This is a genomic window from Ornithinimicrobium sp. CNJ-824 (assembly GCF_001942405.1).
GTDB lineage: Bacteria > Actinomycetota > Actinomycetes > Actinomycetales > Dermatophilaceae > Ornithinicoccus > Ornithinicoccus kibberensis.
This window is the reverse complement of record NZ_MKKA01000033.1, coordinates 57,672-114,828: the sequence shown is the minus strand read 5'-3', so window position 1 is coordinate 114,828 and position 57,157 is coordinate 57,672. Positions and strand designations below refer to the sequence as shown.

Below are 57,157 nucleotides of genomic sequence, written 5' to 3'. Positions count from 1 at the left end.
TGTGGGGCCGGTTGGAACGGCAGTGGGGCCCGCCCCGCGAGGTGCGGCGCACGCAGTACGTCATGACGACCAGCACCCCACCGTCGCTGGCCGGCGTGCCCGTGGACCCGGACGTCCGCCCGGCCCGCGCCGACGAGCTGGACCTGGTCGTTCCCGCGGCCACGGCGATGTTCACCGAGGAGATCGGCTACCCGCCGTACCAGGGCAGCGGGCTGTCCTACCGGCAGGGGATCGCCGGGCTGATCGAGCGGGGCCACTCGCTCGTGCGGGTCGAGGACGGCCGGGTCGTGTTCAAGGCGGACCTGGGGTCGGTCGCGCTCGGGGTCGCCCAGGTCCAGGGCGTGTGGGTCCACCCCGACCTGCGGGGGCGCGGGGTCGCCGTGCCCGCGATGGCCGCGGTGGTCGAGCACACCCTGCGGCACGTGGCACCCACCGTGACCCTCTACGTCAACGACTTCAACGAGCCGGCCGTACGCACCTACGCCCGGGTCGGGTTCGAGCGGACCGGGACGTTCGCCACCGTCCTGCTCTGAGCCGTGAGCTCTGCGGCCGGCGGCCGGCCCGTCCCGCCGGCACCTCTCGGAATGCCCAGCGCCCCGGGGGCGTTGGCTGCCTGCGGGCCGTGCGGCCCTCCACCGGCGAGAGAGGACCTGCGTGACCAGCACCACCGCCCGCCCGGCGGCCCCGACGTCGGCCCGGAGCGCGGAGATGCCCGAGGGGGCGCCCCGGCTGATCGGGCTGCTCGTGGCCGCGGCCTTCGTGGTCATCCTCAACGAGACGATCATGTCGGTCGCGCTGCCGGAGCTGATGGCGGAGTTCTCCGTCGGCGCGGCCACCGCGCAGTGGCTGACCACGGCCTTCATGCTCACCATGGCGGTCGTGATCCCGGTCACCGGCTACCTCCTGACGAGGCTGAGCCTGCGCACGGTGTTCGTGACGGCGATGTCTTTCTTCAGCCTGGGGACGCTGGCCGCCGCCCTGGCCGTCAGCTTCCCCCTCCTCGTCGGTGGGCGGGTCGTCCAGGCGGTCGGGACCGCGCTGATGATGCCGTTGCTGTTCACCACCGTCCTCAACGTGGTGCCCGCCTCCCGGCGGGGGCGCACGATGGGCGTGATCTCCATCGTCATCGCGGTGGCCCCCGCGGTCGGCCCCACCGTCGGCGGGATCGTGCTGGACGTGCTGACCTGGCGCTGGATGTTCTGGCTGGTCCTGCCCGTGGCGCTGACCGCGCTGACCGTCGGCGCCGTGCTCGTGCGGAACGTGACGACCCCCCGCAGGGTCCCGCTGGACGTGCTCTCGGTGGTCCTGTCGGCCGTCGGCTTCGCGGCCACGGTCTACGGGCTCAGCAGCATCGGCTCCGCCGCGGAGGGGACCGCCGCGGTCCAGCCGTGGATCCCGCTCGTGGTCGGGCTGTCCGCGCTCACCCTCTTCGTGCTGCGCCAGACGTCGCTGCGGGACGCTGCGCTGATGGACGTCCGGGCATTCACGACCCCGGCCTTCAGCCTCGCCGTGGCGCTCGCGGCGGTGACCATGATGGCCCTGTTCGGCACGCTCATCCTGCTGCCGATCTACCTGCAGAACGTGCTGGGCCGCTCCACGCTGGAGACCGGCCTCGCCCTGCTGCCGGGCGGTCTGGTCATGGGGCTGCTGGGGTATGTCGTGGGCCGCACCTTCGACCGGACCGGGCCGCGGCCGCTGGTGCTGCCCGGGGCGGCCGTCGCCTCCGCCGCGCTGTGGGGGATGACCACGACGTTCGGGCCGCAGACCTCCCTGACGACCGTGGTGGCCTGGCACGTGGTGCTCAACACCGGCCTGGCCCTGATGTTCTCCCCCCTGATGACCAACGCCCTCGGGTCCCTGCCCCGCCGGCTCTACCCGCACGGCAGCGCGATCGTCGCCACGATGCAGCAGGTGGCAGGGGCCGCCGGCACGGCGCTGTTCATCACGGTGATGACCACCGCGCAGGTCGCCGGGGCGGAGGCCGACGCCGACCCGACGGCCGCGCTGATGGCCGGCGTGCACGCCGCGCTCCTGGCCGGGGCGCTGGTGTCGCTGGCGGCCGTGGCGGGCAGCCTGTTCGTCCGCCGGGCCGAGCCTCCGGCCGAACCGGTCGACGCCGCCTGACCCGTTCGACCGGCCGGGCTCAGCCGGCCAGCCGCTCGTGGAGGAAGGCCCAGGCCAGGGCGTGCCAGGTCGCCCACTGCGCCGCGGTGCTCGCCCCGCCGTGCCCGCCCTCGGTGTTCTCCCAGTAGGTCACGTCCCGTCCGTGCTCCTCGAGGAGCGCCGCCATCTTCCGGGCGTGGCCGGGGTGCACCCGGTCGTCCCGGGTGGACGTGGCCAGGTAGACGGCGGGCGTCGGGCGCGAGGGGTCGAGGCGCTGGTAGGGGGAGTAGGTCCGCAGCCACTCCCACTGCGCGGGGTCGTCAGGGTCGCCGTACTCCGCCGTCCACGACGCCCCGGCCAGGAGCAGGTGGTAGCGCCGCATGTCGAGCAGCGGCACCTGGCAGACGACGGCGCCGAAGTCCTCCGGGTAGCCGGTGAGCATGTTGCCCACGAGCAGCCCGCCGTTGGACCGGCCGGTGCAGCCGAACCGCTCCACCGAGGTCACCCCCCGGGAGACGAGGTCGCGGGCCACCGCGACGAAGTCTCGTAGGCCCGGTGCCGCTCCGGTCCCAGGGCCGCCCGGTGCCAGCGCGGCCCGAACTCGCCGCCGCCCCGGATCCCCGCGACGACGTGGACGTGGCCGGAGGCGAGCCAGGCGCGACCCACGACCGGGTCGTAGGCGGGGGTGAGGGCGTGCTCGAAACCGCCGTAGCCGTGGAGGACGGTGGGCGTGGTGCCGTCCAGGGGCAGGTCTGCCGGACCGACCTGCCAGTAGGGCACCCGCGTGCCGTCCGCGGAGGACGCCCAGTGCTGGGACACCTCCAGGCCGGTCGCGTCGAACCGGGCCGGGGCGGCCTTGAGGGTCTCGAGAACCGTCCCGTGGCCCCCCGCGCCCAGGTGCGCCACCGACAGCTCCATCGGCTCGAGGAAGCCGGTCGTGACCACCCACAGGTCCTCGCTGCGGTGGGCCTCGACCGCGGAGACGCTCACGGTGCGCAGGTCCACGTCGAGAGCCCCGGTGAGGTCCTCGGCGGTCCAGGCCCCGTCCGGTGCGGGGGAGTGCACCTGCACGGTATGCCGCACGTCGACGAGCGCGGTCGTCACCAGGTGCGAGGCGGTCCAGGTCAGGTCCACCAGCGCGGAGCGCTCGTCGGGGACGAAGACGGCCGACCAGTCGGCGTCCCCGCGGAGGACGTCGTCGAGGGGGGCCACGAGGAGGCTGCCCTGCGTCCAGGTGCCTGCCCCGTCCGCAGGGGTCCAGTCCTCCCGCAGCCGCAGGGCCACGTGGTCCTGGTGGACGGAGACGTCGGCGCTGGTGGGCACCGGGAGGGTCACTGGCCCGTGGTCGGTGAGCACCATCGTCTCGGAGGCGTAGAAGGCGACCGCCCGGCGCAGCAGGGTGCGCCCGAGCTCCTGGTCGTGCTCGACGAACAGCCCGAGGTCGTCCTCGCCGACGGTGTGCACGACCTGGGCCTGCTCCACCGGCGTGCCACGCTCCCAGAGGCGCACCGTCCGCGGGTAGCCGGACCGGGTCGCGCCCGTGGGGTCCGCCGCGGTGGTGAGGTAGACGTGGTCCCGGTCGCGCCAGGCGAGCCGGCCCTTGGCCTCGCCCTTCGTGAAGCCCTCCGGGGCAGGGACCCACTGCAGCGTGGTGAGGTCCAGCTCCCGGGTGGTCCCGGCGTCCGAGCCGCCGCGGGACAGGTGCACGAGGGCCCGGTCGTGGGTGGGCCGTAGGACGCTCGCCCCCTGCCACGCCCACGGGACGTCCTCCTCCCGGGCCAGGGCGTCGACGTCGAGCAGGACCTCCCACTCGGGGTCGGGCGTGCGGTAGGACTCCCAGGTGGTGCGACGCCATACCCCGCGGGGGTGGTCGGCGTCGGTCCAGAAGCCGTAGAGGTGCGCACCCACCTGCCCGACGAGGGGGATGCGGTCGGGCGCCTCGAGCGCCTGCTGCAGGCCGGCGTGCAGGGAGGCGTAGAGCGGGTGGGCGCGCAGGCAGTCCTCGGCGGCGGTGCTGCGCGATGCCACCCAGGCCATGGCCTCGGGCGACTCGACCTCCTCGAGCCAGCGGTGGGGGTCCTGCCCCGTCGGGTCGGGGGTCGTGGGTGCCTGAGTCATGGCCATACCTCATCACAGGGTCGCGGTGCGAGGGTCCAGGCCCGCGGAGGGTTAAGGTATGTCCGGTCCATCCACCACCGTGCATAGGTATGCACCGAGGAGGTCGAGTGTCCCCGCTCCGGCGCCGCGTGCCCACCTGGGCCGAGCTGCGTCCGCTCGTGCGGGTCGAGCGTCCGACCCTCCGTCGGACGGAGGCGGCTCTCGCCCGGGCGGCCACCATCGAAGACCTCCGCCGGCTGGCCCGGCGGCGCACCCCGCGCGCCGTCTTCGACTATGTCGACGGTGCGGCCGAGAGCGAGCTGTCGTTGACCCGCTCCCGGCAGGCCTTCGCCGACGTCGAGTTCCGTCCCCGCGTGCTGCGGGACGTGAGCCACGTGGACGCCGGGGTGGAGCTGCTGGGGGTCAGGAGCCCTGTCCCGGTGGTTCTGGCGCCGACCGGCTTCACGCGCATGATGCACACCGAGGGCGAGTGGGCTGTGGGGCGGGCGGCCGCGCGTGCAGGCATCCCCTACACCCTGTCCACCATGGGCACCGTTTCGGTCGAGGACCTGGCGACCGACGTCCCGGACCTCCAGCGGTGGTTCCAGCTCTACCTGTGGAGGGACCGGGACGCCTCTCGTGCCCTCGTGCGGCGGGCGGCGGCCGCCGGTTACGGAACCCTCGTGCTGACCGTCGACACGGCCGTCGCCGGCCAGCGGCTGCGGGACGTCCGCAACGGGCTCACGATCCCGCCCGCACTGACCGCCAGCACGCTGGGCGGGATGGCACTGCACCCGAGGTGGTGGGGCAACCTGCTCACCAGCCAACCCATCGAGTTCGCCTCCCTGACCTCGTCGGGAGGAACGGTGGCGGACCTGGTGGACCGGATGTTCGACCCCGCCGTGACCCGCGAGGACCTGGCCTGGCTGCGCGAGGAGTGGTCCGGACGGATCGTCGTCAAGGGAGTGCAGCACCCCCAGGACGCCATCGACCTCGTCGCTGCCGGCGTGGACGGGCTTGTGGTCTCCAACCACGGTGGTCGTCAGCTGGACCGCGCCGTCGCCCCTCTCGACCTCCTGCCAGAGATCCGTGCGGCGGTCGGCCCGGACCTGCCCCTGCTCATCGACGGCGGCGTGCTGAACGGCGCCGATGTCGTGGCGGCGGTCGCCCGCGGCGCGGACGCGTGATGGTCGGGCGGGCCTACCTCTACGGGCTGATGGCTGGCGGCGAGCCCGGCGTCGACCGTGCCCTGGAGATCCTCGCCACCCAGGTGTACCGCACCCTGCGGCTGCTCGGCGCGACCCGGCTCGCCGAGCTCGCCCCGGAGCACGCCCTCCCACGACAATCCCCGCCCCAGCTCCACCACACCACCCCCCGGAGGAACGCATGAACCGCACCATCACGTCGCTCGCCCTCACCAGTGCGCTGGCCCTGACGCTGACCGCCTGCGGCAGCGACGACGGTGGCGACACCGGCGCCGACGCCGGTGGAGCCGCCACCGGGGGCGAGGCCGGTGGCCTCGTCGGCACCGGCACCGGTGACGACTGCACCATCGAGGAGTCGGTGCCCGTGGGCGCCGCGCTTTCCCTGACCGGTGCGGCCGCCTCCTACGGCGAGTCGCAGCAGAAGGGCCTGGAGCTGGCCGCCGAGAAGCTGGGCGAGAAGGACGGGGTCACCTACGACCTGACGATCGAGGACGACGGGACCGACCCCCGCCAGGGCATCACGGTCTTCGAGCAGTTCACCCAGGACCGGAGTGTCATCATCGGCCCCACCCTGTCCAACGGCGCGTTCCAGGCGCAGCCGATCGCCCAGGAGGCGGGCGTACCGGTCGTGGCGATCTCCAACACCGCCGAGGGCATCACCGCCCAGGGCGACCACATCTTCCGGGTCTCGCTCACCGAGGCCCAGGTGATCCCGCAGACGGTCGAGGTGTCCACCGAGGAGTTCGGGCTGGAGAAGGTCGTCGTCATGTACTCCAACGACGACGCCTTCACCGAGTCCGGCTACGACGTCTTCGCCTCGGCGCTCGAAGACCAGGGCCTCGAAGTTCTCGACACCCTCACCTTCTCGAAGGCGGACACCGACTTCCGCGCGCTCCTCACCGAGGCCAAGGCCGCGGACGCGGACGCGATCGTCGTGTCGGGCCTGATCGAGGCGGCGATCCCGCTGGTCACGCAGGCGCGTGAGCTGGGCATCGAGGTGCCGATCATCGGCGGCAACGGCTTCAACAACCCCAAGCTGATGTCCGACGCCGGCGAGGCCGCCGAGGGCGTGGTTGTCGGCGCCGCCTGGAACTCGGCCTCCGAGGGCGAGCTCAACACCGCCTTCCTCGCAGACTTCGAGGAGAAGTACGGCCACCAGCCCGATCAGTTCGCGGCACAGGCCTACACCGGTCTGATGGTCATCGACGAGGCCGTCCGTGCCGCCTGCTCCGGCGAGCCGGACGCCATCAAGGAGGGCTTGGGCGGCGTGCAGGACGTGGAGACCGTCCTGGGCACCCTGTCGATCAACGACGACCGCGACGCCGAGCACCCTGCTGTGGTGCAGGTCGTCGAGGGTGGCGCCTTCACGCCGCTGAACTGACGCGATGCAGCAGCTCCTGAACGGACTCTTCCTCGGGTCCATCTACGCGCTCTTCGCGATCGGGTTCACCCTCGTGTTCGGCATCCTCGACCGCCTCAACCTGGCGCATCCGGCGGTCTTCGCGGCTGCGGCCTTCGTCGGGATCGAGCTGGTCACGGTCGGAGGGTTGTCGATCTGGGTGGCGCTGCCGCTGGTGGCGGTCTTCGGTGCCGTCCTGGGACTGGTGATCGAGCGGGTGGTCTTCCGTCCGCTCAAGGACAGACCCGACGCCCACTTCGCGGGGTTGATCGGGTCCATCGGTCTGGGCGGGATGTTCATCGCGCTCCTGCTGTGGCGCTACGGGCCCGACACCAGGCGGTTCCCCGTGGACGCCTTCCCCAGCACCGCCTTCGAGATCGGCGGGGCGCGCGTCACCCTGCTGCAGGTGGCCATCCTGGTGATCTCCGTCGTCCTGATGGCCGGGCTCACCTGGCTGGTGGCTCGCAGCCGGCTGGGCCGCGCCATGCGCGCCGTGGCGGAGAACCCGCGGGCGGCGACGGTCCTCGGGCTCGACGTGAACCGCGTGACGGCGACCACGTTCGCTCTGTCGTCCGCGCTCGGCGCGGTCGCCGGCGCGCTCTTCGCCATGAACGTCAACTCGGCCCAGCTGGGCATGGGCAGTGCCATCGAGCTCAAGGGGCTGGCGGTGATCATCGTCGGCGGGATGGGATCGCTGCCCGGGGCCCTCGTCGGCGGGCTGATCCTGGGTCTGGCCGAGGTGTTCGCCGTGCAGTACGTCGGGTCCAGCTGGCGGGACCTGGTGGCGTTCGGGCTGCTCTTCCTGCTGCTGATCGTCCGACCACAGGGACTGTTCGGCAGCAGACGCGTCCGGGAGGTGTGATGAGCGAGTCCATCCTCGTCTTCATCGCGCTCAACGCGATCTTCGCCTACTCCTTCTACGCGGTCCTGGTAGCCGGCCAGCTGAGCCTCGGCCAGGCCGGGTTCGCCGCGCTGGGCGGCTTCACCGCCGCGGCGCTGGCGCCGGCGCCCTCGGACCTCGGCGAGCTGCCAGCCCTGCTGGTCGGCATCGTCATCGGCATGGTCGTCGGGGCCCTGGCGGCCGTCGTGCTGGGGCTGCCCACGATGCACCTGCGCGGGGTCTTCCTCGCGATCGCCACGCTGGGCTTCGCCGAGGCCGTCCGGATCCTGCTCATCAACGCAGAGTGGACCGGCGGAGCCAACGGCATGTCGGTGCCCAAGGTCGTCACCCCAGCGATCGCCTGGACCTGCCTGGCCCTGGTGGCCTACTGGTTCTGGCGGCAGGGTCCCACCAGCTACGGGCGTGCCCTGGCGGCGATCCGCGAGGACGAGCTGGCGGCCCGCGCCATGGGGGTCGACGTCGGCCGTCACCGGCTGTCGGCGTTCGTCACGGCGGGTGCGGTCGCGGGCCTCTACGGCGTGCTGTGGGCCTACTACGTGCGTCTGCTGGCCCCGGAGGACTTCTCTTTCACGACCGCGATCGACGGCCTGGTCATGGCGGTCGTCGGGGGGTCCACGGTGTGGATCGGCCCGCTGCTGGGTGCTGCCTTCATGACCTCCGTCCCAGAGATCCTGCGCGCCGTCGGCGTCGAGGCCGGCTGGATCCGGCCGTTCATCTCGAGCGCGCTCCTGCTCGTGGTGATCATCTTCCTGCCCGGCGGGCTGGCCTCGCTCCTGCCGCGACTTCGGGTCAAGGCTCCTGCGGGCGCCATGGAGGACGAGCGACCGGTCGACAGGGGATCGAGCCGGAAGCTTGTCGGCCCGGGAGAGCCCGTCGTGCGCGTCAGCGGCGGGAGCAAGGACTACGGCGGCGTGCACGCCGTGCGCGACGTCGATCTGACGGTCGCCTCCGGCGAGGTGGTCGGGCTCATCGGGCCCAACGGTGCTGGCAAGACCACGCTGGTCAACCTGATCAGCGGCCTCGTCCCGCCGTCCTCGGGGAGTTTCGACGTGCTCGGCACGACGCCAGGCCGCACCGCGGTCCACAAGGTGGCCCAGGCCGGCGTGAGCCGGACCTTCCAGCACTCCAAGCTCTTCCCGCGCCTGTCGGCGCTGGAGAACGTGTTGGTGGGGGCGCACGTGGTGAGCCGACCGACGTTTCTCCGCCGGCTGGTGTGGCTGCCCGGCGCGCGCCGGGACGAGGCGCGGGTGGTTGCGCACGCGGCCCGTTGCCTGGACCGGGTCGGACTGGCCGACCGGTCCGGCGAGGATGCGGGCTCGCTGTCCTACGGTGACCAACGTCGTCTGGAGATCGCCCGCGCACTCGCGGCCGAGCCGTCGCTGCTCATCCTCGACGAGCCCGCCGCGGGGATGAACCATGTGGAGGCGGGGGCGCTCTCCGAGCTCATCGGGTCGCTCGCTGCCGAAGGCCTGACGATCCTGCTCATCGAGCACAACGTCGGCATGGTCATGCGGACCTGCGACCGGATCGTCGTCCTCAACTTCGGTGAGGTCATCGCAGCAGGTACGCCCGAGGAGATCATCGAGGATCCGGCGGTGGTCGAGGCATACCTCGGCGGAGACGCGCCGCCGCCCGGGCACGAGAGCGAGGAGGTGAGATGAGCGAGCCGATCCTGACAGTTGAGAACCTGACGGTCTCCTACGGCCGGGTGCAGGCCGTTCGCGGAGTGAGCTTCACGGTCCCCCGCGGCGGCCTGGTGAGCCTGGTCGGCGCCAACGGTGCGGGCAAGAGCTCGGTCATCAACGCGGTCAGCGGTGTGATCCGTCCGTCCGGCGGCCGGATCACCTTCGACGGCGTCGACGTCACCAGGTCGGCCGCGCACTCCCTGGTCCGCCGCGGTCTGGTGCAGGTTCCGGAGGGCCGTCAGATCCTGGCGTCCATGACGATCGAGGAGAACCTCCAGCTCGGTGCATGGCACACCTCCGGCTCACGCACGCAGGAGGTCTACGACCGGTTCCCGGTGCTGGCCGAGCGACGCCGGCTCCCGGCGGGCAGCCTCTCGGGCGGCGAGCAGCAGATGCTCGCGATCGGGCGTGCGCTGGTCGCCGAGCCTGCACTCATGCTGCTGGACGAGCCGTCGATGGGTCTGGCGCCGAAGGTGGTCGACGAGGTCTTCCAGGTGATCGAGGACATCCGCCGTGGCGGCACCAGTGTTCTGCTCGTCGAGCAGAACGCCCGCCGCGCGCTCCGAGCCGCCTCCCACGGTTACGTGCTGGCCAGCGGCGAGGTCGTGCAGTCCGGGCCCGCCGACGAGCTGCTGGCGGACGACAGGATCGTCGCCGCCTACCTCGGCCTCGAGCGCGACTGACAGCCGCTGGCGGTCTCAGGCCGCCCGCCTTCGTGCCGCGTGAAGGGCGGGAGGGTCGACCGCAGCCCGGTCGGCCCTCCCGGCGGCCCCTTCGATCATTCCGTCGCTGTCGACGTGCTCCCGCGCAGCGAGACGAGGATGCCGGTCATGACCAGCGTGGCTCCCAGCAGCATCCGTCCGCTCATCACCTCGCCGAGGAGCAGCCAGCCGCCCAGGGCGCCGAAGACCGCCTCCAGGGACAGGATGAGCGCGGCGTGCGAGGGCTTGGCGTGCTGCTGGGCGACCACCTGGAGGGTGTAGGCCACGCCGACGGCGAACAGCCCGCCGTACAGGACCGCCCACAGCGCGGGGGCGAACCCGGCGAACGGGCGCTCCTCCACCACCAGGGCCGTGCCGGCCGACAGCAGGGCGCAGGCGGCGAACTGCGCCGCCGACAGCTTGAGCGCGTCCACGGTCCGCACGAAGTGGTCGATGACGAGGATGTGCAGCGCCCAGAACAGCGCGCCGGCCAGCACGAGCAGGTCGCCGGTGGCGATCCTCAGGTCCTCGGTCATGCTCAGCAGCCACAGGCCGGGCACGGCCAGCCCCAGGCCCGCCCACACCGGCAGCCCCGCGCGGTGGCCCAGCGCCAGGCCGAGCACCGGGACGAGGACGATGTAGAGCCCGGTGATGAAGCCCGCCTTGCCCGCCGTCGTCGTGGCGATGCCCACCTGCTGCAGCCCGGCCGCGGAGAAGAGGACGGCCCCGGCGGCCAGTCCCGGCAGCAGCGGGGAGCCGCCGACCCTGGGCGGGGTCTCGTCGAAGATCTCGCCGGCCGGGGGCTCGGGCGTCACGACCGGTGCGGTCCGCCGCTGCCGCGAGAACCACCAGATGAGGGGCAGCAGCGAGAGCGCCCCGATGGCGAACCGGGCGGCGTTGAAGCTCATCGCCCCCATGTGGTCGGCGCCGAGCCGCTGGGCGACGAACCCCAGTCCCCAGATCGCCGCGGTCAGCCCCAGCAGCAGGTTGGCCCGGGTGCGCAGCGCGGGGTCGGGCTCCACGCGGGCCCGCTCGACGCCGGGGCCGCTCACTCGCCCGCCCGGGCGGCGAGCACGTAGGCGGGGGGCGCGACGGCATACCCCTGGAGCAGCCAACGGACCGCGGCGGGGAACCGCTCGGCCCAGGCGGTCTCGTGGTGGTAGGCCTGCGAGTCGTGGACGTAGCGGACCGGCACCCCGGCCTTCCTCAGGGAGCGGACCAGGCGCTCTGCGTCCTCGACGTAGCGGCGCTCGATGTCGGCGTCCTCGTGGCACTCGTGCCCACCGACGTCGACGTAGACCCGGCCGGGGGCTCGTCCGGGCAGGGCGGCCTCCAGGTCGAGCAGGGCCGGCTCGCCCGGCCACCAGAACGCCGGGCTGAACACACCGGCCCCGCCGAAGACGTCGGGGTGCCGCTCCCACAGGTAGGCCGAGACGACCCCGCCGAGCGAGCTCCCTGCGGTGACGGTGTGCTCGGGACCCGGGAGGGTGCGCAGCACGGCGTCCACGGCCGGCTTGAGGTGGTCGACGAGGAACGCGGCGTAGTCGGCGGCCCGACCGCCGCCCTCCCCGGGCTTGGGGTACTGGGTGTACTCCTCGGCCCGGGCGGTCGGGGAGCAGGGGACGGCGACGACGATCGCGGGTATGCCGTCGCGCGCCAGGTCGGTCATGGCCCGGTCGACCTCCCAGGACGCGCCCCCGAACGAGCGCTGCGCCAGGAAGGCGTTGTGCCCGTCGTGCAGGTAGAGGACCGGGTAGCGGTCCTGGCCCCCGTCGTAGCCGGGCGGCAGCCAGGCGTAGATCTCCGCCCGACGGTCCAGGCCCGGCAGCTCCACGGCACGCCACGAGCGCAGGTCGCCCCCGATGGAGGGGTCGGAGACGGGCAGGAGGTCGGCGGCGGCGAGCTTCACCCCCGCATCCTAGGAGCGCAGTAGGGTCGCCCCGTGGAACGGCACGGATGGGTCGACGCCTCCGCCGCGGGGCAGGCACTAGGTTGGGCGGCATGAGGTATGACGTCGCCGCGGTCCGCGCGCTGTTCCCCGCCCTGGCCGGCGGGACGGCCCACTTCGACGGGCCGGGAGGGTCGCAGACGCCCGCACCGGTCGCAGAGGCGGTCGCCCGCATCATGACCTCCTCGATCGCCAACCGCGGCACCGTCACCGCCGCCGAGCGGCTCGCCGACGACATCGTCCGGGAGGCCCGGGGCGCGATGGGCGACCTGCTCGGCAGCGACCCCGGCACGGTGGTCTTCGGCCGCAGCATGACCGCCAACACCATGGACCTCGCGCGCACCCTGGCCCGTGCCCACGGCTGGGGGCCGGGCGACGAGGTCGTGGTCACCTCGCTGGACCACGACGGCAACGTCCGCCCCTGGGTGATCGCCGCCGAGGCGGTCGGGGCGACCGTGCGGTGGGCCGAGCTCGACCCCGCCACGGGTGAGCTGCCGGTCGAGGCCGTCCGGGAGGTCCTGTCCGGGCGCACCCGGCTCGTCGCCGTCACGGCCGCGAGCAACCTCGTCGGCACCCGCCCCGACCTGCCCGCCGTCGTCGCCGCCGCCCACGACGTCGGCGCCCTGGTCCACGTGGACGCGGTGCACCTGGCCGCCCACGACCTGCTCGACCGCGAGGCGCTCGGGGCCGACCTCATGGCCTGCTCGCCCTACAAGTTCCTCGGCCCCCATCTCGGCGTCACCTGCGGCCGGGCGGACCTGCTGGAGGAGCTGCACCCCGACAAGCTGCTCCCCTCCAGCGACGCGGTGCCCGAGCGCTTCGAGCTGGGCACGCTGCCCTACGAGCTGCTCGCCGGCACGACCGCCGCGGTCGAGGTGCTCGCGGGTCTCGCCTGGGAGGGGGAGGGGGCGGCCGGGCACCCGGACCCGGCAGGCCTGTCCCGCCGCGACCGCCTGGCGGCCTCCTTCGCGGCGCTCCACGAGCACGAGGAGGGCCTGCGGGTGCGCGCCGAGGACGGGCTGCGGGCGATGGACGGGGTGACCGTCCACTCCCGGGCCGCCCACCGGACCCCGACCCTGCTGTTCACCCTCGACGGGGTCGAGCCCGCCGCCGTCCACCGTCGCCTGGCGGACCGGGGGGTGAACGCCCCGGCCAGCCACTTCTACGCGTGGGAGGCCAGCCACCGCCTCGGCCTCGGCGCCGGCGGCGGGGTCCGCGTGGGGATGGCGCCCTACACGACCGCCGACGAGGTGGACCGCCTCCTCGAGGGCGTCGCCGAGCTGGCGGCCCGGCGATGACCGCCGTGACCGGCCCGGCCTGGGTCGACACCGTCGTCTGGTGGCACCTCTACCCCCTCGGCTTCGTCGGGGCCGAGCGCACCGCCGCCGAGCACGCCGGGCAGGGCGGCGCGGTGGTCCACCGGCTGCCCCGCGTCACCGGCTGGCTCGACTACCTGCTGCAGCTCGGCGCCAACGGCCTCCTCCTGGGCCCGGTCCTCGCCTCCACCAGCCACGGCTACGACACGCTCGACCACTACCGGGTCGACCCCCGGCTCGGCGACGAGGGCGACCTGCGCGAGCTCCTCGCCCAGGCCCGCGACAAGGGCATCCGGGTCGCCTTCGACGGCGTCTTCAACCACGTCTCCGAGGACCACGAGATCGTGCGCCGGGCGCTCGCCGCCGACGCCACCCCCGCGGACCGGGCCTGGCTGCGCTGGGTGGGGGAGTACCCCCGCGGGTTCGAGGGCAACCTCGACCTGGTCGAGCTGGACCTGACCCACCCCCCGGTCCAGGACTACGTCGTCGACGTGATGGGCCACTGGCTCGGCGCCGGCGTCGACGCCTGGCGCCTGGACGCCGCCTTCGCCCCCGGTGCGGACGCCTGGCGCCCCATCCTCGACCGGGTCCGACAGCGGCACCCCGACGCCTGGATCCTGGGGGAGGTCATCCAGGGCGACTACGTCGACTTCGTCCACCGGTCGGGCGTGCACTCGGTCACCCAGTACGAGCTGTGGAAGGCCGTCTGGAGCTCGCTCAACGACGTCAACCTGCACGAGCTGGCGTGGGCGCTGACCCGGCACGCCGACTTCTGCGCCGCCTTCCGCCCGCAGACCTTCGTCGGCAACCACGACGTCACCCGGATCGCCAGCAAGCTGACCGACGTCCGCCACGTCGGCACCGCGGCCGCCCTCGCCCTGCTGCTGCCCGGCGTGCCCTCCGTCTACGCCGGTGACGAGCAGGGCTTCACCGGCGAGAAGCTGGACCAGCCCGGGGGCGACGACTCCGTGCGCCCGCCCTTCCCGGAGAGCCCCGACGAGCTGCTGCCCCACGGCCGGGCCCTGCTGGCGGAGCACCAGCGGATCATCCACCTGCGCCGCACGCACCCGTGGATCACGAGGGCGACGGCCACCGCCCGGGACGTCGCGGACGCCACGGCCGCGGTCGACCTGACCGGCCCCGAGGAGGACCACCGGCTCACCCTCGGCCTCAACCTCACCGACGACCAGGTCACCCTCGCCGGCGTCCACGGCGACCTTCCGGTGCCTGCCCACGGCTGGGCGCTCGGGTAGTCTGCGACGGTCCCCCGACGTGGACGGGACCCGCCCGGCATACCCCGTCGTCGTCCCGGAACCGCCCACCCGAGCCAAGGAGTGCACCCACGTGGCCATGCGCCTGTCGACCCTGTTCCTGCGGACCCTGCGCGAGGACCCGGCCGACGCCGAGCTGCCCGGGCACAAGCTGCTCGTGCGCGCCGGCTACGTCCGGCGCGCCGCCCCGGGCGTCTACAGCTGGCTGCCGCTGGGCCTGAAGGTGCTGCGCAAGGTCGAGCAGGTCGTCCGCGAGGAGATGGACGCCATCGGCGGCCAGGAGCTGAGCTTCCCGGCGCTGCTGCCGCGCGAGCCCTACGAGGCGACGAACCGGTGGACCGAGTACGGCCCCAACCTCTTCCGGCTGCAGGACCGCAAGGGCAACGACATGCTCCTGGGCCCCACCCACGAGGAGATGTTCACCCTCGCGGTCAAGGACATGTTCAGCTCCTACAAGGAGCTGCCGCTGACGCTCTACCAGATCCAGACCAAGTACCGTGACGAGGCCCGCCCCCGGGCCGGGCTGCTGCGCGGCCGTGAGTTCGTCATGAAGGACTCCTACTCCTTCGACGTCGACGACGCCGGGCTGGAGGCCGCCTACCAGCGGCACCGCGAGGCCTACGTGCGCATCTTCGACCGGCTCGGCTTCGAGTACGTCGTCGTGCACGCCGACTCCGGCGCCATGGGCGGGTCCGCCAGCGAGGAGTTCCTCGCGGTCAGCCCCGTCGGCGAGGACACCTTCGTGCGCTGCGGGGCGAGCGGGTATGCGGCCAACGTCGAGGCGGTCGTCGTGCCCCAGGCGTCGCCGGTCGACCCCGCCGTGGTGGCGTCGACGCCCGCGGCGCACGTCGAGGACACCCCGGACAGCCCGACGATCGACACCCTCGTCGCGCAGGCGAACGCCCTGCACCCCCGCGCCGACGGCCGGCCGTGGACGGCGGCCGACACCCTCAAGAACGTCGTGGTCCTGCTCACCCACCCCGACGGGAGCACCGAGCCGCTGGCCGTCGGCCTGCCCGGCGACCGCGACGTGGACGCCAAGCGCCTCGAGGCCCAGGTCGCGCCGGCCCAGTGGGCACCGTTCGAGGAGAAGGACTTCGCCGCCTACCCGATGCTGGCCAAGGGCTACATCGGCCCGGCCGTCCTCGGGCTGGAGAAGGCCTCCGGGATCCGCTACCTGCTCGACCCCTCCGTCGCCGAGGGGTCGGCCTGGGTCACCGGCGCGACGAGCACGGCAAGCACGTCTTCGACTGGTGCTCGGCCGGGACTTCACCGCCGACGGCACGATCCAGGCCGCCGAGATCAAGGAGGGGGACCCGAGCCCGGACGGGGCCGGCACCCTGACCCTGGCGCGCGGCATCGAGATGGGCCACATCTTCCAGCTCGGTCGCAAGTACGCCGAGGCCCTCGGGCTGAAGGTGCTCGACGAGAACGGCAAGCTCGTCACGGTCACGATGGCTCCTACGGCGTGGGGGTCTCCCGCGCCGTCGCCGCCGTCGCCGAGGCCACCCACGACGAGGTCGGCCTGTGCTGGCCGCGCGCCCTGGCCCCCGCCGACGTGCACGTCGTGGCGACCGGCAAGAGCCAGGACGTCTACGACCAGGGAGAGCTGCTCGTCGCCGACCTGGAGGCGGCCGGCCTGACGGTGATCTACGACGACCGCCCCAAGGTGAGCCCCGGAGTGAAGTTCAAGGACGCCGAGCTGCTGGGCGTGCCGACGATCGTCGTCGTCGGCAAGGGCCTGGCCGAGGGCACGATCGAGGTCAAGGACCGCCGGACCGGCGGGCGCCGCGACGTGCCCGTGGAGCGCACGGTCGGCGAGGTGCTCGCCGAGGTGCGCGGCGACGCGCACCCGGCCTGACGGCATACCCCTCCGGTGCTGGAGAGCCTCGACCCGGGCGTCCTGGTCTTCCTCGCCCTGGCGGGCCTGGCGGCGGGCTTCGTCGACGCGTCGTGGGCGGCGGCGGGCTGATCCAGCTGCCCGCCCTGCTCGTCGGGGTCCCGGGCGCCAGCCCCGTCCAGCTGCTGGCGACCAACAAGCTCGGCTCGATCGCCGGCACCGCGACCAGCTCGATCACCTACTTCCGCCGGGTCCGGCCCGACCTGCGCACCGCGCTGCCGCTGGCCGGGTCCGCCTTCCTCGGCAGCGCCGGGGGAGCGGCGACCGCCTTCCTCATCAGCAAGGAGGCGTTCAACCCGATCATCCTCACCGTGCTCGTGGCGGTGGGCGTCTACACCCTGGCCAGGCCGTCGATGGGACAGATGCAGCGGCTGCGCTTCGGGCACGTCCGGCCGCGGCGGCACCTGGCCGTGGCGCTGCTCATCGGGGTGGTGATCGGGGCCTACGACGGGGCGCTGGGACCGGGGACGGGGTCCTTCTTCGTCTTCGCGCTCGTCAGCGCGCTGGGCTACGGCTTCCTCGAGGCCAGCGCCAAGGCCAAGATCGCCAACCTGGCGACCAACCTGGCGGCCCTGGTGGTGTTCGTGCCGCAGGGGGCGGTGATGTGGGAGCTCGGGGTGGTCATGGGCGCCTGCAACATCGTCGGCGGCTACCTCGGCGCCCGGGTGGCGGTGGCCCGGGGCAGCCGGTTCGTCCGGGTCTTCTTCGTCCTCGTGCTCACGGCCTTCATCGTCAAGATCGGGCTGGACACCGCCGAGCAGCTCCTCGGCTGAGCCCCCGGCCGGGCGGGTCCCGGGCGGGCGGGAGCGGGGGGAGGGGCCCTCAGGGCTGCACGGGCTCGGCCCCGCACCCGCCGAGGAGGTCCACCGTGGCCGTCGTCCGCTCCCAGGTCTGGGGGTAGTTCTCCGGGGAGACCAGCCGGATGACGTGCGGCCCCGGCTGCGGCCCGGGGACGATCTCGACCCGGGTGGGCCGGTACTCCATCCGCGAGCTGACCTCGCCGTCCTCGTCCCGCGTCAGGGTGAAGGTGGCCACCATGCCCTCCTGGGTCGCCGGGGCCAGGCTGGCGTGGGTGTCGGGCGACTGGTTGGACAGGAAGTTGCCCAGCCCGTAGATCACGTGCCGACCGTCGACCTGCTCGCAGGGCTGGATGACGTGCACGTGCGTGCCGAGGATGAGGTCGACCTCGCCCGAGGAGAGCAGGTCGCCGGCGATCCGGGTCTGGTCCTCGGTCGGCTGCGCCTGGTACTCGTTGCCCCAGTGCATGCTCACCACGACGAAGTCGGCACCCTCGTCCCGGGCGGCACCGGCCTGCTCGAGGATGCCGTCGCTGTCCAGGTTGGGCCACGAGGCGTCGACCAGCCAGGGTGCCTCCCCGGGGATGGTGGTCGTGGGTGTGCCGGAGTTGGGGTAGGTGTAGGTGTAGGCCAGGTGGGCGACCCGGGCCGTGCCTTCCTCGGTCGGGACCTCGTAGACCTCCGCCTGCCCGGAACGCTCCTCGTCCGCAGTGGGGCCCGCGTAGCCCATCCCGGCCTCGCGGACGACCTCCTCGGTGGCCGCCAGCCCGCCGATGCCCATGTCCATGGTGTGGTTGGAGGCGAACTCGCACCCGTCGAAACCGGCACCGGCCAGCGCGTCGGCCATCTCGCGGGGGGTGTTGAAGACGAGCCGGTCGGGGACCGACAGGTTGGTGTTGTCCGGGGACAGCGGGGTCTCCAGGTGGCACAGCGCCAGGTCGGCCTCCGAGATGGGGGAGGTCACGTCGGCGAACATGGGCGTGTAGTCGTAGGCGCCCTCGGCGCCGCCCGCGTAGGCGTTGGCGGTGAGGTTGAGCCGGGAGTGGGCCAGGATGTCGCCGGCCGCGGCGATCGTCACCTCCACCGGCCCGTCGGCGTCCGCGTCGTCCTCCTCCTCCAGCGACGACTCCGGCGGGGCCACCCCCTCCGCGGTCCCCTCCCCTGCGGTCCCGTCACCCGCGTCCTCGGTCGCCTCCTCGTCCTCGCCCTCGCCGTCGCCCTCGGGTGCGGGCGCGGGCGCGGGGACGGCCGTCGGGGTGCCCCCGGGAGCATCCTCGGTGCCCCATGCGCAGGCGGCCAGCAGCAGGGCCGCGCCGAGGGCGACGGCGGGAACGGCGGACGTGCGTCGCACGGCATACCCCCTCCAGGTAGGCGATGGGCGCCAGACTAGCCCCGCCCCGGCAGGTCGTCGGGGACCGTCGTCGGCAGGTCGCACACGGTGCCCCGGCACACGGTCGCCGCGCGTCGGCCCCCGACCAGCGGGGTGCCCGGGTCGCCGTCCACCACCAGGGTGCCGACCGGGGTATGCCGCACCGCCCGCCCGAGCGGTCCCGCCACGGGTGCCGTGCCCGACCCGTCCGCAGCGTCGTCCGCCCCGTCGTCGGGTCCGGCGGGGGAGAGGCGCACGAGGACCGGGCCGGCGAGGAGCTCCTCGGCCGCGACGAGCGCCCATCCCGCGAAGCGGGGGGCCTGCGCCACCAGGGCGGACATCCCGCCCAGGGCCGCGCCCGCCCGCTCCAGGTGGTCCGCGCGCCCCGCCTGGGCGCCGTGCCGGACCAGCGCCAGCGCCAGGGCGCTGACGCCCCCCGGCTCGGCGTTGTCCCCCTCCGGGCGAGGGTCCACCACGAGCCGTTCGGCGTCCCGGCCGGTGGCCGTGAAGCTGCCGTCGTGCCGGCCGAAGAGCCCCACCGCGTCGTCCAGCAGCCGGCCGGCCTCGGCCAGCCAGCCGGGGTCCCCGGTCGCCCGGTGCAGGGCCAGCAGGCCGTCGGCGAGGTCGCCGTGGTCCTCGGCCACCGCGAGGGCGTCGCCGACGGTGCCGTCCCGGGAGCTGCGCCGCAGCCGCCCGTCGACGACGTGCACGTCCAGCACGAACCGCGCGCAGCGGGCGGCCACGTCGACCCAGTCCGGCTCGTCCAGCACCCAGCCGGCGTGCGCGAGGGCGGCCACGAGCAGGCCGTTCCAGGCGGTGACGACCTTGTCGTCCCGGGCCGGCTGCGGCCGCAGGCTGCGGTGCAGGTCCAGCCGCTCCCGCACGTCCGCCCACCAGGCCGGGTCGTCCGGGTCCTGGCGCAGCTGAAGGGTCGAGGTGCCGTGCTCGAACGTGCCGGTCGCGGTGACGCCGAGCAGCGCGGCGGCCCGGCGCCCGTCCTCGTCCCCCAGGACCTGGCGGAGCTGGTCCGGCGTCCAGACGTAGGTGGCTCCCTCGGCCCCGTCGGTGTCGGCGTCCAACGAGCTGGCGAAGGCGGCCTGCTCCGTCCACATCTCCCTCAGCAGCCACTCGACGGTCTCCCGCACCACCCGCCCGGCCCACGGCCGGGTCGCCGGGTCGGCCCGCAGCAGGTCGGTGTAGACGCCCAGCAGCAGGGCGTTGTCGTAGAGCATCTTCTCGAAGTGGGGGACCACCCAGGCGCGGTCCACGGCATACCGGGCGAAGCCGCCGCCCACCTGGTCGTAGGTCCCGGAGCGGGCCATCGCCTCGCAGGTCCGCCTCACCATGCCCAGCGCCTGGTCGTCGCCGGTGCGCCCGTGGTGGCGCAGCAGGAAGGCCAGCACCATGGACGGAGGGAACTTGGGCGCCCCGCCGAAGCCGCCCCACCGGGGGTCGAACTCGCCCGCCAGCGTCCGGACGGCCGCGGCGAGATCGTCCTCGACGGGGGCGGTGCCCGGGGCCGCGCGGTCCTCGGCCCGGCGCAGGGCGGCGACGATCTGCGCACCGCCGGCGAGCACGCGCTCCCGGTCCTCCCGCCAGGCCCTCGCCGCACCCCGGACGAGCTGGGCGAACTGCTCACGGGGCAGGTAGGTGCCCGCCCAGAAGGGCTCACCCTTAGGCGTGAGCAGGCAGGTCATCGGCCACCCGCCGCGACCGGTCAACGCGGTCGTGGCCGCCATGTACACGGCGTCGACGTCGGGACGCTCCTCCCGGTCGACCTTGACCGCCACCAGGTGCTCGCCGACGAGCCGGCCGACCTCCTCGTCCTCGAAGGTCTCGTGCGCCATGACGTGGCACCAGTGGCAGGCCGCGTACCCCACCGACAGCAGCACCGGCACGTCCCGGCGGCGGGCCTCGGCGAAGGCCTCCGGCCCCCACTCCCACCAGTCCACGGGGTTGTCCGCGTGCTGCAGGAGGTAGGGGGAGGTGCTGGCGGCCAGACGGTTGGGCATGCGTCCCACGGTATGCCGTCGGCGTGGGGACCGGTCGGGACGGCCGGTGCCCGTCGGGGCGCCTTCAGGTCAGGGAGCGGTCATGCCCGGGAAGGGGCTGCCCCGCCCGCCGAGGCGGCGGTCCCAGGAGACCGCCTCCGCGACCACCCTGGCCACCCCCGTCAGCTGGGCCACGTCCCCGGACACCCGGGTGGCCGTCGTCAGGGCGGCGGGGGCGACGTCGGCCACCAGCCGGACGGCCAGGTCGCGGCGGTCCTCGCGGTCGGCCAGCGGTTCGGGCAGGTCGTAGCCCAGCGGCGGCACGGGCGCGGCCCGACCGGCCAGGCTGGTCAGCTGCCGGGTCAGACCCGCGACCTCCTCGAGCACCGACTCGTAGTCGGCACGCTCCTCGCCGCGGGACCGTGCCGCCAGCACCTCCAGGCCGAACACCGCCGGCCGCAGCGCGGCCAGCAGCGGCACCGCGGCCGCGTCCCGCGGCCCGGCCAGCGGAGGCCAGTCCACGGCGGCCCCGAGTTCCTGGGCGGACGCGGCGTGCTGCGCCGCCACCGAGACGAGCATCGCGAGGTGGGTCGGGGTCGCGGTGGAGGCGTCGCGCAGGGCCTCGGTGACGTCGGCGCGCAGCACCTGGCCGAGCCGGTCCGCCGGAGGCCGCTCGGGCCCGGCCGTCCGGTCGGCGTCGTCCGTGGGGGCGGTCGTGCGGGCGGTGTCGTCCGGGGCGGCGGTGACCACGGGGTCCGTGGGTGGTGCCGGCAACGGCACCCCGCCCAGCGTCACCAGCTGCTCCACCGTCTCCAGCTGGGCCTCCCAGGCGTCGCGCAGCCGGGAGGCGCGGCCGGAGGGCACCTCCACCACCTCGAGCGCGGCCAGGTAGCCGTGGACGCGCTGACGCGCGGAGAGCAGCAGGGTGGTGTCGGGCGGCCAGGTGGTCGGGTCGTCGGGCTCCACCGCGCCGGTGGGGGACGTGCTGTCCGGTCCCTCGGACCCGTCGCAGGCCGCGAGCAGGCCCGCCAGCCCGACGAGTCCGCCGGAGCGCAGAAGGGCACGGCGGGACACGGTCGGGGGCATGACGGGGATCATCTCAAGAGGTAGGGTAGACGGTTCCGGACCGGTGGCCCGGCACCGCAGGGTGCCCGGGGGTCGGCAGACAGCAGAAGATCGCAGGAGGCACCTGATGGACACCCGGGCACGCACGGAGCTGCTCACCCAGGAGGTCGCCCAGGCCCTGCAGGGCAGCGGGGTCGTCGTCGACGAGGTGGTGGTCCAGCAGGCCGGCCGCCGCCGGCTGGTCCGGGTCTTCGTGGCCCGTGACGTCGAGGGCCTGGACCCTGGCGACACCACCTCCGTGGTCGAGCCGCTCACCCTCGACGAGATCGCCGAGGCCACCCGGACGGTCTCCGACACCCTCGACGCCTCCGACGCCACGGGCCAGGGCCCCTACACCCTGGAGGTGAGCTCGCCGGGCGTGGACCGGCCCCTGGGCAGCCCGGCCCAGTTCCGGCGCAACGTCGGTCGGCTGCTCACCGTCGGCCGCACCGACGGCGGCCCGGTCACCGGGCGCCTCGTGTCGGTGGACGGCGACGGCGTGCGGCTGGAGCAGGTGCGCGGCGGTGAGGCCCGACCGGGGGAGGAGCCCGACGACGCCCTGGAGCTCGCCTGGCCGAGCATCGAGCGGGCCTCCGTGCAGGTGGAGTTCTCGCGCCCCGACGGAAAGGACCACTGATGGACATCGACATGGCCGCGCTGCGGCTGCTGGAGCGCGAGCGCGAGATCCCGATGGACGTCATCGTCCAGGCGATCGAGCAGGCCCTCCTGTCGGCCTACCAGAAGATCGAGGGGCACTACCGCGACGCGCGCGTCGAGCTCGACCGCCGGAGCGGGCACGTGACCGTCTGGGCCCGCGAGCCCGCCCCCGTGCTGGACGACGGGACCCGGGGGGAACCGGGCCCCGAGTTCGACGACACCCCGGAGGGCTTCGGCCGGGTGGCCGCGGCCACCGCCCGCCAGGTCATCACCCAGCGCATGCGCGAGCTCGAGGACGACGCCGTGCTCGGCGACTTCCGGGCCCGGGAGGGCGACATCGTCTCCGGCGTCGTGCAGCAGTCCAACGACCCGCGCTTCGTCCTGGTCGACTTCGGCACGGTCGAGGGCGAGCTGCCGACCGCCGAGCAGGTGCCGGGGGAGAGCTACGGGCACGGGCAGCGTCTCCGCTGCTACGTCGTCAGCGCCAAGCGGGGCTACCGGGGACCGCAGATCATGTTGTCCCGGACGCACCCCAACCTGGTCCGCAGGCTCTTCGCCCTGGAGGTGCCCGAGGTCGCCGACGGCACCGTGGAGATCGCCGGCGTGGCCCGCGAGGCCGGGCACCGCACCAAGATCGCGGTGCGGGCCACGGTGCCGGGCGTCAACGCCAAGGGGGCCTGCATCGGGCCGATGGGCCAACGGGTGCGGGCGGTCATGGCGGAGCTGCAGGGCGAGAAGATCGACATCGTCGACTACAGCGACGACCCGGAGGAGTACGTGGCGGCGGCGCTGTCCCCGGCGCGGGTCCAGTCCGCCCGGATCGTCGACACGCGGACGCGGCAGGTCCAGGTCGTGGTGCCCGACTACCAGCTGTCCCTGGCCATCGGCCGCGAGGGTCAGAACGCCCGGCTCGCGCACCGTCTGACCGGGTGGAAGATCGACATCCGGGCCGACACCGAGGAGCAGGAGGAACGGGCGGGGCGGGAGGACGCCGTTCCCCCGGGCGTGTAGAGTGGAGAGCACTGCCCGTCCCACGACGTCCTCATCCGGCACGTCGCGCCGCACCCCGGTGCGCACGTGCGTGGGGTGCCGCCGCCGGGACGAGCAGTCCGCACTGCTGCGGGTCGTCGCGGTCCGCGGACCGGCGGACACCGACCGGTGGACCGTCGTCCCGGACGAGCGGCGCCGCGCACACGGACGAGGTGCCTGGGTGCACCCCGACCCCGAGTGCGTGCGGATCGCGATCGCGCGTCGTGCCTTCGGCCGCGCCCTGCGCCTGACGCAGGCCGGCCCGGTGGACACCACGGCCGTGCAGGAACGGTTCGAGCAGCAGACGTGACACGGCCGGGTCAACGGATCCGGCCGCCAGCAAAGGGCGGGCCCACCCGGGCCTGTCATCGAGGAACCGGAAGCGGGTTTGACGCTGATGAGCACCCGATGAGTACTCAGCGATGAGCACCCACCAGCACTAGTCACGGGCGTGCCCTGAAGGGGCCCGGTCGTGGCGCTACACCAAGGAGACACCACACCGTGGCCAAACTCAGGGTCTACGAGCTCGCCAAGGAGCTCGGGGTCGAGAGCAAGGAGCTGCTCGCCCACCTGAAGCAGCAGGGAGAGTTCGTCCGGTCGGCATCGTCGACCATCGAGCCCCCTGTCGTCCGCAAGATCCGGGAGAACCCGCCCGCGGCGGCCGCCAAGGCCGAGCCCGCCGGCGGCGGGTCCCCGGCCCGCAAGCCCAAGCCCGCGTCCGGGGCCCCCAAGCCCGGACCGAAGGCCGCCCCGCAGCCGACCCCGGCGCCGGCGGCCCAGCAGCCCCCGACCACCGCCCCCGAGGAACGGCCCGCCGCGCCGCAGCCCGGGCCGACGGCCCCGGACGAGACGGCGGCTCCGGCGGCGAAGGCTCCCTCCGCGTCCCCGACCCCCCGGCCCCCGGCCCGGACCGTCCGGCCCCCGAGCAGTCCCCCGGTGGGGACGCACCGGCCGCGGGCGAGCGCCGGCCCGAGGGTGGAGCGACCCCCGGGCCACGTCCGGCCCGCCCCGGCGCCAAGCCCGGTCCGCGGCCCGGCAACAACCCGTTCTCCTCCAGCCAGGGCATGGGCCGTGAGCGCCGCGGAGGCGGCGACCGCGGCGCCGACCGTGGTGAGCGTGGCGGCGGCGCCCCCCGCCCCGGCAACAACCCCTTCGCCACCAGCCAGGGGATGCCCCGGCCCGGTGGTTCTCGCGGTGGACCCGCCGGTCCCGCCGGCCCCCGTCCGGGTGGTCCGCGTCCCGCGGCGCCCCGTCCCGGTGGTGCCCGTCCGAACCCCGGCATGATGCCCGAGCGCGCCGCGGTGCCCCGTCCTGGGGAACGGCCCGCCCGTCCGGGCGGCGGACGCGGCCGTCCCGGCGGCGGTCCCGGTGGACCGGGCGGTGCTCCCGGCGGCTTCCGTGGCGGCCCCGGTGGCCGCGGCGGCGGACCGCGGGGCCGTGGTGGCACGGCCGGTGCCTTCGGTCGTGGCGGCGGAAAGGTCCGCGGGCGCAAGTCCAAGAGGGCCAAGCGCGCCGAGTTCGAGCAGATGCAGGCGCCGTCGATCGGCGGCGTCAACGTCCCGCGCGGCAACGGGCAGACCGTCACGGTGCGCCGCGGAGCCTCGCTGACCGACTTCGCCGACAAGATCAACGTCGACCCGGCAGCGCTGGTGACCGTGCTCTTCCACCTCGGTGAGATGGCCACGGCGACCCAGTCGTTGGACGAGGACACCTTCGGCGTGCTCGGCTCCGAGCTGGGCTACGACATCCGCGTCGTCTCCCCCGAGGAGGAGGAGCGCGAGCTGTTCAGCGCGTTCAACATCGACCTCGAGGCCGAGGCGGAGGCCGAGTCCGACGAGGACCTGCTGCCGCGGCCCCCGGTCGTGACGGTGATGGGTCACGTGGACCACGGAAAGACGCGGTTGCTCGACGCGATCCGGGAGTCCGAGGTCGGTGCCGGCGAGACCGGTGGCATCACCCAGCACATCGGTGCCTACCAGGTGCACGCCGACCACGACGGCGAGGACCGCGCGATCACCTTCATCGACACCCCGGGCCACGAGGCGTTCACCGCCATGCGTGCCCGTGGAGCCAAGGTGACCGACATCGCGATCCTGGTCGTGGCCGCCGACGACGGCGTGATGCCGCAGACCGTGGAGGCGCTCAACCACGCGCAGGCAGCGAACGTGCCCATCGTCGTGGCGGTCAACAAGATCGACGTCGAGGGTGCCAACCCGGCCAAGATCCGTCAGCAGCTCACCGAGTACAACCTGGTGGCCGAGGAGTACGGCGGGGAGACGATGTTCGTGGACGTCTCCGCCAAGGAGGGCAGGAACATCGAGCAGCTGCTCGACGCGGTCCTGCTCACCGCGGACGCCGCCCTGGACCTGCGGGCCAACCCCGACAAGGACGCCCGCGGCGTGGCCATCGAGGCCAACCTCGACCGCGGCCGCGGAGCCGTGGCCACCGTCCTGGTCCAGCAGGGCACCCTGCGGGTCGGCGACGCGATCGTCGCCGGTGGCAGCCACGGACGCGTGCGGGCCATGCTCGACGAGCACGGCAACAACGTGCAGGAGGCGCCGCCCTCGCGGCCCGTCCAGGTCCTCGGCATGGACTCGGTCGCCCGCGCCGGCGACACCTTCCTGGTGGCGCCGGACGACCGCACCGCCCGGCAGATCGCCGAGAAGCGCGAGGCGGCCGACCGGCAGGCGGCCCTGGCCAAGTCCCGCAAGCGGATCAGCCTGGAGGACCTTAACCAGGCCCTCGCCCAGGGCAAGGTCGAGACGCTCAACCTCATCCTCAAGGGCGACGTCTCCGGTTCGGTCGAGGCCCTCGAGGACGCCCTGCTGCAGATCGACGTCGGCGACGAGGTCGACCTGCGGATCATCGACCGCGGCGTCGGTGCGATCACGATGAACAACATCAACCTGGCGGTCGCCTCCGACGCGATCATCCTGGGGTTCAACGTGCGGGCCGAGGGTCAGAACGCGGACTACGCCGAGCGCGAGGGTGTGGAGATCCGCTACTACGGCGTGATCTACCAGGCCATCGACGACATCGAGAACGCCCTCAAGGGCATGCTCAAGCCCGAGTACCAGGAGGCCGAGACCGGGACGGCGGAGATCCGTGAGATCTTCCGCAGCTCCAAGTTCGGCAACGTCGCGGGCTGCCTGGTCCGCAGCGGGGAGATCCGCCGCGGTGCCAAGGCCCGCATCACCCGCGACGGCGTGGTCGTCACCGAGGGTCTGGAGATCGCCGGTCTGCGGCGGTTCAAGGACGACGTGACCGAGGTCCGGGAGGGCTTCGAGTGCGGTGTCAACCTGGGGTCCTTCAACGACCTCCAGGTCGACGACCTCATCACCACCTACGAGATGCGCGAGATCCCGCGCAGCTGAGGCTGCGCCCTTCCGCACCAGGAAGGCCCGGTCCGTCCCCAGGGACGGACCGGGCCTTTCCTGGTGCCCGGGGAGGCTAGACCAGCAGCGCCCGGCCGAGCCAGTCGCCCTCGGCGCACCCCGGCAGCACGGCGTAGACGGCCGATCCCACGGGGACGGTCCAGATGTTGAGCAGGTCGCCCTCGGCCAGCCGCCGCTGGACGGGCAGGAACTGCCGCACCGGGTCGGCCTGGAAGGCCGCGAAGAGCAGGCCCGTCTCCACGGTGCCGTCGGTCCCCACCTGCTCGTAGCTGTACGGCCGGCGCAGGAAGCGTTCGTGGGGGGCGTGCGGGCTGGCGCGCCGCACGTGGGCGTGCCGGTCGACGACGGGCAGCCCGCTGGGCAGCACCGCGTGCAGGTCCACCGGGGTGGACTCCTCCCCGCCCGTCAGCGGCGCGCCCGTGGCCAGGTCCCGGCCCACCGCGTGCTCGCGGGCGACGCGGTCGGCCCGCTCCCAGTCCTCCATGTCCATCCGGATCCGGCGCAGCACCAGGCTGGACCCGCCCACCCATCCCGGGTGAGAGGCCGACGCCGGGCCGATCCACAGCAGGTCCGCGTCCCGGTCGGCGACGTCCGGCTGGACGGTGCCGTCGACCTGCCCGAACTCGTTGCGGAAGGCCAGCCCGGCCTGCTCACCGGGATCTCGGAAGCCCGGCTGCACCCACCGCGGCGTGGCGATGCCGCGGGCCGCCCCCACGAGCAGACGGCGGGCGTGGGCCAGCGGGACGGGGGAGTGGGAGCACAGCTGCAGGAGCAGGTCGGTCCCCCCGTAGGCCTCGTCCAGGTCGTCGACCGGCATCGGCGGCAACGGGGCCAGCCACGAGGGCCGCCGGTCGTCCAGGCCCAGCCGGTCGAACAGCCCCGGCCCCCAGCCCACCGTGACGGTCAGCCCCGCCGGTCGGGCGGCCACCTCCGGCTCCTGGTCGGTCACCGGTGCCACGCCTGCGGTGAGACGTGAGATGTCGTCGGTCCACACCCGCATGAGACGACCCAGCTCGGTCGTGCCCACGCCGTCGTCGAGGTCCATCCCGACGAAGACCGCATGGGGCGGGGGCGGGGTGGTGATGCCGGCCTGGTGCTCGCCGTGGAAGGGCACGACGAGGTCCGTCGTCCCCGTGGAGGAGGTCCCGGGGGCGGAGCCCTCCGACGCCGCGCCCGAGGACGCGACCGCCCCGGCGAGCGTGAACGCACCGGCACCGCCGAGCAGGCCACCCTTGAGCAGGGCCCGGCGACCCAGGTCGGGAGCACTCACCGGTCCTCGGTCTCCTGCTCGGGCGCGTACTCCTCCTCCGCCCCGGAGAAGGCCCGGGCGGACACGGTGAACTCGTGCTCGCCCCCGTCGGCGTCCACGACCACGAGGGTGACCTCCTGGCCCGTCTCGACCGGCTCCGCCAGCTGCATGAGCATCAGGTGGTCGCCTCCGGGTTCCAGGGCGTGCTCGCCGCCGGCGGGGACCACGAAGCCGTCCTCGGCCTCGCGCATGACGCGACCGCCGGCCCCGTCGTCGACGGTCACGTGCATCTCGGCCATGCCGGCCAGCTCGCTGCGGACCTCGACGAGGTGCAGGTCGGCGTCGCCCTCGTTGGTCAGGGTGCCGAAGACCCCGGTCATCGGGCCGTCGGTCGCCTTGGCCCAGCCGTCCTCGAGCGTGAGGGCGGCGTCGTCGGCGGCGGTGGCCGAGCCGTCGGTCGGGTCGGCGGAGGTGGAGCCGCACCCCGTCAGGGGCATGGCGAGGGCGATGGTCAGGGTGAGCGCGGGCAGCGCGGAGCGGGGGACGGTGGGCATGAGGTTCTCCTGGGATCGGGTCTGGGCGGGAGGGGGTCAGGGCACGGCCGACGGCGTCGGCGGCGCCCTCCCGTCCCAGGAGAGGTGCGGAACGGCCGCGGGGGCCGGGCAGACCCCGACGACGGCGGGCCGGCGGGGTCGGACGGGGACGCGCACGGTGCCCGTGTCCATCAGCCGGCCCCACCAGGACGTCGCCTCGCGCCAGAGCGCCGCGGCGGCGGCCCACAGGACGACCACGGTCACCGAGGCCAGGAGGTGCAGCAGGAGCATCCAGGTCCCACCGTGACCGAGGACCGTCAGCAGCTCGGCGGGCGCGGGCGTGCCCCCCACCACCGCCGGCAGGTGGCCCGCGTGCCCGGTGACGACACCGGTGCCCGGGGCCGGCGTCACCGGCACCCGGGTCTGTCGTCCGAGCAGTGGCGCCAGGGCAAGAGCGGCATGGGTGAACCCCTGCCCGGCACCGACCGTCACCAGCAGCCGGGCGGCCCCCGGCCCGCGGGCCGAGCCCCGCCCGGGAGGGACCAGGAACCACGCGAGGAGCAGGGTCGCCGAGCCCGCCCACAGGAGGGCGCCGGGGGAGAAGGCCGCGTGCGGGCCGTCCGCGGCCCCGTGCCCGCCCGCCCCGAGGTGCGCGAGCAGGCCCCAGCCCACCGCGAGGGCGGACAGCGTGCCCGCGCGGGCACCCCTGGCCACCCACGTCATACCCACCAGGGTATCCCACGCGTCGCGGGTGAACGGTGCCCCGCGAGGTCCGTAGGATGGTCGGGCCCGTGCCGCCGAGGACCCGTCCGGCACGCCCCGACCCACCGCCGACCCAGGAGGACCCATGGCAGACCAGGCCCGCGCCCGCCGCATCGCCGAGCGCATCAAGCAGCTGGTGACGCAGGGACTGTCCCAGGTGGTCAAGGACCAGCGGCTCGGTTTCGTGACCGTCACCGACGTGCGCGTGACCGGCGACCTGCAGCACGCCAGCGTGTTCTACACCGTCCTGGGCGAGGAGGAGGACCGGGCGACCGCCGCGGAGATCCTCGAGGCCTACCGGGGCCGGCTGCGCTCGTTCGTGGGGCGCGGCCTGGGGATCCGGCTGACCCCCAGCCTGGAGTTCATCCTCGACGCCCTGCCCGAGGACGCCGCCCACATGGACGAGCTGCTCCGTCAGGTGGCCGAGCGGGACGCCGAGCTGGCCCGCCAGCGGGCCGCCGCGGCTACGCCGGGGAGCCCGACCCTACCGCCGGCCGGCCGACGAGGACGGGGACGACGCGGACGGGCGACCGGGCGACCTGCCGGCGGATGACCGCTGAGGGTGTCGGCGACGGCCTGCTCGTCGTCGACAAGCCCGCCGGCTGGACCAGCCACGACGTCGTCGCCCGCGCCCGTCGCCTGTGCGGCACCCGCCGGGTGGGGCACGCCGGCACCCTGGACCCGATGGCCACCGGCGTCCTCGTGCTGGGGGTGAACCGGGGCACCAAGCTGCTCACCTTCCTGGTGGGGCACGACAAGGGGTATGCCGCCACCGTGCGCCTGGGACGCTCCACCGTGACCGACGACGCCGAGGGGGAGACCACGGGCGGGGCCGACGCGGGCGACCTGGACGACGCCCGGGTGCTGGAGGCCGTCGCCGGCCTGACCGGGGCGGTGCAGCAGGTGCCCAGCGCGGTGAGCGCGGTCAAGGTCGACGGTCGCCGGTCCTACGCCCGGGTCCGCTCCGGCGAGGAGGTCGAGCTGGCGGCCCGGCCCGTGACCGTGCACCGCTTCGAGGTGCTGGGGCGCCGGGACGTGGTCCTGGAGGACGGCCACCGGGTGGTGGACCTGGACGTGGAGGTGGAGGTGTCCTCGGGCACGTACGTGCGGGCGCTGGCCCGCGACCTGGGGGCGGCGCTCGGGGTCGGCGGGCACCTGACCGCCCTGCGGCGCACCCGGGTCGGCGGCTACACCCTCGACCGGGCGGTGACCCTGGACCAGCTCGACCCGGACACCGGCGACGGCCCGTCCGCCCACCTGCTCGACCTGGCCGCCGCGGCCCGTGCCGCCCTCGAGGTGCGTCAGCTGGACGAGGCCGAGGCCCGGGCCCTCGGCTACGGCCAGCGGGTCCCGTCGGCCGTCCCGGGCCGCACCGCCCCGGTGGCGGCCGTCGGGCCGGACGGCACCCTGGTCGCCGTCCTCGACGAGAGCGGCCCGACCGCCCGGGCGCACGTGGTCCTGGCCCCCGCCGGGCAGAAGTAGAGTAGGCGCCCGTGCACCGCTGGACGAGCCTGGACCAGGTCCCCCCCGACCTGGGCCCCACCGTCGCCACCCTCGGCAACTTCGACGGCGTGCACCGGGGGCACCGGGCCGTCCTGGAGACCGTCGTCGCCACGGCCCGGGAGCGCGGGCTGGCCTCGGTGGCGGTCACCTTCGACCCCCACCCCGTGGCCGTGCTGCACCCCGAGCGGGCGCCCCAGGAGATCACCGGCCTGGACCACCGGCTCGACCTGCTGGCCGGGCTCGGGCTCGACGGCGTCGTCGTCGTGGAGTTCACCCGGGAGTACGCCCTGCTGACGCCCGAGGACTTCGTCGTGCAGACCTTCGTCGACGGGCTCCGCTCCCGGGTCGTCGTCCTCGGGCAGGACTCGCGCTTCGGCCTGCACAACAGCGGCGACGTCGGCACCATGCGCGAGCTGGGCCGCCGGTACGGCTTCGAGGTGCTCGTGCAGGGCACCGTGGGGGAGCAGGAGCAGGGGCGGCGCACGTGGTCCTCCACCGCCCTGCGGGAGGCGATCCAGACCGGGGACATGGAGACCGCCACCGAGATCCTGGACCGGCCGCACCGCGTCTCCGGCGAGGTGGTGCACGGGCACCACCGCGGCCGGGACCTGGGCTACCCGACGGCCAACCTCAGCACCGACAGCGAGGGGATGGTGCCCGCCGACGGCGTCTACGCCGGCTGGCTCGAACGGCCGTCGCTGCCGGCGGACGACCCGGACCACCGCCTCCCCGCCGCCATCTCGGTCGGCTCCAACCCCACCTTCGACGACGTCGAACGCACCGTGGAGGCCTACGTCCTGGACCGCGACGACCTCGACCTCTACGGGGAGACCGTCGCCGTCGACTTCGCCCTGCGGCTGCGCGGCAACGACCGCTTCGAGACCGTGGACGACCTGCTGTCGCAGATCGCCCTCGACGTCGAGCGCACCCGCACCCTCCTGGGCTGACCCCGGGTATGGCGTCGCGCGCCTGGCGGCCCGGCTCGCCCGGGCGGACTGGGGCCTGGTCGTCGCCGCCGGCGGGCTCTCGCTCGTGGGCACGCTCCTCGTGTGGTCCGCCACCCACGAGCAGGTCGGCCCCGCCCTGGCCGTGCGGCATCTGGTCACCACGGCGGTCGGCGTCGCGGCCGCCCTCGCGGTGCTGCTGCTGGACGTCCGCCGGCTGCGCGCACTGGCCCCGGTGGCCTACGTCGGCGGGGTGGCCGGTCTGCTGCTCGTGCTGACCCCCCTGGGGCAGACCGTCAACGGGTCACGCTCCTGGCTCTTCCTGCCCGGCGGCTTCTCCCTCCAGCCGGCCGAGCTGGCCAAGATCGGCCTCGTCCTCGGCCTGGCCGTCATCCTGGCCGAGGGGCGGGACCGGTGGCGCCCTCCCCGGGCCCGGGAGGTGCTGCTGGCCTGGGCGCTGGCGGGGCTGCCGGTGGTGCTCATCCTGCTCCAGCCGGACCTGGGCAGCGCCCTGGTGCTGGGGATGCTGACCGTCGGGGTGGTCGCCGCCTCGGGCGCGTCCTGGCGGTGGACGACCGCAGCCCTGGCCGGCACCGCCGCCGCCGTCGTCGCCGCCGTGCGCGTGCCCCTGCTCGACCCCTACCAGGTCGACCGGCTGCTGGCCTTCCGGGACCCGTCCCTGGACCCGCTGGGCATCGGCTACCAGACCCGGCAGGTGCGGCTGGCGATCGCCTCGGGGGGCTGGGACGGGGCCGGTCTGGGGCAGGGGCCCCACACCCAGGGCGGTTTCGTGCCCTTCCAGCACACCGACTTCATCTTCTCCGTGGCCGCCGAGGAGCTGGGCCTGCTGGGCGCCGGCGGCCTCCTGCTGCTGCTGGGCTTCCTGGTGCTGCGCGCCCTCGTCGTGGCCCTGCGCTGCGAGGACCCCTTCGCCCGGCTCGTGGCCGTGGGGGTGGCGAGCTGGTTCGCCTTCCAGATCGTGCAGAACGTGGGGATGAACCTGGGGCTGCTGCCGGTCACCGGTCTGCCGCTGCCGTTCCTGTCCTACGGCGGCTCTTCGATGCTGGCCTGCTGGGTCGCGGTCGCCTCGTCTCCGCCGCGCAGCAGGACGGGCGTGGGGGTCGCTGACGCCGGGGCGGCGGCGTGACAGAATTGGCCCCAGCCCGTGCCAGCCGACGAAGGAGTTGACGATGGCCCGATCTGCGACCGACGAGAAGGTCGACCGGAGCATCATCGAGAACCGCGCCCCCAGCGTGGGACACATGTTCCGCGAGCGAGTCCAGGCCCTGCCGCAGGGCGAGGCGTTCCGTCACCCGGTCGGGGACGGGTGGGAGTCGCTGACGTGGAGCCAGACCCGGGACCGGGCCTACGCCCTGGCCGCCGGACTGGTCGAGCTGGGCGTGCAGCCGGAGGAGCGCGTCGCGCTGATGTCCTCCACCCGCATCGAGTGGGTGCTCTCCGACCTGGCCGTCATGTGCGCCGGAGCCGCCACCACCACGATCTACCCGACCACGATCACCGAGGACTTGGCCTACATCGTGGCCGACTCCGGGAGCCGGGTCGTCATCGCCGAGGACGACGAGCAGGTCGCCAAGCTGCGTGAGCGGGCCGGCGAGCTGGGCGAGGTGCTCAAGGTCGTCGTGGTCGACGGCCAGGGCGACGGCGAGCACGTCATGAGCTTCGCCGAGCTCGAGGAGCTCGGGCGCGGCCGGCTCGAGCGCGAGCCCGACGTCGTGGACGCCCGGATCGACGCCCTCACCCCCGAGCACCTGGCCACCATCATCTACACCTCCGGCACGACCGGACGCCCCAAGGGGGTGCGGCTGCCGCACTCCGCGTGGACCTACGAGGCCGCCGCCGTGGCCTCGATCGGCATCCTCAGCCAGGACGACGTGCAGTACCTGTGGCTCCCGCTGGCGCACGTCCTCGGCAAGGTGCTGCTCGCCCTGCCGCTGCAGATCGGCTTCCCGACCGCGGTCGACGGGCGGCCGGACAAGATCGTCGAGAACGTCGCCGTCGTGCAGCCGACCTCATGGGGGCCGCGCCGCGGATCTTCGAGAAGGTCTACGGCAAGATCACGACGATGATGATGGACGAGGGGGGCGTCAAGGCGAAGCTGTTCACCTGGGCCTCCGGGGTGGGCAAGGAGGTCGGGGAGATCCGGGCCGCCGGCGGTCAGCCGGGCGGCCTGCTGGCCACCAAGTACCGGTTGGCCGACAAGCTGGTCCTCAGCAAGATCCGGGGCCGCTTCGGCGGCAAGGTCCGGTTCTTCATCTCCGGCTCGGCCGCGCTCAACACCGACGTCGCCCGATGGTTCGACGCCATGGGGCTGCTCATCCTCGAGGGCTACGGCCTCACCGAGACCAGCGCAGCCTCCTTCGTCAACCGGCCTGCGCCGGGAGGCTACAAGTTCGGGTCCGTCGGCTGGCCGCTGCCGGGGACGGAGGTGCGGATCGCCGAGGACGGCGAGATCCTGCTCCGGGGCCCGGGCGTCATGGAGGGCTACCACCAGCTGCCCGAGGAGACCGCAGCCAGCCTCGACGCGGACGGGTGGTTCGCCACCGGCGACATCGGCGAGGTCGACGAGCTCGGCTTCCTGACGATCACCGACCGCAAGAAAGACCTGTTCAAGACCTCCGGCGGCAAGTACGTCGCACCGTCGTTGATCGAGTCCCGGTTCAAGGGGATCTGCCCCTACGCCAGCCAGCTGATCGTCGAGGGCGACGGGCGCAAGTTCGTCTCCGCGCTCATCACCCTGGAGCCCGAGGCGATCTCGGCGTGGGCGGCCCAGAACGGCATGGCCGGCGACTCCTACCACCAGATCGTCACCTCGGACAAGGCCCGGGAGATGGTCCAGGGCTACGTCGACGAGCTCAACTCCCAGCTCAACCGGTGGGAGCAGATCCGCGAGTTCCACATCCTCGACCACGACCTGTCGGTCGAGGAGGGCGACCTGACCCCGAGCATGAAGCTTAAGCGCAAGGTCGTCACCACCAAGTACCGCGACAAGCTCGACGAGTTCTACGTCGAGAGCTAGGACACGCCGGGTCCACGCGCCGCCGCCGGGGAACCCCCGGCGGCGGCGGCTTCCCAGGGCCGGGCACGGCTGCATACCCTGGACCGCATGTCCTCGCCCTCGCGCCCCCCGACCCGTGCCCGCGGAGCCTCCGTCCTGGCCGACCTGGAGCCGCTGCTGGAGCAGGTGAGCAAACCGGTCCAGTACGTCGGCGGCGAGCTCAACTCCCAGGTCAAGGACTGGGACTGCGGGGGCGAGCACACCGTCCGGTGGGCGCTGATGTACCCCGACGCCTACGAGGTCGGCCTGCCCAACCAGGGGGTGATGATCCTCTACGAGGTCCTCAACGAGCAGCCCGAGGTGCTGGCCGAGCGCACCTACGCGGTGTGGCCCGACCTGGAGGCCCTCATGCGGGCGCACGGGGTGCCCCAGTTCACCGTCGACGCGCACCGGGCGGTCGGCGACTTCGACGTGCTGGGCGTCAGCTTCTCCACCGAGCTGGGCTACACCAACATGCTCACCGCGCTCGACCTGGCGGGGATCCCCCTCCACGCCCGCGACCGCACCGAGGAGCACCCCCTGGTGATCGCGGGCGGCCACGCCAGCTTCAACCCCGAGCCGGTCGCCGACTTCGTCGACGCCGCGGTGGTCGGCGACGGGGAGGAGGCGGTGCTGGCCGTCTCGACCATCCTCCGCGGCTGGAAGGAGGCCGGGCGGCCCGGTGGCCGCGAGGGGCTGCTGCTCCAGCTGGCCGCCACGGGCGGCGTCTACGTCCCGGCGTTCTACGACGTCGACTACCTGCCCGACGGGCGCATCCAGCGGGTCGTCCCCGCCCGGCCCGGGGTCCCCTGGCGGGTCGCCAAGCACACGGTGATGGACCTCGACTCCTGGCCATACCCCAAGCAGCCGCTGGTGCCGGTCACCGAGTCGGTCCACGAGCGGATGAGCGTGGAGATCTTCCGCGGCTGCACCCGCGGGTGCCGCTTCTGCCAGGCGGGGATGATCACCCGGCCGGTCCGGGAGCGTTCCATCACCGGCATCGGCGAGATGGTCGAGCGGGGGCTGGCGGCCACCGGTTTCGAGGAGGTCGGGCTGCTCTCGCTGTCCTCGGCCGACCACTCCGAGATCGCCGAGGTCACCAAGGACCTGGCCGACCGCTACGAGGGCACCCAGACGGGGCTGTCGCTGCCCTCGACCCGGGTGGACGCGTTCAACATCGAGCTGGCCAACGAGCTGACCCGCAACGGGCGCCGCTCCGGTCTGACCTTCGCCCCCGAGGGCGGCAGCGAGCGCATGCGCAAGGTGATCAACAAGATGGTGACCGAGGAGGACCTCATCCGCACGGTCGCCGCGGCCTACGCCGCCGGGTGGCGCCAGGTCAAGCTCTACTTCATGTGCGGGCTGCCGACCGAGACCGACGAGGACGTCCTCCAGATCGCCGACCTGGCCAAGCGGGTCATCGAGACCGGTCGGGAGGTGTCGGGGCACCGGGACATCCGCTGCACCGTCTCCATCGGCGGCTTCGTGCCCAAGCCGCACACCCCCTTCCAGTGGGCCGCCCAGCTGGGTGCGGACGAGACCGACGCCCGGCTGGCCAAGCTGCGGGAGGCGCTGCGCTCGGACCGCCGGTACGGGTCGGCGATCGGGTTCCGCTACCACGACGGCCAGCCCGGCATCGTCGAGGGCCTGCTCTCACGGGGGGACCGCCGACTGGGTGCGGTGATCGAGCAGGTCTGGCGCGACGGCCAGCGGTTCGACGGCTGGAACGAGCACTTCTCCTACGACCGCTGGATGGCCGCGGCGGAGCGGGGCCTGTCGGGCACCGGGGTGGACGTCGCCTGGTACACCACCCGGGAGCGTGGGCAGCACGAGGTGCTGCCCTGGGACCACATCGACTCCGGCCTGGACAAGGAGTGGTTGTGGGAGGACTGGCTGGACGCCCTCGACGAGCGCGAGGTCGAGGACTGCCGGTGGACGCCGTGCTTCGACTGCGGCGTGTGCCCGCAGATGGACACCGAGATCCAGATCGGCCCCACCGGCAAGAGGCTCCTGCCGCTGTCGGTGGTGCGCTGACGAGCCGTGCCGGACACCCTCGTCGCGCGCGTCGACGCCGCAGCCACCGCGATAGTGGGGTCGGGCCAGGTTCCCGGGGTGGCCTGGGCGGTGGTGACCGGGGACGGATCGTCCCGGTCGGTGCACGTGGCCGCCGCCGGCAGCCACCGGACCGACGCCGTCTTCCGGGTCGCCTCGCTGACGAAGCCGCTGGCGGGCCTGCTGACCACGGCGCTGCTGGCCGACGGGGCGCTGGCCCCGGACGACCCCGTGGAGCGGTGGGTGCCGGAGATCACGGGACGACCGGTGCTGCGGACGCCGTCCTCGCCCCTCGACGACGTCGAGCCGGCCGACCGGCCGCTGACCGTCCTGGACGTCGTCGGCATGGGCGCGGGGATCGGCTGGGGCCGGGCGGTCGCGGGGAGTCCTCTGGAGCGTGCCGTGGACGGGCTCGGGCTGGCCTCGACGTGGGTGCCCAGCAGGCTCGACCCGGACGAGTGGGCCGAGCGGCTGGGTACCCTGCCGATGGCCCATCAGCCCGGACGCGGCTGGCTCTACCAGATGTCCTACGACCTGCTGACGATCGTCCTCGAACGAGCCACCCGGACCCCGGTGGACCAGCTCCTGCACGAACGGGTCCTGGCGCCCGCCGGCATGACCGACACCGGCTGGGTCGTCCCACCGTCCCAGCTCGGCCGGGTGCCGGCGCAGTTCTTCCCGGACGAGAACGGCGTGCGGGTCCAGGTGGCCCCCGCCGAGGACCCGGCGCTCACGCGGCGACCGGCGTTCTGCTCCCTCGCGACCGGTCTGCTGTCCACCGTCGGCGACCTGGCGCGGCTGTGCGCGCTGCTCCTCGACCGTGGCCGGGGGCGCTCCGGCAGGGTCGTGCCCGAGGAGGCCGTAGCGGCGATGACGCGCGACCTCCGGGGGCCGCAGGCCGGGGCGATGAGCCGCGACATGCTCGGTGAGCACCGTGGCTGGGGCTTCGGCGTGGGGATCGACCTGGTCGCGGCGTTCCCCGGCTCCCATGCCGGCCGGTTCGGCTGGGACGGGGGCACGGGGACCTCGATGTGGGTCGATCCCGTCGCCGGGGTCGGTGCGGTCGTCCTGACGCAGCACGGCATGTCGGGACCGGACGACGACCACCTGCGGCGCTTCTGGGCCGCGGTGCACGCCTGACCGGGTGCGCCGTCCCCTGATGCGGGACGGGGGAGGGCTCAGAGCTTGCGCGCCCGGACCACGCCGTCGATGGCCAGGATGGACTGCTTGAGGTCGTCCATCACCTCGCCCTCGACGTCGACGAGGGTGTAGGCGTAGTCGCCCCTGGACCGGTTGGTGAACTCGGCCACGTTGAGCCCCGCCTCGCCCAGGACCCCGGTGATCTGGCCGATCATCGTGGGGCGGTTCTGGTTGAAGATCCCCAGCCGGGTGGTCCCGGGCGTACGGGCCATGACGACCTCGGGGAAGTTGACCGAGTTGCGGATGTTGCCGTGCAGCAGGAAGTCGGAGAGCTGGTCGACCGCCATCACGGCGCAGTTGTCCTCCGCCTCGCCGGTCGAGGCGCCCAGGTGCGGCAGGGCGATGACCTTGGGGTGGATCGCCCCGGCCTCGGTGGGGAAGTCGTTGACGTAGGCGTGCAGGTGCCCCGAGTCGAGCGCCTCGAGGACGGCGGTCTCGTCGACGACACCGCCGCGGGCGAAGTTGAGGATCACCCCGCCCTCGGGCATGAGGGAGATCCGGTGGGCGTCCACCAGGCCCCTGGTGCCCTCCACCAGGGGAACGTGAGGGGTGACCATGTCGGAGCGGGAGAAGAGCTCCTCCACGCTGGTGACCTGCTCCACCTGGGGGGAGAGCTGCCAGGCGCGCTCCACCGTGATCGCCGGGTCGTACCCCAGGACCTTGAGCCCGAGCGACTGCGCGGCGTTGGCCACGAGCACCCCGATCGCGCCCAGCCCGACCACCCCCAGGGTGCGCCCCGGCAGCTCGAAGCCGGCGAACTGCTTCTTGCCCGCCTCCACCTGCTTGTCGAGGTCCTTGCCGGACAGCGCCCGGCCCGCCACGAGGTCACGGGTGTAGTCGGCCGCGTGGTAGAGGTTGCGCGCCGCCAGCAGCATCCCGGCGATGACCAGCTCCTTGACCGCGTTGGCGTTCGCCCCGGGGGTGTTGAACACCGGGATCCCCCGGGCGGCCAGCCGGTCCACGGGGATGTTGTTCGTGCCCGCTCCGGCCCGCGCGACGGCATACACGGAGTCGGGGATCTGCACCGAGTGCAGGTCGGCCGACCGGAGCAGCAGGGCCCGGGGCTCGGCGATGTCGGTCCCGATGTCGAAGACGTCCCGGTCGAGCCGCTGCAGCCCGACGGGGGAGATGGCGTTGAGGGTCTGGATCGCGAAGGTGCTCATGGGTCAGCCGTTCTTCCGCTCGAACTCGGTCATGAAGTCGACGAGGGCCTGCACGCCCTCCAGGGGCATGGCGTTGTAGATGCTCGCCCGCATCCCCCCGACGCTGCGGTGCCCCGCGAGCCCGGAGAGCCCGGCCTTCGCCGCCTGCGCCACGAACGGCTTCTCCAGGGCGGGGTCGGGCACGAGGAAGGGCACGTTCATCCACGAGCGGGCGGCCGGCTCGACCGGGTTGCGGTAGAAGTCGGAGGCGTCGATCGCACCGTAGAGCAGGTCGGCCTTGGCCTGGTTGCGCCGGGCCATCGCCTCCACGCCTCCCTGCTCCTGCACCCACTCCAGGACCAGGCCGACCAGGTACCACGCGAGCGTCGGCGGCGTGTTGAGCATCGAGTCGGCCTCGGCCATGGCGGTCCAGTCGAGCACGGAGGGCACGTCCGGGCGCGCGTGGCCCAGCAGGTCGCGGCGCACGAGCACCACGACGATCCCGGAGGGGCCCAGGTTCTTCTGCGCGCCGGCGTAGACCACGCCGAAGCGACCCACGTCCAGGGGACGGGACAGGATCGTCGAGCTGGCGTCCGTGACGAGCGGCACCTCCCCGGCGTCGGGGACGTAGGGGAACTCGACACCCCCGATGGTCTCGTTGAGCGTGTAGTGCAGGTAGCCGGCCTCCTGCGGCACCTCGAACGACCCCTGGGCCGGCACCGAGGCGTAGTTGGAGCCCTTCTCGTCGGCCAGCACCTGCACGTCGGTGAACCTGCGGGCCTCGCCGATGGCCTTCTTCGACCACGATCCGGTGTTCAGGTATGCCGTGCGCGCGCCCGGCGCGGTGAGGTTGAGGGGGACGGCCGCGAACTGCCCCGTGGCCCCGCCCTGGAGGAAGAGCACGGCGTAGTCGTCCGGCACGGAGAGGAGCTCGCGCAGGCGCCGTTCGCGTCCGCGGCGATCGCCACGAACTCGGGGGACCGGTGCGACATCTCCATGACCGACATCCCGGACCCTCCCCGGTCCAGGAGCTCGGACTGGGCGCGCTCGAGGACCTCGAGCGGCATGGTGGCGGGGCCGGCGGAGAAGTTGAAGACGCGCACGGGGCTTCCTCGGGTCGGGGTGGTAGGGGGGCGACCGCAGCTCAGCCCGGGGCTGCGCTCCGGTCCGGCCTCGACGTCGAGAGCCGGCTCTACCGTACCGGCACGCCCGTCCGCCGCCGACACCGCGGTCGTCCCGGGGGACCCCGGGGCGGCTACCCTGGCGGCCCATGGCCGCGCGACGTCTGCCCGAGGGACCGGCACCCGATCCTGCCGTGATGCGGCTGCGGGTGCGCTACGCCAAGCGCGGTCGGATGCGGTTCACCTCCACGAGGGACTTCCAGCGGGCGCTCGAGCGGGCCGTCCGTCGGGCGGGGCTGCCCGTGGCGTTCTCCGCCGGGTTCCACCCGCACCCGAAGATCTCCTACGCCAACGCCGCACCGACGGGCACGGCCAGCGAGGCCGAGTACGTCGAGGTCTCGCTCACCCGTCGGGTCGAGCCCGACGAGGTGGTGCAGGTGCTGGACGAGGCGCTGCCCGACGGTCTCGACGTCGTGGAGGTCGCCGACGCCGCCTCCCTGCCCGGTGCCCTGGCGGACCACCTGCAGGGCAGCCTGTGGGCGCTGCGGCTGCGCGGCTCCACCGGTTCCGGCGGCGGCGGGCCGTCGTCGGCCGACGGGGCGGTGGACCCCCGGTCGGTCCGGCAGGCGGTCGAGGCCGTGCTGGCGACCGAGGAGCTGACCGTGACGCGGATGATGAAGAAGGGTCCGCGCGAGCTGGACGTCCGGGCCGCGGTCCTGGGGATGGAGGTCGCCGGGGGCCCGGTCGCGGCGGTCCCGGCAGGCCCGGGGGACGTGGTCGTCCTGGCAGCCGTCCGCCACACCGTGCCCACGGTCCGTCCCGAGGAGCTCTGGACGGCCCTGTCCCGGGCTGCCGGCACCGACCTGCCCCGGCCGCTGGCGACCCGCCTGCGCCAGGGCCCGGTCGTGGGCGACCGGGTGGTCGACCTGCCGGGGTAGCCGCGGGAGGACCCGCCGGCCGTGCCGTACCACCCGCCACGCCCGGTCGACGGTGGGGCTGCCCGGGGTGTCTGTGCGATACTGACCGTGGTCGGGCAGGTCACCACACCGCTGCCCGTCCCGGTGCGAGTCCCCTCGCTGTGCGGCATCCTGTGCCGGCACGCGACGCCGTCGTGATGATCGAGCCGACTCCCACCGCCCCCACCGGTGCCGCGCCAGCCGCGCGAACCGCGTGGGTGAACTGGACGACTTCCGTCCGAGCCCAGCAGGGCTGGACGAACTGCACCCGCGCCGCGCGGGAAGTGGGTCCTACCCGGACCCGGTGTGGACTCCCCGGGCGGCCCAGAAAGGCACAGCGTGTCCGAGGAGACCAGCACCCCCGGTGAGGAACGCGCCCCCGACGGGGCCCAGACCCCCGACGACCGGGCCGCCCGGCTCGCGGAGATCACCGCCGAGCTCACCGCCAGCTCCCAGGAGCAGGCCGGCCCGTCGCCGGAGCCGGAGCAGCCGCCCCAGGCGGAGACCGAGGCGGAGACCGAGGCCGAGGACGACGAGCCCGCCGGGGACGACGAGCCCGCCGCGGACGAGGTGGAGGACGACGAGCCAGCCGTGGACGAGGCCACCGAGGACGAGGGCGATCCCGGGCAGGACCAGACCCAGCCGCAGCGGGTCGAGCGGCCCTCCTTCGGCGTCGTCTTCCAGGCGCCCGACCTGTCGGACATCCCCCGGCGACGTTCACGACGGGCCACCTCCGGCGTGACCACGCCGACCGACCGGCCGGAGGACGAGGAGAGCGCCGAGGACGCCGGGCAGGGCGAAGGAGCCTCGGGCGGAGCCGGGTCCCGGTCGCGGACCGGGGCGGACGAGGGGGACGGTCCGGAGCAGGACGGCGGGACCGAGGACGACAACGGCCGTGGGGGTCGTCGTCGCCGCCGCGGTGGCAAGGGCCGCCGCGGCCGACCCGGTTCGGACCAGGGCGACGGGGACGGCAGCGAGGAGCCTGACGCCGACGACGGCGAGGACGAGCGCGGGACGGATGCCTCCGGTCCGGACGCGGACGACGACCAGGGAGCTGGCGGCCGACGCCGCTCCCGCAGCCGCAGAGGACGCCGTTCCGGCGGCGGGTCCGGCGGGGGCGAGGACCGGGCGTCCGACGAGAGCGACCAGGGATCCGCGGGGTCGGCCGAGGAGCAGGACGACGAGCAGGACGGGGACGACGGGAACGGCGGGACCCGCCGCCGTCGGCGTCGTCGGCGCAGCGGGGAGTCCGGATCCTCATCCGGGTCCGGCGAGCGGTCCGCCCGGGACGAGGTCTCCTCGGTCAAGGGGTCGACGAGGCTGGAGGCCAAGCGTCAGCGCCGGCGCGAGGGCCGGGAGGCCGGGCGGCGCCGGACGATCATCACCGAGGCGGAGTTCCTCGCCCGTCGGGAGAGCGTGGACCGCGTCATGGTGGTCCGGGGTCTGGCGGACCGCACCCAGATCGCCGTGCTGGAGGACGGGGTGCCGGTCGAGCACTACGTCTCCCGGTCGGCCCAGAGCACCATGGCCGGCAACGTCTACCTGGGCCGCGTCCAGAACGTGCTGCCCAGCATGGAGGCGGCCTTCGTCGACATCGGCAAGGGGCGCAACGCGTCCTGTACGCCGGCGAGGTGAACTGGGACGCTGCCGGGCTCGAGGGCAACCAGCCCAAGCGGATCGAGAATGCGCTGAAGTCGGGGGAGTCGGTCCTGGTCCAGGTGACCAAGGACCCGATCGGGCACAAGGGTGCCCGGCTGACCTCCCAGATCTCGCTCCCCGGCCGTTACCTGGTCTACGTCCCCGGCAACTCCATGACCGGGATCTCCCGCAAGCTGCCCGACACCGAGCGGGCCCGGCTGAAGAAGATCCTCAAGGAGGTCGTCCCCTCCGACGCGGGCGTCATCGTGCGCACCGCCGCGGAAGGTGCCTCCGAGGCCGAGCTCCGTGCCGACGTGGAACGGCTCACCGCGACCTGGGAGCGCATCCAGGCCAAGGCAAAGGGTGCCAACGCCCCCGCCCTGCTCCATGGCGAGCCCGACATGACCGTCCGGGTCATCCGCGACGTCTTCACGGAGGACTTCTCCAAGCTCGTGGTCTCCGGCGACGGCGCCTGGAGCGAGGTCAAGCGCTACATCGACGAGGTCGCCCCGGACCTGGCCGACCGGGTCGAGAAGCACACCGGGTCGACCGACGTCTTCACCGCCTACCGGGTCGACGAGGCGATCGCCAAGGCCATGGACCGCAAGGTCTGGCTGCCCTCCGGCGGGTCCCTGGTCATCGACCGCACCGAGGCGATGACCGTCGTGGACGTCAACACCGGCAAGTTCACCGGGTCCGGCGGGAACCTCGAGGAGACCGTCACCAAGAACAACATCGAGGCGGCCGAGGAGATCGTCCGCCAGCTGCGGCTGCGGGACATCGGCGGCATCATCGTCATCGACTTCATCGACATGGTGCTGGAGTCCAACCGCGACCTGGTCGTGCGTCGGCTCCTGGAGTGCCTGGGCCGTGACCGGACCAAGCACCAGGTCGCCGAGGTCACCTCGCTGGGGCTGGTGCAGATGACGCGCAAGCGGGTGGGGTCCGGGCTCATCGAGGTCTTCTCCGAGCCCTGCGCACACTGCTCCGGCCGTGGCGTGGTCGTGCACACCGAGCCGGTGGCCACCCGCGGGGGCGGGCAGGACGACAGCTCCGGCGGCAACGGCGGTCGCCGCGGCCGTGGAAAGGGCCGGTCCGGTTCGACGAACGGCAACGGTGGGGGACAGGAGAGCCGCAACGTCCTCCCGCCGCCCAACCCCAACGGCCCGACCCCGGCCCAGATCGCCGCCGCGGCCCACGCCGCGGCCCTGCACGCCGGTGCTCCGGCGCCGGCCGCGGACGCGGCCGCCCGGGCGGCGGCCGAAGAGGTGACCGCCGAGGAGGTGACCGCCGAGGAGGTGACCGCCGACGCCGTGACCGACGTGGAGGTGGCGGCCGAGGAGGTGACCGAGGACGTCCTGCAGCAGCCCGAGCCCGCGGCCGAGCCCGAGCCCGCGGCCGAGCCCGAGCCCGCGCCCGAGCCCGAGCCCGCCCCGCAGCCGCGGCGGCGCCGTCCGCGCGGACGGGTGGTGGCCCCGGCGGGTCCGCCCACCGGCGCCGAGGCCGTCACCGTCGTCGATCCCTCCGAGGACTGAGGGACGACATCCACCGGTTTTGTCAGCGCGCCCGGGCCAGGGTAGGCTGGTGCGTCGGTTCGCCCCGTGATCAGGACGGGTCTGGTAGACGTCGCCCCGGCGGCGGCTCGACCCGGTCCAGCGGGAGCTGCATACCCCTCCACGACTGCAGGAAGTGAGTTGAACGTGTACGCGATCGTCCGTGCTGGCGGCCGCCAGGAGAAGGTCTCCGTCGGCGACGTCCTGACCATCGACAAGGTCCAGGGCAACGGCAACGCCGGGGACACCGTGGAGCTCGCTCCCGTGCTGCTCGTCGACGGGTCCACCGTGACCACCGACGCCGAGACCCTGAGCCGGGCCGTGGTCCGCGCCGAGGTCATGGCGGCCGTCAAGGGCCCCAAGATCATCATCCAGAAGTACAAGAACAAGACCGGTTACAAGAAGCGGCAGGGCCACCGCCAGCCGCTGACCAAGGTCAAGATCACCGCGATCGACGCCTGAGGCGCCGGCGCACCGCCCACCCCGTCCTTTCCCAGGAGACTTCAGATGGCACACAAGAAGGGCGCGTCCTCGTCCCGCAACGGTCGGGACTCGAACGCGCAGCGTCTCGGCGTGAAGCGCTTCGGCGGCCAGGTCGTCGGCACCGGTGAGATCATCGTCCGTCAGCGTGGCACCCACTTCCACCCCGGTGAGGGCGTTGGCCGCGGCGGCGACGACACCCTGTTCGCCCTCGTCCCCGGAGTGGTGGAGTTCGGCTCCAAGCGGGGCCGCAAGACCGTCAACATCGTCGCGCGGGAGACCGCCGACGCCTGACGCGCGACGCGTCACGACGCCTGACGAGACGACGCCGGAGGGGCCCAGCGCCCCACCGGCGTCGTTCGCTTTCCCCGCCGGCCTCCCTGGCGGCCTCCCTGTTCGTCCCCCTGCTGAGAGGATCGGTCCATGGCCAACTTCGTCGACCGTGTCGTGCTGCACCTGCGGGCCGGGAACGGCGGCCACGGCGTCGCCTCCGTGCACCGCGAGAAGTTCAAGCCGCTCGGCGGGCCGGACGGCGGCAACGGCGGGCGCGGCGGGGACATCGTCCTGCGGGTCGACCCCTCCGTCACCACGCTCATCGACTACCACCACGGCCCCCACCGCAGCGCGCCCAACGGCCGTCCGGGGGAGGGTGACGAGCGCAACGGCGCCCAGGGGGAGGACCTGGTCCTGGCCGTCCCCAGCGGCACCGTGGTGACCACTCGTTCCGGGGAGGTGCTCGCCGACCTCGTCGGCGACGGGGCCGAGTACGTGGCCGCGCGCGGCGGTCGGGGCGGCCTGGGCAACAAGGCCCTCGCCTCGGCCCGGCGTAAGGCCCCCGGCTTCGCCCTGCTCGGCGAGCCGGGGGAGGAGGCCGAGGTCGTCCTGGAGCTGAAGACGCTCGCCGACGTGGCTCTCATCGGGTTCCCGTCGGCCGGGAAGTCCTCCCTCGTCAGCGTGCTCTCGGCCGCCCGTCCCAAGATCGCCGACTACCCGTTCACCACCCTCGTGCCCAACCTCGGCGTGGTCACCGCCGGCGGTGAGCGGTTCACCGTCGCCGACGTGCCCGGGCTCATCCCGGGGGCCAGCGAGGGCAAGGGGCTGGGACTGCAGTTCCTGCGTCACGTCGAGCGCTGCCACGTGCTCGTCCACGTGATCGACTGCGCGACCCTCGAGCCGGGACGGGACCCGTTGACCGACCTGGAGGTCATCGAGGAGGAGCTGGCGGCCTACGTCCCGCACGGTCGTCTCGGCGGGATCCCGCTGGCCGAGCGCGTGCGGGTCGTGGTCCTCAACAAGGCCGACGTGCCCGAGGCGCGCGAGCTCGCCGAGATGGTCCGTCCGGACCTGGAGGCGCAGGGGTACGAGGTGCACGTCGTGTCCGCCGTGGCGCACCAGGGGCTCAAGGAGCTGACCTTCTCCCTCGCCGCCCACGTCCGTCGGGCCCGGGAGGAGCAGCTCGTCGAGCAGCCGGCCCGCGTCGTCGTGCGACCGCGTGCCGTGGACGAGACAGGCTTCACGGTGCGTCGGGAGAACACCCCGGACGGCGAGGTCTTCCGGGTGCTGGGCGACCGACCGACCCGCTGGGTGCGCCAGACCGACTTCACCAACGACGAGGCGGTCGGCTACCTGGCCGACCGGCTCAACCGGCTCGGGGTGGAGGAGGAGCTGCTCAAGGCGGGGGCGGTCTCCGGCTCCACCGTGCTCGTCGGGCCCGAGGACGACGCGGTCGTCTTCGACTGGGAGCCCACGGTGAGCGCGGGGGCCGAGCTGCTGGGCCAGCGGGGCAGCGACCTGCGGCTGGAGGACCGCGCCCGGCCGACCCGGTCGGAGAAGCGGGAGGCCTTCCACGAGAAGATGGACGCCGCGGCGGCGGCCCGCGAGGAGCTGGCCGCGGAGCGTCGCGCCGGCAAGTGGACCGAGGAGGACTGAACCCGGACCGGGCGGGCCCGGTGCGCCGTCGGAAGGACGACGCACGATGCATGAGTATGCACGGTCGTGGATTAGTATCCTGTCATGGCCCTCTCCGTCGACCGCAGCGTCATCCGCGACGCCCGCCGGCTCGTGGTCAAGGTCGGTTCGTCCTCCCTGACCAGCCCCACCGGTGGTCTGGACGGGTTCCGTCTGCAGGCGCTCTCGACCGCCCTGGCCCGGCAGGCCCTCTCCGGGGTCAGGGTGGTCCTGGTCTCCTCCGGGGCGATCGCGGCCGGCATGGGCCCGCTCGGGCTGACCCGGCGCCCCAAGGACCTGGCCACCCAGCAGGCGGCGGCCAGCGCGGGGCAGGGCCAGCTCATGGCGGCCTACACCAACGCCTTCACCCTGCACGGGGTCCGGGTCGGGCAGGTCCTGCTGACCGCCGACGACATGCACCGTCGCAGCCACTACGTCAACGCCTCGCGCACCCTCGAACGGCTCCTGGAGCTGGAGGTGGTGCCGATCATCAACGAGAACGACACGGTGGCCACCGACGAGATCCGCTTCGGCGACAACGACCGGCTGGCCGCCCTCGTGGCCCACCTCGTGGACGCCGACGCGCTCCTGCTGCTGTCCGACGTGGACGCGCTCTACGACGGCCATCCGACGGAGCCTGGGAGCCGCCCGATCCGGACGGTCACCTCCGCGGAGCAGATCGCCGCGGTCGACATCTCGGGCGCCGGGTCCGCCGTGGGCACCGGCGGCATGGCCACCAAGGTGGCCGCCGCCCAGATGGCCACGGAGGAGGGCGTCAGCGTCCTGCTCACCAGCGCCGACAAGGTCACCGCGGCCCTGTCCGGCGACGAGGTGGGGACCCTGTTCGTCCCCACCGGCAGCAAGAGTCCGGCCCGCCGGCGATGGCTCGCGCACGCCAGCAGCGCGACCGGTCGGATCGTCCTGGACGACGGTGCGGTGGACGCGGTCGTCTCCCACCGCACCTCCCTGCTGCCCGTGGGGATCACCCGCATCGAGGGCCGGTTCACCGCCGGGGACACCGTCGACCTGTGCGACGACAGGGGCCTGGTCGTGGCCCGCGGCCTCGTCGGCTACGACGCCGAGGAGCTGCGGCCCCTCGTGGGTCAGCGGCTGGCGCGCGGCCCGCGGCTGCGCAACGGCGCACCCGCACCCCGCCCCGTCGTCCGCCGGGACGACCTGGTCGTCCTCTGACGACACCGGCCGGAAGCCCTCCCCACCACCCACCGCACCGACGCATGGACCCACAGACCAAGGAGCAGTCCCCATGAGCACCCCCATCGCCCCCGAGGTCGTCGACCACGTCCACGAGGTCGCCCGCCGGGCGCGCAGGGCCTCGCGTCAGCTGGCCCAGCTGACCCGGGGGGAGAAGGACGCGGCCCTGCTGGCCCTCGCCGACGCCGTGGACGCGGCCACCGCCGCGGTGGTGGCGGCCAACGGCGAGGACCTGGACCGCGGCCGCGCCTCGGGCCTGTCCGAGAACCTCCTGGACCGGCTCACCCTCGACGCGGACCGGGTCCACGCGGTCGCGGACGCGCTGCGGCAGATCGCCACCCTGCCGGACCCGGTGGGCGAGGTGGTCCGCGGCTCGACCCTGGCCAACGGCCTGCAGATCCGGCAGGTGCGCGTCCCGATGGGGGTCGTGGGCATGATCTACGAGGCTCGGCCCAACGTCACCGTGGACGCCGCCGGTCTGGGGCTCAAGAGCGGCAACGCGGTCATCCTCCGGGGCGGGTCCGCCGCCTCCTCCACCAACGCCGCCCTGGTCGGCGTGCTGCGGTCGGCGCTCGAGGCGCAGGGGCTGGACCCCGACGCGGTCAACCTGCTCTCCGAGGGCGGGCACGACGCCGCCCGCGCGCTGATGACGGCCCGGGGCCTCGTCGACCTGGTCATCCCCCGGGGCGGTGCCAGCCTGATCCGGACGGTGGTGACCGAGTCCACCGTCCCGGTCATCGAGACGGGGGTGGGCAACTGCCACGTGTACGTCGACGGCTCGGCCGACGCCGACATGGCCGTGCGCATCGTCACCAACTCCAAGACCCACCGCCCGTCGGTCTGCACGCCGCCGAGTCGCTGCTGGTGCACCGGGACGCCGCCGCACGGGTCCTGCCGGGGGTCATGGCCGAGCTCGCGGCAGCAGGTGTCACGGTGCACGGCGACGAGGACACCAGGGGGTATGCCGAGACCGCCGGCGCCCGCTGGGTCCCGGTCACCCCGGAGGACGACGACACCGAGTTCCTCTCGCTGGACATCTCCGCCCGGGTGGTGGACGACCTGGACGCGGCGATCACGCACGTGCAGGAGCACACCAGCGGGCACACCGAGGCGATCGTCACCGCCGACCGGGACGCCGCACGGCGGTTCACGGCCGAGGTGGACGCCGCCGCCGTGCTGGTCAACGCCTCGACCCGGTTCACCGACGGGGGCGAGTTCGGGTTCGGCGCCGAGATCGGCATCTCGACGCAGAAGCTGCACGCCCGGGGACCGATGGCCCTGCCCGAGCTCACGACGACCAAGTGGGTCGTCGAGGGCGACGGTCAGGTGCGCTGAGAAGGACGCCCGAGCGGCTCGTCGGCAGGCTCGGCGAGGGAGTCGTAGGCCACGTAGTAGGACGGCCGGCGCTGCAGGGTGGCGTAGATACGGCCGACGTACTCGCCCATGACGCCGAGGCTGAGCAGCTGCAGCGCGCTGAACCCGGCGACGATGACGACGGTCGAGGTCCACCCGGCGACCGTCTGGCCGCCCAGCTTGGCGACGAGGGCGTAGCCAGGAGCCCGAGGGCCACGAGGAAGCCGACCAGCCCGAACCAGGTGGCCAGCCGCAGCGGGGCCGCGGAGAAGCCGGTGACCGAGTCCACCGTGAGCCGCAGCATCCGGGCGAGCGGGTACTTGCTCGTCCCCGCGGCCCGCTCGGCCCGCACGTAGCCCACCGTCGTGGCCGGGAAGCCCAGCGCGGGCACCACCAGCCGCAGCACGCGGTGGTCCTCCGGCAGGGCGTTCACCGCCTCCACCGTGGCCCGGGACATCAACCGGTAGTCCCCGGCGTCGTCCGGGCGCCCCCGGCCCCGAGGGCCCGCATCAGGGCGTAGTAGACGCGGGCCGTGGACCGCTTGAACACCGAGTCGGACGAGCGGTCCGTGCGGACGCCGTAGACCACGTCGACGTCCTGGTCGCGGGCCGCCCGCAGCATCTCGGGCACGACCTCGGGCGGGTCCTGCAGGTCCGCGTCCAGGGTGACCACCCAGTCGCCGCGCGCGGCGACCAGGCCGGCGGACAGGGCCGCCTGGTGGCCGGCGTTGGCCCGCAGGCGCAGCACCCGCAGCTGGGGCCAGGTCCGTCGGGCCGCCTGGAGCAGCACGGGGGTGGTGTCCCGGCTGCCGTCGTCGACCGCGACGACCTCGTAGGGCTCGCCCAGGCCGTCCAGCACGCCGCGCACCCGCTCCACGAACAGCGGCAGCACCTCGGCCTCGTCGAACATGGGGACCACGACCGACAGCGTCGGCGGCACGGCGCCGTCCCCGGCGGGACGGGGGCTCGCAGGTGCGGACATGGCTCCACTGTAGGTGGCCTGCGGGTACAGTGGCCCGCATGACGTCTGTGCCTTCCCAGCTGCTGGCCGCCTCCGAGGAGGAGGGGGGCCACCACGTGGTCAACGAGCTGCTGTTCGACCCCATCTGGTTCGGGGTCATCGCCTTGGCGATCTTCCTGGGCCTGCTCGGCCTCCTGTGGTCCTTCCGCAACACTCTCGCGCTCGACCCGCACGGCGTCGCCGAGGGGCACGACCCGGACAGCGCACGCGGCTCCAGCGCGCACTGATGCGCCTGGGGGTGATGGGTGGGACCTTCGACCCCATCCACCACGGGCACCTCGTGGCCGCGAGCGAGGCGGCCCACCTGCTCGACCTCGACGAGGTGGTGTTCGTTCCCACCGGCCAGCCCTACCGCAAGGACGCCGCGGAGGTCAGCGCACCGGAGCACCGCTACCTCATGACGGTCGTGGCGACCGCCTCCAACCCGCGGTTCACGGTCAGCCGCGTGGACGTCGACCGGCCCGGGCCGACCTACACCCGGGACACCCTGCGCGACCTGCGCAGGCTCCGCCCCGACGACGAGCTGTTCTTCATCACCGGCGCCGACGCCCTCGGGCAGATCCTGTCCTGGAAGGGGGTCGACGAGCTGTGGGAGCTGGCCCACTTCGTGGGGGTCACCCGCCCCGGCCACGACCTGACCGACAGCGGACTGCCGCAGGACAAGGTGACGCTCCTCGAGGTGCCGGCCATGGCCATCTCCTCGACCGACTGCCGGGAGCGGACCGCTGCCGGGGAGCCGGTGTGGTACCTCGTCCCGGACGGCATCGTCCAGTACATCCACAAGTATGCCCTGTACCAGGAGGAGACCCCGTGAGTGCCACCCCCCGTGCCACCCCCCGGGCGGTGGAGCTGGCGCAGGCCGCCGCCGCCGCCGCCCAGGACAAGCTGGCGCGCGACGTCGTGGGGCTGGACGTCTCCGGCCAGCTGGCGCTGACCGACGTCTTCGTCATCGCCTCCGCGCCGAGCGAGCGCCAGGTCGGCGCCGTGGTCGACGCCGTGGAGGACCGGCTCAAGGAGCTCGGTGCCAAGCCGCTGCGCCGCGAGGGACAGCGGGAGGGCCGCTGGGTGCTCCTCGACTTCGGTGACATCGTCGTGCACGTCATGCACAGCGAGGACCGCGAGTTCTACGACCTCGAGCGGTTGTGGAAGGACTGCCCCACGGTCGTGCTTCCCCCGGCCCCGGCCGACGAGGCGTGAGCCGGCGGCCGCCCCGTCGGGTGGTGGTCTGGCGGCACGGCGAGACGGAGCACAACGCCGGCGGGATCTACCAGGGCCAGCTGGACAGCCACCTGTCCGCGCGGGGCCGACGACAGGCCGCGGCAGCGGCCGCCCGCCTGGCCGAGCGTCCGGTGGCCCGGCTGCTCTCCAGCGACCTGTCGCGGGCGGCAGACACCGCCGACGAGCTGGCCGCGCTCACCGGCCTGCCCGTGGAGCACGACGCGCGGCTGCGCGAGATCCACGTCGGCCGCTGGCAGGGGCTGGCGCACACCGAGGTGCTCGCCCGGTTCCCGCAGGCCCTCGCGGCGCTCGACCGCGGGGAGGACCCGGTCCGCGGGGAGACGGGCGAGCGGGTGGCCGACGTCCAGGTGCGGGTGCGGGCCGTGTTCGAGGAGCTGCTGCCCCGGCTGGGGCCGGGGGAGACCGCGGTCGTGGCCACCCACGGCATGGCGAGCCGGGCCCTGGTCGCCGACGTCGTCGGCCTGTCCGCCCGGCAGGCGTGGCTGTCGCTGGTGGGGCTGCACAACTGCCACTGGGCCGAGCTGGTCGAGCACCGCACGGGCTGGCGCCTGGAGTCCTGGAACGTGGGCGTGGGCCGTCCCGGACCCGCCTCGGTCTCCGACCGCTGACCCGGGCCCGCCCCGGGGACCGGCGCGGACCCCGGCCCGCAGGCGGGAGGCCCCGGCACCGCCCGTGACCTGCGATTTGGGAAATGTCGACCGGGCTGGGTATTGTGTTCCAGTCCTCAACGGGGCCCTTCGGGGCTGTGGCGCAGTTGGTAGCGCACCTCCATGGCATGGAGGGGGTCAGGGGTTCGAATCCCCTCAGCTCCACCGTGGACGGAAGGCCGTCTCCCAGCCGGGAGGCGGCCTTCTGGCTGTCGGGTCCCGCCGGCAGGCCGACGGGTCGGCCCCGGGCCGGGAGCAGCGGACGGACCCGACCGGACAGGAGGGACGCATGGACGGCGGGCCGTCGGGGACGGTGCCCTTCCGGCTCCGCGACGTCGCGCTCGCGGCCTTCCTGCCGACCGTCGTCAGCGGTACCGGGCACGCCGCCCTCCTGCCGGTGCTGGCCCTCCTCGCCCGCGACCTGGGTGCCGGCGTCGGCCAGGCCGCCCTCGTCGTGGCCCTGCTGGGGGTGGGCAGCCTGCTGACCTCGCTGCCGGCCGGGGCCCTCGTGGCACGGGTGGGGGAGAGACGAGCCCTCGTGGGGGCGGGCGTGGTCGACGCCGCCGCCATGGTCGTCGCCGCCACCGCCCCGTCGGTCCCGGTGCTCGCCGGCGCGGTCGTCCTCAGTGGCGCCAGCTGGTCGGTCTTCCTCCTGGCCCGGCAGGGCTTCCTCATCTCGGTGGCGCCCGCCCACCTGCTCGCGCGGGCGATGTCCACGCTGGGCGGCAGCCACCGGGTCGGCGCCTTCCTGGGGCCGGTGGCCGGGGCCGGGCTGCTGGCAGCCACCGGGTCGCTGCGGTCGGTCTTCTGGATGGCCGCGGCTCTGGCTCTGCTCTCGGGGCTGGTCGTGCTGCTCGTCCGCGACGTCGGCACCCGTGCCGACCCGGTGCCCGCCGCCCGGCCCACCGTCGGGTCGGTCCTGGCCGCGCACCGGCACGTGCTGCTCACGCTGGGCAGCGCCGTGGTGGTGATCGGGGCCGCCCGGTCGCTGCGCGCGACGGTGCTGCCGCTGTGGGCCGAGCACGTCGGCATCTCCGCCGAGGTCACCTCCCTGGTCTTCGGTGTGGCGGCCCTGGTGGAGATCGCGCTGTTCTACCCCGCCGGCTGGCTGATGGACCACGCGGGGCGCACCGTCGTGGCCGTCCCGGTCGTGGCCACGATCGGACTGGGCGTCAGCCTGCTGCCCCTGGCCGGGGGACTGCCCGCCTTCGTCGCCCTGGCCGTGCTCATGGCCGTCGGGAACGGCATGGGCTCGGGCATCGTCATGACCCTGGGGGCCGACACCGCCCCTGCCGAGGGCCGGTCGCAGTACCTGGGCGGCTGGCGGCTCGCCGGAGACCTGGGCAGCTCGGGCGGCCCGCTCATGGTCGCCGGCCTGGCGGCGATCGTCCCGCTCGGCACGGCCTGCGTCGTCACCGGCCTGAGCCTCATGGCCGGGGCGGCGTGGGTCCGTCACTGGGTGGCGCGGGCGGACCGGCGTCGGCGTCCCGCCGCAGGCCCAGCTCCGGCAGGTGCCGGGCGGCCTCGTCCAGGACGTGCTCGAAGACGTGCCGGTCGACCGACGCCCCGGTCCGCCGCACCGCCGCCGACGGGAGACGCAGCAGACGGTTGACGCGCACCTCGCTGGGCCGCCGGTACCGGTCCCAGGCACCCGTGCCGATGTCCGTCCAGAGCCTGCCCTCGGCCGCCTCCTGCTCCTCGTCCAGGTCGTGGTCGCGGCTGGTCAGCTGCAGGGCCAGCAGGGTGTCGTCGGCGCGTCCCAGGACCAGGACCGGCCGGTCCTTGCCCCGCTGCGGCTCCTCCTCGAACGGCACCCAGGCCCACACGACCTCCCCGGGGTCGGCCCGGTCGTCGGCCACCGGCGCCCACCCGACCTGCGGCGGGTCGTCGCCGGTGGCGCCGTGCGCGTCGGTCACGACCCGCGGGCCCGGCCGGCCAGGTCCTGGGCCACCCTGGTCAGGTCGGCGACCACCCGTCGGGCCTCCTCCTGCGTCATCCGTTCCGTGGGACCGCTGACCGACAGCGCCATCCGGCCCCCGTGCAGGTCGACCGGCACGGCCACGCAGCGCACCCCCAGCTCCTGCTCCTCGTCGTCCACGGCATACCCCTGCCCCCGGACCCGCTCGAGCTCCTCCTCCAAGGCCTCCGCCGAGGTCAGGGTATGGGGCGTGCGCGCCTCGAGCGGGACCGTCGCCAGGACACGCCCCGCCTCCTCCGGCGGGAGCCCGGCGAGCACCACCTTGCCGACGGCGGTCGAGTGGACCGGCACACGCCGGCCGACCTCGGCGAAGATGCGCAGGGTGTGGGGCGAGGGGGACTGGGCCAGGTAGACCATGCGTTCCCCGTCGAAGGCGGCCAGGTTGGCCGTCTCCCCGGTGGCCTCGACCGCGGCCCGGAGCGCCGGGGCGGCCAGGACGGACAGCTCGCGGGAGGCGGCGTCCCCGAGCAGCAGCGCGCTCGGCCCCAGCCCGTAGCGGCGGTCCGGGTCCTGTCGCACCCACCCGCGGCGGGCCAGCGCCGCGAGGAGGCGGTGGACGGTCCCCGTCGGCAGGCCGGTCGCCCGGGCCACCTCGGTGACACCGAGCGTCCCCGGGTGCCCCGCGAGGGCCTCGAGGATGGCCAGGGTGCGGTCCACCGACTGCACGCCGCGCCCCCGTCCCGCCTCCTCCAGCGTCATGGGGGCCACCCTATCGGCGACACCCGCACGCCACCCTTGACGCACCAACCGGGGAGGGGCATAGTGCGTCCCGGAATGGTCAGTCCATTCCCGCGCGGACGGCCGGATAACCCGGTGGCGGCGCGGGTCGTGGGCCGACGTCACCGCCCGGAAAGGTGTCGACGTGGACAACCTCGCAGTGCTCAGCCTCCTGGCCATCGCGCCCATCGCGGTCGTCGGCGTGCTGCTCGCCGGCTTCCGCTGGCCGGCCAAGTACGCCATGCCCGTCGGCTACGTGGTCACCGTGGTCATCGCCATGGCCGTGTGGCAGATGCGACCGGCGGCCGTGGCCGCGGCCACCATCGAGGGCGTGATCATCGCGGTCACCCTGCTCTACATCGTCTTCGGCGCACTCCTGCTGCTCGCCACGGTCATCTCCAGCGGGGCGATGAGCACCATCCGGGCCGGTTTCACCTCCATCTCGCCCGACCGCCGGGTGCAGGCGATCATCATCGGCTGGCTCTTCGGCTCCTTCATCGAGGGCGCGTCCGGCTTCGGCACGCCGGCGGCCGTCGTCGCACCGCTGCTGCTGGCGCTCGGCTTCCCGGCCATGGCCGCCGTCATGGTCGGTCTGATCATCCAGTCCACGCCCGTGTCCTTCGGAGCCGTCGGCACGCCGATGATCGTCGGCGTCGGCGGCGGGCTGCAGGACGGCGCCGGCGTCGACGAACGTGCGGCCGAGCTGGGGCTGAGCTACGACGGCCTGGTCGCCGAGATCGCCTTCCAGACCGCCGCCATCCACGCGATCGCGGGTCTGCTGATCCCCCTGGCCATCGCGGTGTTCCTCACCGGCTTCTTCGGGGAGCGCCGCTCCTTCGCCGAGGGGCTGCGGATCTGGCCGTTCGCCCTCTACGCCTCCCTCGCGATGACGGTCCCCTACGTGCTGGTCGCGCGCTTCATCGGTCCCGAGTTCCCCTCCCTCATCGGTGGTCTGCTCGGGCTCACCCTGGTGATGTTCACCTCGAGCCGTGGCTTCCTCATGCCCAAGGACACCTGGGACTTCGGCCCCCGGGCTTCCTGGGAGGAGCGCTGGATGGGCTCCCTGGACACCGACCACCTCGGCGAGGAGCTGGACACCCGCAAGCGGATGGGCATCGTCACCGCCTGGAGCCCCTACGTCGTCATCGCCGTCCTGCTGCTGGCGACCCGCCTCATCGAGCCGCTGACCAACGCCCTGCGCTCGGACGCACCGTGGGTGACCATCCCGTTCGAGAACATCCTCGGCACGGGCATCAGCACCACCTGGCAGTGGCTCTACAGCCCGGGAACGGTCTTCATCGTCACCGTCCTGATCACCTACGCCCTGCACAAGATGAACGGCCACCAGATCAGGGCGACCTGGTCGGTCGCGGCCAAGCAGCTGCTCGGCACCGCGGTCGCGCTGGGCTTCGCGGTGCCCCTCGTGCGGCTGCTCATCCGGTCGGGTCCCGACTTCACCAGCTCCGACCTGGCCTCGATGCCGGTGACCTCGCCGAGGGGGCGGCCGCCGTGGCCGGGGCCAACTGGCCGCTCGTGGCACCGTGGATCGGGGCCCTGGGAGCCTTCGTGGCGGGGTCCAACACCGTGAGCAACCTGACGTTCTCGCTGTTCCAGTTCGCGACCGGCAACGAGATCGGGGTCGCGCCGGAGAGCGTCGTGGCGGCGCAGGCCATCGGCGGCGCGGCCGGCAACCCGGTCGCCATCCACAACATCGTGGCCGCCTCGGCCACGGTCGGCCTGCTGGGCCGGGAGGGCGACCTGATCCGCAAGACGGTGCTCATCACCGCCTACTACAGCCTCGTCGGGGGTGCGGTGAGCTTCCTGTGGATCTACGGCATCGGGTTCAATGCCGGGCTGATCCAGCTGGTGCTGCTGGTGGCCCTTCTCGTCGGCCTCGTGGTGTGGATGGTCGACCGCGACAAGAAGATCCCCCAGGTGCAGACGCCGCGCTGACGCCGGCTGCACGACCCGCGGACGACGCCGTCCCG

Annotated in this window: 45 protein-coding genes, 1 tRNA gene and 8 pseudogenes (1 of these 54 running past the window's edge); 38 read left to right on the top strand and 16 right to left on the bottom strand. The window is 73.8% G+C overall.

Annotated features, from left to right (window positions below):
* On the top strand, positions 1-533 hold the 3' portion of the coding sequence (locus BJF81_RS11160; protein WP_075958397.1) for a GNAT family N-acetyltransferase. It extends 310 nt beyond the left edge of the window; the window shows 533 of its 843 coding nt (coding positions 311-843); its start codon lies off the left edge, out of view; its stop codon occupies positions 531-533.
* A gap of 175 nt (positions 534-708) precedes the next feature.
* Positions 709-2,124 carry an MDR family MFS transporter gene (locus BJF81_RS11155; RefSeq protein WP_083664179.1) on the top strand — a complete coding sequence of 472 codons (1,416 nt, stop codon included), beginning with the start codon at positions 709-711 and terminating at the stop codon, positions 2,122-2,124.
* 19 nt (positions 2,125-2,143) lie between these two features.
* Here the strand turns inward: BJF81_RS11155 and BJF81_RS19690 are convergent, their stop codons facing one another.
* Both BJF81_RS19690 and BJF81_RS11150 read right to left on the bottom strand, forming a co-directional pair.
* Entirely contained in the window at positions 2,144-2,635 is a 492-nt protein-coding gene (locus tag BJF81_RS19690; RefSeq protein WP_237770197.1) for a prolyl oligopeptidase family serine peptidase, read from the bottom strand.
* A complete protein-coding gene (locus tag BJF81_RS11150) occupies positions 2,605-4,221 on the bottom strand; it encodes a S9 family peptidase (protein ID WP_237770196.1) in 1,617 nt (538 codons plus the stop codon). The genes BJF81_RS19690 and BJF81_RS11150 overlap by 31 nt, the downstream gene beginning before the upstream one ends.
* Between BJF81_RS11150 and BJF81_RS11145 the strand changes: the two are divergent.
* The 5 genes and pseudogenes from BJF81_RS11145 (at position 4,125) to BJF81_RS11125 (ending at position 10,073) form a co-directional block, all read left to right on the top strand.
* Positions 4,125-5,590 (top strand): annotated as a pseudogene (locus BJF81_RS11145) (alpha-hydroxy acid oxidase). The gene BJF81_RS11150 and the pseudogene BJF81_RS11145 overlap by 97 nt on opposite strands.
* A complete protein-coding gene (locus tag BJF81_RS11140; RefSeq protein ID WP_075958395.1) occupies positions 5,587-6,786 on the top strand; it encodes an ABC transporter substrate-binding protein in 1,200 nt (399 codons plus the stop codon). Before BJF81_RS11145 ends, BJF81_RS11140 begins: the two are co-directional and overlap by 4 nt.
* A gap of 4 nt (positions 6,787-6,790) precedes the next feature.
* On the top strand, positions 6,791-7,666 hold the full coding sequence (locus BJF81_RS11135; RefSeq protein WP_075958394.1) for a branched-chain amino acid ABC transporter permease: 876 nt from the start codon (positions 6,791-6,793) through the stop codon (positions 7,664-7,666).
* On the top strand, positions 7,666-9,366 hold the full coding sequence (locus BJF81_RS11130; protein ID WP_237770195.1) for a branched-chain amino acid ABC transporter ATP-binding protein/permease: 1,701 nt from the start codon (positions 7,666-7,668) through the stop codon (positions 9,364-9,366). Before BJF81_RS11135 ends, BJF81_RS11130 begins: the two co-directional genes overlap by 1 nt.
* Positions 9,363-10,073 carry an ABC transporter ATP-binding protein gene (locus BJF81_RS11125; protein ID WP_075958392.1) on the top strand — a complete coding sequence of 237 codons (711 nt, stop codon included), beginning with the start codon at positions 9,363-9,365 and terminating at the stop codon, positions 10,071-10,073. Before BJF81_RS11130 ends, BJF81_RS11125 begins: the two co-directional genes overlap by 4 nt.
* Before the next feature lie 95 nt (positions 10,074-10,168).
* Here BJF81_RS11125 and BJF81_RS11120 read toward each other — a convergent pair whose 3' ends face one another.
* Together BJF81_RS11120 and BJF81_RS11115 are read right to left on the bottom strand one after the other, a co-directional pair.
* Positions 10,169-11,143, bottom strand: coding sequence for a DMT family transporter (locus BJF81_RS11120; RefSeq protein WP_237770194.1), 975 nt, complete (start codon positions 11,141-11,143; stop codon positions 10,169-10,171).
* A complete protein-coding gene (locus BJF81_RS11115; RefSeq protein ID WP_075958391.1) occupies positions 11,140-12,000 on the bottom strand; it encodes an alpha/beta hydrolase in 861 nt (286 codons plus the stop codon). The genes BJF81_RS11120 and BJF81_RS11115 overlap by 4 nt, the downstream gene beginning before the upstream one ends.
* Positions 12,001-12,092: 92 nt before the next feature.
* Between BJF81_RS11115 and BJF81_RS11110 the strand changes: the two genes are divergently transcribed.
* The 4 genes and pseudogenes from BJF81_RS11110 to BJF81_RS11095 all read left to right on the top strand — a co-directional run bounded on the left by BJF81_RS11110 (position 12,093) and on the right by BJF81_RS11095 (position 17,299).
* Positions 12,093-13,337, top strand: coding sequence for a cysteine desulfurase-like protein (locus tag BJF81_RS11110; protein ID WP_075958390.1), 1,245 nt, complete (start codon positions 12,093-12,095; stop codon positions 13,335-13,337).
* Positions 13,334-14,608, top strand: a complete 1,275-nt coding sequence (locus BJF81_RS11105; RefSeq protein ID WP_075958389.1) for an alpha-amylase family glycosyl hydrolase — start codon at positions 13,334-13,336, stop codon at positions 14,606-14,608. Before BJF81_RS11110 ends, BJF81_RS11105 begins: the two co-directional genes overlap by 4 nt.
* Positions 14,609-14,705: 97 nt before the next feature.
* A pseudogene (locus tag BJF81_RS11100) lies at positions 14,706-16,487 on the top strand (proline--tRNA ligase).
* Positions 16,488-16,502: 15 nt separating this feature from the next.
* Positions 16,503-17,299: pseudogene (locus BJF81_RS11095) on the top strand (sulfite exporter TauE/SafE family protein).
* Positions 17,300-17,348: 49 nt separating this feature from the next.
* Here BJF81_RS11095 and BJF81_RS11090 read toward each other — a convergent pair.
* The 3 genes from BJF81_RS11090 to BJF81_RS11080 all read right to left on the bottom strand — a co-directional run bounded on the left by BJF81_RS11090 (position 17,349) and on the right by BJF81_RS11080 (position 21,781).
* Positions 17,349-18,674, bottom strand: coding sequence for a CapA family protein (locus BJF81_RS11090; protein WP_075958388.1), 1,326 nt, complete (start codon positions 18,672-18,674; stop codon positions 17,349-17,351).
* A gap of 35 nt (positions 18,675-18,709) precedes the next feature.
* Entirely contained in the window at positions 18,710-20,704 is a 1,995-nt protein-coding gene (locus BJF81_RS11085) for a thioredoxin domain-containing protein (protein WP_075958387.1), read from the bottom strand.
* A 69-nt stretch (positions 20,705-20,773) separates the two neighbouring features.
* Positions 20,774-21,781 (bottom strand): DUF4439 domain-containing protein, encoded by a 1,008-nt coding sequence (locus BJF81_RS11080; protein ID WP_075958386.1) that lies wholly within the window; start codon positions 21,779-21,781, stop codon positions 20,774-20,776.
* 94 nt (positions 21,782-21,875) lie between these two features.
* Here BJF81_RS11080 and BJF81_RS11075 point away from each other — a divergent pair, with 94 nt between their 5' ends.
* The 4 genes and pseudogenes from BJF81_RS11075 (at position 21,876) to infB (ending at position 26,847) form a co-directional block, all read left to right on the top strand.
* On the top strand, positions 21,876-22,424 hold the full coding sequence (locus tag BJF81_RS11075) for a ribosome maturation factor RimP (protein WP_075958385.1): 549 nt from the start codon (positions 21,876-21,878) through the stop codon (positions 22,422-22,424).
* Positions 22,424-23,455, top strand: a complete 1,032-nt coding sequence (nusA, locus tag BJF81_RS11070) for a transcription termination factor NusA (RefSeq protein ID WP_075958384.1) — start codon at positions 22,424-22,426, stop codon at positions 23,453-23,455. Before BJF81_RS11075 ends, nusA begins: the two co-directional genes overlap by 1 nt.
* A gap of 58 nt (positions 23,456-23,513) precedes the next feature.
* Positions 23,514-23,783 carry a YlxR family protein gene (locus BJF81_RS11065; protein ID WP_083664178.1) on the top strand — a complete coding sequence of 90 codons (270 nt, stop codon included), beginning with the start codon at positions 23,514-23,516 and terminating at the stop codon, positions 23,781-23,783.
* A gap of 191 nt (positions 23,784-23,974) precedes the next feature.
* A pseudogene (infB, locus tag BJF81_RS11060) lies at positions 23,975-26,847 on the top strand (translation initiation factor IF-2).
* A gap of 76 nt (positions 26,848-26,923) precedes the next feature.
* On the opposite strand, the gene BJF81_RS11055 reads toward infB, so the two are convergent.
* From BJF81_RS11055 to BJF81_RS11045, 3 genes are read right to left on the bottom strand one after another with little or no spacing between them, the layout of a single operon-like run.
* The gene (locus BJF81_RS11055) at positions 26,924-28,138 is read right to left on the bottom strand and encodes a Dyp-type peroxidase (RefSeq protein WP_075958382.1); all 1,215 of its coding nucleotides are present in this window, start codon (positions 28,136-28,138) and stop codon (positions 26,924-26,926) included.
* On the bottom strand, positions 28,135-28,671 hold the full coding sequence (locus BJF81_RS11050) for a copper chaperone PCu(A)C (RefSeq protein ID WP_075958381.1): 537 nt from the start codon (positions 28,669-28,671) through the stop codon (positions 28,135-28,137). The genes BJF81_RS11055 and BJF81_RS11050 overlap by 4 nt, the downstream gene beginning before the upstream one ends.
* Before the next feature lie 36 nt (positions 28,672-28,707).
* A complete protein-coding gene (locus BJF81_RS11045) occupies positions 28,708-29,373 on the bottom strand; it encodes a hypothetical protein (protein WP_075958380.1) in 666 nt (221 codons plus the stop codon).
* Positions 29,374-29,497: 124 nt separating this feature from the next.
* Between BJF81_RS11045 and rbfA the strand changes: the two genes are divergently transcribed.
* The 8 genes and pseudogenes from rbfA to BJF81_RS11010 all read left to right on the top strand — a co-directional run bounded on the left by rbfA (position 29,498) and on the right by BJF81_RS11010 (position 38,106).
* Positions 29,498-29,965, top strand: a complete 468-nt coding sequence (rbfA, locus tag BJF81_RS11040) for a 30S ribosome-binding factor RbfA (RefSeq protein ID WP_342447133.1) — start codon at positions 29,498-29,500, stop codon at positions 29,963-29,965.
* Positions 29,962-30,894 carry a tRNA pseudouridine(55) synthase TruB gene (gene truB, locus BJF81_RS11035; RefSeq protein WP_075958379.1) on the top strand — a complete coding sequence of 311 codons (933 nt, stop codon included), beginning with the start codon at positions 29,962-29,964 and terminating at the stop codon, positions 30,892-30,894. Before rbfA ends, truB begins: the two co-directional genes overlap by 4 nt.
* A gap of 11 nt (positions 30,895-30,905) precedes the next feature.
* The gene (locus BJF81_RS11030; protein WP_075958378.1) at positions 30,906-31,862 is read left to right on the top strand and encodes a bifunctional riboflavin kinase/FAD synthetase; all 957 of its coding nucleotides are present in this window, start codon (positions 30,906-30,908) and stop codon (positions 31,860-31,862) included.
* A gap of 85 nt (positions 31,863-31,947) precedes the next feature.
* Positions 31,948-33,006 carry an FtsW/RodA/SpoVE family cell cycle protein gene (locus BJF81_RS11025; RefSeq protein WP_237770192.1) on the top strand — a complete coding sequence of 353 codons (1,059 nt, stop codon included), beginning with the start codon at positions 31,948-31,950 and terminating at the stop codon, positions 33,004-33,006.
* A gap of 43 nt (positions 33,007-33,049) precedes the next feature.
* Positions 33,050-34,308, top strand: a pseudogene (locus tag BJF81_RS11020) (AMP-dependent synthetase/ligase); the annotation flags it as partial.
* A gap of 45 nt (positions 34,309-34,353) precedes the next feature.
* Positions 34,354-34,896 carry a hypothetical protein gene (locus BJF81_RS21560; RefSeq protein ID WP_446740558.1) on the top strand — a complete coding sequence of 181 codons (543 nt, stop codon included), beginning with the start codon at positions 34,354-34,356 and terminating at the stop codon, positions 34,894-34,896.
* 87 nt (positions 34,897-34,983) lie between these two features.
* Positions 34,984-36,948 carry a TIGR03960 family B12-binding radical SAM protein gene (locus tag BJF81_RS11015; RefSeq protein ID WP_075958377.1) on the top strand — a complete coding sequence of 655 codons (1,965 nt, stop codon included), beginning with the start codon at positions 34,984-34,986 and terminating at the stop codon, positions 36,946-36,948.
* Between the two features lie 6 nt (positions 36,949-36,954).
* Positions 36,955-38,106: a serine hydrolase domain-containing protein gene (locus BJF81_RS11010; protein ID WP_075958376.1), complete on the top strand. Its 1,152-nt coding sequence runs from the start codon at positions 36,955-36,957 to the stop codon at positions 38,104-38,106.
* A gap of 38 nt (positions 38,107-38,144) precedes the next feature.
* Here BJF81_RS11010 and BJF81_RS11005 read toward each other — a convergent pair whose 3' ends face one another.
* Together BJF81_RS11005 and serC are read right to left on the bottom strand one after the other, a co-directional pair.
* Positions 38,145-39,329, bottom strand: coding sequence for a phosphoglycerate dehydrogenase (locus tag BJF81_RS11005; protein ID WP_075958375.1), 1,185 nt, complete (start codon positions 39,327-39,329; stop codon positions 38,145-38,147).
* Positions 39,330-39,332: 3 nt separating this feature from the next.
* Positions 39,333-40,229 (bottom strand): 3-phosphoserine/phosphohydroxythreonine transaminase, encoded by an 897-nt coding sequence (gene serC, locus BJF81_RS11000; protein ID WP_237770190.1) that lies wholly within the window; start codon positions 40,227-40,229, stop codon positions 39,333-39,335.
* 349 nt (positions 40,230-40,578) lie between these two features.
* Between serC and BJF81_RS10995 the strand changes: the two genes are divergently transcribed.
* From BJF81_RS10995 to BJF81_RS10965, 7 genes and pseudogenes are all read left to right on the top strand, one after another.
* Positions 40,579-41,367: a TIGR03936 family radical SAM-associated protein gene (locus BJF81_RS10995; RefSeq protein ID WP_075958374.1), complete on the top strand. Its 789-nt coding sequence runs from the start codon at positions 40,579-40,581 to the stop codon at positions 41,365-41,367.
* Positions 41,368-41,955: 588 nt separating this feature from the next.
* Positions 41,956-44,558 (top strand): annotated as a pseudogene (locus tag BJF81_RS10990) (Rne/Rng family ribonuclease).
* Positions 44,559-44,723: 165 nt separating this feature from the next.
* Positions 44,724-45,038 (top strand): 50S ribosomal protein L21, encoded by a 315-nt coding sequence (gene rplU, locus BJF81_RS10985; RefSeq protein ID WP_075958373.1) that lies wholly within the window; start codon positions 44,724-44,726, stop codon positions 45,036-45,038.
* 45 nt (positions 45,039-45,083) lie between these two features.
* Positions 45,084-45,350, top strand: coding sequence for a 50S ribosomal protein L27 (rpmA, locus tag BJF81_RS10980; protein ID WP_075958372.1), 267 nt, complete (start codon positions 45,084-45,086; stop codon positions 45,348-45,350).
* Positions 45,351-45,479: 129 nt separating this feature from the next.
* The gene (gene obgE, locus BJF81_RS10975; RefSeq protein WP_075958371.1) at positions 45,480-46,985 is read left to right on the top strand and encodes a GTPase ObgE; all 1,506 of its coding nucleotides are present in this window, start codon (positions 45,480-45,482) and stop codon (positions 46,983-46,985) included.
* 84 nt (positions 46,986-47,069) lie between these two features.
* Complete coding sequence (proB, locus tag BJF81_RS10970; protein WP_075958370.1) at positions 47,070-48,194, top strand: glutamate 5-kinase; 1,125 nt, start codon at positions 47,070-47,072, stop codon at positions 48,192-48,194.
* Between the two features lie 73 nt (positions 48,195-48,267).
* Positions 48,268-49,550, top strand: a pseudogene (locus BJF81_RS10965) (glutamate-5-semialdehyde dehydrogenase).
* On the opposite strand, the gene BJF81_RS21070 reads toward BJF81_RS10965, so the two are convergent.
* Both BJF81_RS21070 and BJF81_RS21065 read right to left on the bottom strand, forming a co-directional pair.
* Complete coding sequence (locus tag BJF81_RS21070) at positions 49,538-49,660, bottom strand: hypothetical protein (protein WP_342447132.1); 123 nt, start codon at positions 49,658-49,660, stop codon at positions 49,538-49,540. The pseudogene BJF81_RS10965 and the gene BJF81_RS21070 overlap by 13 nt on opposite strands.
* 364 nt (positions 49,661-50,024) lie before the next feature.
* Positions 50,025-50,549, bottom strand: coding sequence for a glycosyltransferase family 2 protein (locus tag BJF81_RS21065; RefSeq protein ID WP_342447131.1), 525 nt, complete (start codon positions 50,547-50,549; stop codon positions 50,025-50,027).
* 38 nt (positions 50,550-50,587) lie between these two features.
* Here BJF81_RS21065 and BJF81_RS10955 point away from each other — a divergent pair, with 38 nt between their 5' ends.
* The 6 genes from BJF81_RS10955 (at position 50,588) to BJF81_RS10930 (ending at position 54,086) form a co-directional block, all read left to right on the top strand.
* Entirely contained in the window at positions 50,588-50,815 is a 228-nt protein-coding gene (locus BJF81_RS10955; protein ID WP_141337453.1) for a hypothetical protein, read from the top strand.
* Positions 50,816-50,829: 14 nt separating this feature from the next.
* Positions 50,830-51,402: a nicotinate-nucleotide adenylyltransferase gene (gene nadD, locus BJF81_RS10950; protein ID WP_237770208.1), complete on the top strand. Its 573-nt coding sequence runs from the start codon at positions 50,830-50,832 to the stop codon at positions 51,400-51,402.
* On the top strand, positions 51,399-51,785 hold the full coding sequence (rsfS, locus tag BJF81_RS10945; protein WP_075958367.1) for a ribosome silencing factor: 387 nt from the start codon (positions 51,399-51,401) through the stop codon (positions 51,783-51,785). Before nadD ends, rsfS begins: the two co-directional genes overlap by 4 nt.
* A complete protein-coding gene (locus tag BJF81_RS10940) occupies positions 51,782-52,435 on the top strand; it encodes a histidine phosphatase family protein (RefSeq protein WP_075958366.1) in 654 nt (217 codons plus the stop codon). The genes rsfS and BJF81_RS10940 overlap by 4 nt, the downstream gene beginning before the upstream one ends.
* Positions 52,436-52,566: 131 nt before the next feature.
* Positions 52,567-52,639: transfer RNA gene (locus tag BJF81_RS10935), tRNA-Ala, on the top strand.
* A gap of 124 nt (positions 52,640-52,763) precedes the next feature.
* A complete protein-coding gene (locus BJF81_RS10930) occupies positions 52,764-54,086 on the top strand; it encodes an MFS transporter (RefSeq protein ID WP_075958365.1) in 1,323 nt (440 codons plus the stop codon).
* Here the strand turns inward: BJF81_RS10930 and BJF81_RS21555 are convergent.
* Positions 54,058-54,288: pseudogene (locus BJF81_RS21555) on the bottom strand (type II toxin-antitoxin system PemK/MazF family toxin); the annotation flags it as partial. The gene BJF81_RS10930 and the pseudogene BJF81_RS21555 sit on opposite strands and share 29 nt — an antisense overlap.
* A gap of 98 nt (positions 54,289-54,386) precedes the next feature.
* A complete protein-coding gene (locus BJF81_RS10925) occupies positions 54,387-55,151 on the bottom strand; it encodes an IclR family transcriptional regulator (RefSeq protein WP_075958364.1) in 765 nt (254 codons plus the stop codon).
* A 163-nt stretch (positions 55,152-55,314) separates the two neighbouring features.
* On the opposite strand from BJF81_RS10925, the gene BJF81_RS10920 reads away from it, so the two are divergent.
* Positions 55,315-56,757, top strand: a complete 1,443-nt coding sequence (locus tag BJF81_RS10920) for an L-lactate permease (RefSeq protein WP_237770189.1) — start codon at positions 55,315-55,317, stop codon at positions 56,755-56,757.
* Positions 56,679-57,122 (top strand): L-lactate permease, encoded by a 444-nt coding sequence (locus BJF81_RS19680; RefSeq protein ID WP_237770188.1) that lies wholly within the window; start codon positions 56,679-56,681, stop codon positions 57,120-57,122. Before BJF81_RS10920 ends, BJF81_RS19680 begins: the two co-directional genes overlap by 79 nt.
* Positions 57,123-57,157 lie beyond the last annotated feature (35 nt).

Coding starts and splice junctions, on each gene's coding strand:
- BJF81_RS11050 (WP_075958381.1), bottom strand. CDS start 28,671: ATGCCCACCGTCCCCCGCTCCGCGCTGCCCGCGCTCACCCTGACCATC.
- nusA (WP_075958384.1), top strand. CDS start 22,424: ATGGACATCGACATGGCCGCGCTGCGGCTGCTGGAGCGCGAGCGCGAG.
- obgE (WP_075958371.1), top strand. CDS start 45,480: ATGGCCAACTTCGTCGACCGTGTCGTGCTGCACCTGCGGGCCGGGAAC.
- BJF81_RS11155 (WP_083664179.1), top strand. CDS start 709: ATGCCCGAGGGGGCGCCCCGGCTGATCGGGCTGCTCGTGGCCGCGGCC.
- BJF81_RS11130 (WP_237770195.1), top strand. CDS start 7,666: ATGAGCGAGTCCATCCTCGTCTTCATCGCGCTCAACGCGATCTTCGCC.
- BJF81_RS10995 (WP_075958374.1), top strand. CDS start 40,579: ATGGCCGCGCGACGTCTGCCCGAGGGACCGGCACCCGATCCTGCCGTG.
- BJF81_RS21560 (WP_446740558.1), top strand. CDS start 34,354: ATGGAGGGCTACCACCAGCTGCCCGAGGAGACCGCAGCCAGCCTCGAC.
- proB (WP_075958370.1), top strand. CDS start 47,070: ATGGCCCTCTCCGTCGACCGCAGCGTCATCCGCGACGCCCGCCGGCTC.
- BJF81_RS11015 (WP_075958377.1), top strand. CDS start 34,984: ATGTCCTCGCCCTCGCGCCCCCCGACCCGTGCCCGCGGAGCCTCCGTC.
- BJF81_RS11080 (WP_075958386.1), bottom strand. CDS start 21,781: ATGATCCCCGTCATGCCCCCGACCGTGTCCCGCCGTGCCCTTCTGCGC.
- BJF81_RS11105 (WP_075958389.1), top strand. CDS start 13,334: ATGACCGCCGTGACCGGCCCGGCCTGGGTCGACACCGTCGTCTGGTGG.
- BJF81_RS11125 (WP_075958392.1), top strand. CDS start 9,363: ATGAGCGAGCCGATCCTGACAGTTGAGAACCTGACGGTCTCCTACGGC.
- BJF81_RS11150 (WP_237770196.1), bottom strand. CDS start 4,221: ATGACTCAGGCACCCACGACCCCCGACCCGACGGGGCAGGACCCCCAC.
- rbfA (WP_342447133.1), top strand. CDS start 29,498: ATGGCAGACCAGGCCCGCGCCCGCCGCATCGCCGAGCGCATCAAGCAG.
- BJF81_RS11075 (WP_075958385.1), top strand. CDS start 21,876: ATGGACACCCGGGCACGCACGGAGCTGCTCACCCAGGAGGTCGCCCAG.
- BJF81_RS11135 (WP_075958394.1), top strand. CDS start 6,791: ATGCAGCAGCTCCTGAACGGACTCTTCCTCGGGTCCATCTACGCGCTC.
- BJF81_RS10930 (WP_075958365.1), top strand. CDS start 52,764: ATGGACGGCGGGCCGTCGGGGACGGTGCCCTTCCGGCTCCGCGACGTC.
- BJF81_RS21065 (WP_342447131.1), bottom strand. CDS start 50,549: ATGTCCGCACCTGCGAGCCCCCGTCCCGCCGGGGACGGCGCCGTGCCG.
- BJF81_RS10925 (WP_075958364.1), bottom strand. CDS start 55,151: ATGACGCTGGAGGAGGCGGGACGGGGGCGCGGCGTGCAGTCGGTGGAC.
- BJF81_RS11045 (WP_075958380.1), bottom strand. CDS start 29,373: ATGACGTGGGTGGCCAGGGGTGCCCGCGCGGGCACGCTGTCCGCCCTC.
- BJF81_RS11140 (WP_075958395.1), top strand. CDS start 5,587: ATGAACCGCACCATCACGTCGCTCGCCCTCACCAGTGCGCTGGCCCTG.
- BJF81_RS11085 (WP_075958387.1), bottom strand. CDS start 20,704: ATGCCCAACCGTCTGGCCGCCAGCACCTCCCCCTACCTCCTGCAGCAC.
- BJF81_RS21070 (WP_342447132.1), bottom strand. CDS start 49,660: ATGGGCGAGTACGTCGGCCGTATCTACGCCACCCTGCAGCGCCGGCCG.
- BJF81_RS11005 (WP_075958375.1), bottom strand. CDS start 39,329: ATGAGCACCTTCGCGATCCAGACCCTCAACGCCATCTCCCCCGTCGGG.
- rpmA (WP_075958372.1), top strand. CDS start 45,084: ATGGCACACAAGAAGGGCGCGTCCTCGTCCCGCAACGGTCGGGACTCG.
- BJF81_RS10955 (WP_141337453.1), top strand. CDS start 50,588: ATGACGTCTGTGCCTTCCCAGCTGCTGGCCGCCTCCGAGGAGGAGGGG.
- nadD (WP_237770208.1), top strand. CDS start 50,830: ATGGGTGGGACCTTCGACCCCATCCACCACGGGCACCTCGTGGCCGCG.
- truB (WP_075958379.1), top strand. CDS start 29,962: ATGACCGCTGAGGGTGTCGGCGACGGCCTGCTCGTCGTCGACAAGCCC.
- BJF81_RS11110 (WP_075958390.1), top strand. CDS start 12,093: ATGAGGTATGACGTCGCCGCGGTCCGCGCGCTGTTCCCCGCCCTGGCC.